Source organism: Dehalobacter sp. TBBPA1 (assembly GCF_040931655.1).
Lineage (GTDB): Bacteria > Bacillota > Desulfitobacteriia > Desulfitobacteriales > Syntrophobotulaceae > Dehalobacter > Dehalobacter restrictus.
On the sequence record NZ_CP162385.1, the window covers coordinates 2,668,413 to 2,726,083 of the forward strand.

At 46.7% G+C, this 57,671-nt stretch carries 49 protein-coding genes (2 of these 49 cut by a window edge); 5 read left to right on the forward strand and 44 right to left on the reverse strand.

Annotated elements, in window-relative coordinates; translation table 11 throughout:
* The 6 genes from AB3489_RS13130 to AB3489_RS13155 form a co-directional block, all read right to left on the reverse strand.
* Positions 1-634: the 5' portion of an ABC transporter ATP-binding protein gene (locus tag AB3489_RS13130; protein WP_368293243.1), read on the reverse strand. 92 nt of this gene lie to the left of the window's left edge; the window shows 634 of its 726 coding nt (coding positions 1-634); it begins with the start codon at positions 632-634; the stop codon falls past the left edge of the window.
* A gap of 49 nt (positions 635-683) precedes the next feature.
* A complete protein-coding gene (locus tag AB3489_RS13135) occupies positions 684-1,928 on the reverse strand; it encodes an efflux RND transporter periplasmic adaptor subunit (protein ID WP_368293244.1) in 1,245 nt (414 codons plus the stop codon).
* Between the two features lie 28 nt (positions 1,929-1,956).
* A complete protein-coding gene (locus AB3489_RS13140; protein ID WP_368293245.1) occupies positions 1,957-2,916 on the reverse strand; it encodes a TolC family protein in 960 nt (319 codons plus the stop codon).
* Positions 2,917-3,333: 417 nt separating this feature from the next.
* Complete coding sequence (locus tag AB3489_RS13145) at positions 3,334-4,281, reverse strand: TolC family protein (protein WP_368293246.1); 948 nt, start codon at positions 4,279-4,281, stop codon at positions 3,334-3,336.
* A 254-nt stretch (positions 4,282-4,535) separates the two neighbouring features.
* Entirely contained in the window at positions 4,536-7,223 is a 2,688-nt protein-coding gene (locus tag AB3489_RS13150; RefSeq protein ID WP_368293247.1) for a cell wall-binding repeat-containing protein, read from the reverse strand.
* 522 nt (positions 7,224-7,745) lie between these two features.
* Entirely contained in the window at positions 7,746-10,505 is a 2,760-nt protein-coding gene (locus AB3489_RS13155) for a S8 family serine peptidase (protein WP_368293248.1), read from the reverse strand.
* 155 nt (positions 10,506-10,660) lie between these two features.
* Between AB3489_RS13155 and AB3489_RS13160 the strand changes: the two genes are divergently transcribed.
* Together AB3489_RS13160 and AB3489_RS13165 are read left to right on the forward strand one after the other, a co-directional pair.
* Positions 10,661-12,730 carry a cell wall-binding repeat-containing protein gene (locus AB3489_RS13160; protein ID WP_368293249.1) on the forward strand — a complete coding sequence of 690 codons (2,070 nt, stop codon included), beginning with the start codon at positions 10,661-10,663 and terminating at the stop codon, positions 12,728-12,730.
* A gap of 212 nt (positions 12,731-12,942) precedes the next feature.
* Entirely contained in the window at positions 12,943-13,923 is a 981-nt protein-coding gene (locus AB3489_RS13165) for a glycosyl hydrolase family 18 protein (RefSeq protein ID WP_019224712.1), read from the forward strand.
* Positions 13,924-14,052: 129 nt separating this feature from the next.
* Here the strand turns inward: AB3489_RS13165 and AB3489_RS13170 are convergent, their stop codons facing one another.
* The 23 genes from AB3489_RS13170 to clpP form a co-directional block, all read right to left on the reverse strand.
* Complete coding sequence (locus tag AB3489_RS13170) at positions 14,053-14,664, reverse strand: sugar transferase (RefSeq protein ID WP_019224711.1); 612 nt, start codon at positions 14,662-14,664, stop codon at positions 14,053-14,055.
* 123 nt (positions 14,665-14,787) lie between these two features.
* Positions 14,788-15,957, reverse strand: a complete 1,170-nt coding sequence (locus AB3489_RS13175) for an aminotransferase class I/II-fold pyridoxal phosphate-dependent enzyme (RefSeq protein ID WP_019224710.1) — start codon at positions 15,955-15,957, stop codon at positions 14,788-14,790.
* A gap of 192 nt (positions 15,958-16,149) precedes the next feature.
* Positions 16,150-17,370 carry a glycosyltransferase gene (locus AB3489_RS13180; RefSeq protein ID WP_019224709.1) on the reverse strand — a complete coding sequence of 407 codons (1,221 nt, stop codon included), beginning with the start codon at positions 17,368-17,370 and terminating at the stop codon, positions 16,150-16,152.
* A gap of 700 nt (positions 17,371-18,070) precedes the next feature.
* Positions 18,071-19,405, reverse strand: a complete 1,335-nt coding sequence (locus AB3489_RS13185; RefSeq protein WP_019224707.1) for an O-antigen ligase family protein — start codon at positions 19,403-19,405, stop codon at positions 18,071-18,073.
* A 19-nt stretch (positions 19,406-19,424) separates the two neighbouring features.
* The gene (locus AB3489_RS13190) at positions 19,425-20,840 is read right to left on the reverse strand and encodes an oligosaccharide flippase family protein (protein ID WP_019224706.1); all 1,416 of its coding nucleotides are present in this window, start codon (positions 20,838-20,840) and stop codon (positions 19,425-19,427) included.
* Positions 20,841-20,936: 96 nt separating this feature from the next.
* Positions 20,937-22,079, reverse strand: a complete 1,143-nt coding sequence (locus AB3489_RS13195) for a glycosyltransferase (protein WP_019224705.1) — start codon at positions 22,077-22,079, stop codon at positions 20,937-20,939.
* Entirely contained in the window at positions 22,076-23,272 is a 1,197-nt protein-coding gene (locus AB3489_RS13200) for a glycosyltransferase family 4 protein (RefSeq protein ID WP_368293250.1), read from the reverse strand. The genes AB3489_RS13195 and AB3489_RS13200 overlap by 4 nt, the downstream gene beginning before the upstream one ends.
* A gap of 12 nt (positions 23,273-23,284) precedes the next feature.
* Positions 23,285-24,661, reverse strand: a complete 1,377-nt coding sequence (locus tag AB3489_RS13205) for an O-antigen ligase family protein (protein ID WP_368293251.1) — start codon at positions 24,659-24,661, stop codon at positions 23,285-23,287.
* A 204-nt stretch (positions 24,662-24,865) separates the two neighbouring features.
* Entirely contained in the window at positions 24,866-25,984 is a 1,119-nt protein-coding gene (locus tag AB3489_RS13210; RefSeq protein WP_368293253.1) for a DegT/DnrJ/EryC1/StrS family aminotransferase, read from the reverse strand.
* A 241-nt stretch (positions 25,985-26,225) separates the two neighbouring features.
* Positions 26,226-27,086, reverse strand: a complete 861-nt coding sequence (locus AB3489_RS13215) for an N-acetyltransferase (RefSeq protein WP_019224701.1) — start codon at positions 27,084-27,086, stop codon at positions 26,226-26,228.
* A gap of 197 nt (positions 27,087-27,283) precedes the next feature.
* A complete protein-coding gene (locus AB3489_RS13220; RefSeq protein ID WP_015044725.1) occupies positions 27,284-27,526 on the reverse strand; it encodes a hypothetical protein in 243 nt (80 codons plus the stop codon).
* 73 nt (positions 27,527-27,599) lie between these two features.
* Positions 27,600-28,664 (reverse strand): Gfo/Idh/MocA family protein, encoded by a 1,065-nt coding sequence (locus AB3489_RS13225; protein ID WP_368293254.1) that lies wholly within the window; start codon positions 28,662-28,664, stop codon positions 27,600-27,602.
* Positions 28,665-28,708: 44 nt separating this feature from the next.
* Positions 28,709-30,064, reverse strand: coding sequence for a nucleotide sugar dehydrogenase (locus AB3489_RS13230; protein ID WP_368293255.1), 1,356 nt, complete (start codon positions 30,062-30,064; stop codon positions 28,709-28,711).
* Positions 30,065-30,121: 57 nt separating this feature from the next.
* On the reverse strand, positions 30,122-31,960 hold the full coding sequence (locus AB3489_RS13235; RefSeq protein WP_368293256.1) for a polysaccharide biosynthesis protein: 1,839 nt from the start codon (positions 31,958-31,960) through the stop codon (positions 30,122-30,124).
* Between the two features lie 120 nt (positions 31,961-32,080).
* Positions 32,081-33,730, reverse strand: a complete 1,650-nt coding sequence (locus AB3489_RS13240; RefSeq protein ID WP_368293257.1) for a cell wall-binding repeat-containing protein — start codon at positions 33,728-33,730, stop codon at positions 32,081-32,083.
* A gap of 14 nt (positions 33,731-33,744) precedes the next feature.
* A complete protein-coding gene (locus AB3489_RS13245; RefSeq protein WP_368293258.1) occupies positions 33,745-33,879 on the reverse strand; it encodes a hypothetical protein in 135 nt (44 codons plus the stop codon).
* A gap of 298 nt (positions 33,880-34,177) precedes the next feature.
* Positions 34,178-35,806: a cell wall-binding repeat-containing protein gene (locus AB3489_RS13250; RefSeq protein WP_368293259.1), complete on the reverse strand. Its 1,629-nt coding sequence runs from the start codon at positions 35,804-35,806 to the stop codon at positions 34,178-34,180.
* A gap of 94 nt (positions 35,807-35,900) precedes the next feature.
* Positions 35,901-36,575 (reverse strand): hypothetical protein, encoded by a 675-nt coding sequence (locus tag AB3489_RS13255; protein ID WP_368293260.1) that lies wholly within the window; start codon positions 36,573-36,575, stop codon positions 35,901-35,903.
* A 118-nt stretch (positions 36,576-36,693) separates the two neighbouring features.
* Positions 36,694-37,362: an SdpI family protein gene (locus AB3489_RS13260; protein WP_368293261.1), complete on the reverse strand. Its 669-nt coding sequence runs from the start codon at positions 37,360-37,362 to the stop codon at positions 36,694-36,696.
* A gap of 47 nt (positions 37,363-37,409) precedes the next feature.
* Positions 37,410-37,709: an autorepressor SdpR family transcription factor gene (locus AB3489_RS13265; protein ID WP_368293262.1), complete on the reverse strand. Its 300-nt coding sequence runs from the start codon at positions 37,707-37,709 to the stop codon at positions 37,410-37,412.
* A gap of 193 nt (positions 37,710-37,902) precedes the next feature.
* On the reverse strand, positions 37,903-38,682 hold the full coding sequence (locus tag AB3489_RS13270; protein ID WP_368293263.1) for a hypothetical protein: 780 nt from the start codon (positions 38,680-38,682) through the stop codon (positions 37,903-37,905).
* A gap of 153 nt (positions 38,683-38,835) precedes the next feature.
* Positions 38,836-39,792, reverse strand: a complete 957-nt coding sequence (gene galU / locus AB3489_RS13275) for a UTP--glucose-1-phosphate uridylyltransferase GalU (RefSeq protein ID WP_368293264.1) — start codon at positions 39,790-39,792, stop codon at positions 38,836-38,838.
* A gap of 244 nt (positions 39,793-40,036) precedes the next feature.
* A complete protein-coding gene (clpP, locus tag AB3489_RS13280; RefSeq protein ID WP_368293265.1) occupies positions 40,037-40,666 on the reverse strand; it encodes an ATP-dependent Clp endopeptidase proteolytic subunit ClpP in 630 nt (209 codons plus the stop codon).
* Between the two features lie 472 nt (positions 40,667-41,138).
* On the opposite strand from clpP, the gene AB3489_RS13285 reads away from it, so the two are divergent.
* The gene (locus AB3489_RS13285; RefSeq protein ID WP_368293266.1) at positions 41,139-41,588 is read left to right on the forward strand and encodes an Hsp20/alpha crystallin family protein; all 450 of its coding nucleotides are present in this window, start codon (positions 41,139-41,141) and stop codon (positions 41,586-41,588) included.
* A 183-nt stretch (positions 41,589-41,771) separates the two neighbouring features.
* Positions 41,772-42,908: a glycosyltransferase gene (locus AB3489_RS13290; RefSeq protein WP_368293267.1), complete on the forward strand. Its 1,137-nt coding sequence runs from the start codon at positions 41,772-41,774 to the stop codon at positions 42,906-42,908.
* A 95-nt stretch (positions 42,909-43,003) separates the two neighbouring features.
* Here the strand turns inward: AB3489_RS13290 and AB3489_RS13295 are convergent, their stop codons facing one another.
* Positions 43,004-44,383 (reverse strand): citrate/2-methylcitrate synthase, encoded by a 1,380-nt coding sequence (locus AB3489_RS13295; protein ID WP_368293268.1) that lies wholly within the window; start codon positions 44,381-44,383, stop codon positions 43,004-43,006.
* A gap of 232 nt (positions 44,384-44,615) precedes the next feature.
* Between AB3489_RS13295 and AB3489_RS13300 the strand changes: the two genes are divergently transcribed.
* Positions 44,616-45,872: a CapA family protein gene (locus AB3489_RS13300; RefSeq protein ID WP_368293269.1), complete on the forward strand. Its 1,257-nt coding sequence runs from the start codon at positions 44,616-44,618 to the stop codon at positions 45,870-45,872.
* Positions 45,873-46,137: 265 nt separating this feature from the next.
* Here AB3489_RS13300 and AB3489_RS13305 read toward each other — a convergent pair whose 3' ends face one another.
* The 14 genes from AB3489_RS13305 to AB3489_RS13370 all read right to left on the reverse strand — a co-directional run.
* Positions 46,138-46,761 carry a biotin transporter BioY gene (locus AB3489_RS13305; protein WP_368293270.1) on the reverse strand — a complete coding sequence of 208 codons (624 nt, stop codon included), beginning with the start codon at positions 46,759-46,761 and terminating at the stop codon, positions 46,138-46,140.
* 134 nt (positions 46,762-46,895) lie between these two features.
* Positions 46,896-47,714, reverse strand: coding sequence for a biotin--[acetyl-CoA-carboxylase] ligase (locus tag AB3489_RS13310; protein WP_019224686.1), 819 nt, complete (start codon positions 47,712-47,714; stop codon positions 46,896-46,898).
* Entirely contained in the window at positions 47,714-48,658 is a 945-nt protein-coding gene (locus tag AB3489_RS13315; RefSeq protein ID WP_019224685.1) for an acetyl-CoA carboxylase carboxyltransferase subunit alpha, read from the reverse strand. Before AB3489_RS13315 ends, AB3489_RS13310 begins: the two co-directional genes overlap by 1 nt.
* 21 nt (positions 48,659-48,679) lie before the next feature.
* Positions 48,680-49,576 (reverse strand): acetyl-CoA carboxylase, carboxyltransferase subunit beta, encoded by an 897-nt coding sequence (gene accD, locus AB3489_RS13320; protein ID WP_368293271.1) that lies wholly within the window; start codon positions 49,574-49,576, stop codon positions 48,680-48,682.
* Positions 49,577-49,612: 36 nt separating this feature from the next.
* Complete coding sequence (locus tag AB3489_RS13325) at positions 49,613-50,962, reverse strand: acetyl-CoA carboxylase biotin carboxylase subunit (protein WP_019224683.1); 1,350 nt, start codon at positions 50,960-50,962, stop codon at positions 49,613-49,615.
* A gap of 20 nt (positions 50,963-50,982) precedes the next feature.
* Positions 50,983-51,405, reverse strand: coding sequence for a 3-hydroxyacyl-ACP dehydratase FabZ (gene fabZ / locus AB3489_RS13330; protein WP_368293272.1), 423 nt, complete (start codon positions 51,403-51,405; stop codon positions 50,983-50,985).
* Between the two features lie 37 nt (positions 51,406-51,442).
* Positions 51,443-51,901 carry an acetyl-CoA carboxylase biotin carboxyl carrier protein gene (gene accB, locus AB3489_RS13335; protein ID WP_368293273.1) on the reverse strand — a complete coding sequence of 153 codons (459 nt, stop codon included), beginning with the start codon at positions 51,899-51,901 and terminating at the stop codon, positions 51,443-51,445.
* A gap of 4 nt (positions 51,902-51,905) precedes the next feature.
* Complete coding sequence (gene fabF, locus AB3489_RS13340; protein ID WP_368293274.1) at positions 51,906-53,147, reverse strand: beta-ketoacyl-ACP synthase II; 1,242 nt, start codon at positions 53,145-53,147, stop codon at positions 51,906-51,908.
* A 15-nt stretch (positions 53,148-53,162) separates the two neighbouring features.
* Complete coding sequence (gene fabG / locus AB3489_RS13345) at positions 53,163-53,903, reverse strand: 3-oxoacyl-[acyl-carrier-protein] reductase (RefSeq protein ID WP_368293275.1); 741 nt, start codon at positions 53,901-53,903, stop codon at positions 53,163-53,165.
* A gap of 69 nt (positions 53,904-53,972) precedes the next feature.
* On the reverse strand, positions 53,973-54,911 hold the full coding sequence (gene fabD, locus AB3489_RS13350; protein ID WP_368293276.1) for an ACP S-malonyltransferase: 939 nt from the start codon (positions 54,909-54,911) through the stop codon (positions 53,973-53,975).
* An 87-nt stretch (positions 54,912-54,998) separates the two neighbouring features.
* A complete protein-coding gene (fabK, locus tag AB3489_RS13355; protein WP_368293277.1) occupies positions 54,999-55,949 on the reverse strand; it encodes an enoyl-[acyl-carrier-protein] reductase FabK in 951 nt (316 codons plus the stop codon).
* Between the two features lie 13 nt (positions 55,950-55,962).
* Positions 55,963-56,193: an acyl carrier protein gene (locus AB3489_RS13360; RefSeq protein WP_019224676.1), complete on the reverse strand. Its 231-nt coding sequence runs from the start codon at positions 56,191-56,193 to the stop codon at positions 55,963-55,965.
* Positions 56,193-57,176 (reverse strand): beta-ketoacyl-ACP synthase III, encoded by a 984-nt coding sequence (locus tag AB3489_RS13365; protein WP_368293278.1) that lies wholly within the window; start codon positions 57,174-57,176, stop codon positions 56,193-56,195. The genes AB3489_RS13360 and AB3489_RS13365 overlap by 1 nt, the downstream gene beginning before the upstream one ends.
* A gap of 101 nt (positions 57,177-57,277) precedes the next feature.
* Positions 57,278-57,671, reverse strand: partial view of a MarR family winged helix-turn-helix transcriptional regulator gene (locus AB3489_RS13370; protein WP_019224674.1) — the 3' portion only. 134 nt of this gene lie beyond the right edge of the window; 394 of the gene's 528 nt are visible here — the last part of the coding sequence; the start codon falls outside the window, past its right edge; it ends in the stop codon at positions 57,278-57,280.

A 57,671-nucleotide genomic window follows, 5' to 3' on the forward strand; every position in this document is an offset into this window, starting at 1 on the left:
GCCGCTCTGCCTCTTCGGCCAATTCAGGGTTATGGGTAATCAAAATAATCGTTTTATGTTCCTCACGGTGGATTTTTAAAAAAATATCCATCACCATTTTCCCCGTCTGGGTATCAAGGGCACCTGTCGGTTCATCTGCTAAAATGATTGCCGGATCGTTAGCTAAAGCTCTGGCAATGGCAACCCTTTGCTTTTGCCCCCCCGAAAGCTCATTGGGCATATGTGTCATCCGGTCTCCCATTCCTACAAGTTCTAGTAACTCCACGGCTTTTTTTCTTCTTTCTTCTTTATGGATCCCCAGATAAAACAGTGGCAATTCAACATTGCTTAAAGCCGTAGATCTGGGAATCAAATTAAACGTCTGAAAAACAAAGCCTATTTTCTTATTGCGAATTTCTGACAACTCATTTTGGCTCATATCCTCAATGGATATCCCGTCAAGGGTATAGGTTCCTGAGGTTGGACGGTCCAAAGCTCCGATAATATTCATCAGGGTACTTTTGCCGGAACCGGAAGCCCCTACGATGGAGACAAATTCACCTTCCTTGATATTCAAATTGATATTTTTCAAAATAGTCAGTTCATTTGGCATTCCAACATAGTATTTTTTGATCGCATTATTAATTTCAATCATGAACTCATCAACCCTATCCCTATAGATTCACTGATCATTTTGTTATAGTTCATTGCGCAGTTGCGCCTTTTGAGGCAGTTCCGTTCGTTGATGATTGCCCAGAAGCCGTACCCTCTGCTGCTCCGCTTGGAGCTGTTCCAGATGGTGCGGATCCACTTCGAGCTTTTTTTACCGCAGCGCCATTTGAGTTTGCTGACAGGTCAACCGTCTGCCCGACCGTCACACTTGTAGGATTGGTAACGACAATCAAGCCATCTTCCAAGCCATCTCCTGAGATCTCAACATTTGTGGAGTTTTCGAGACCGGTTTCGACAGGGATTTGAACAATGGTATTATTTTTCACTGTATCAATGAAATTTGTACCGTCTTTTGCAGTAACAACTGCATCAAAAGGAACAGAATAAACGTTCTCCTTTGATGTGAGGATGATTTCGAGGAAAGCATTCATGCCAATCTTAATCAGTGGATCAGGCTTCAGAATTTTCACCCTAACCTCGAATTCAACATCAGTTGAACCAGACTCACTAACGGCTTTAGGAGAGATATAGGATAATCTTCCTTGATAAATTGTATTCCCAGTGACGTTGGTCGTCACTTGGACATCCTGGCCAACCTTAATACTCGCAATATTATACTCACTGACATTAGCCGTTACATATAAATCATTGATATTCTCGACCACAAACAGGATATCATCGGTCGGCGGCTGCAGTCCGACCTCCGCGTTCGATTCTGTCACGGTACCATCTATTGGTGCCGTAATATTGCCTTCATTGAGGTCTTTACTCAAAGTATTATAACTTGTTTGCGCATTTTCGTAGCTTTCTTTGGCACTTTCAAGCGCTGATTCGGCAGATTTTAGTTCTTCGACTGTCACCCCATCATACTCGTATAGCGCTTTATCTGTTTCATATGTAGTGATTTTCGCATCCAAGTCTCTTTTTGCTGCATTCAGCGTTGCTTTGGCCTTTTCGCAGTTATTGTATACCTCCTCCATATCCAGTGTAGCCAGGAGCTGTCCTGCCTTGACTTTGTCTCCGACCTCAACATAGATCTTGTCAATCGGAGCACTTACACTTGAACAGACATTTTCTACTTTCGCACTATAGATCGTTCCTGAGGCTGAGATGCTGTCTATGAGCGTTCCTTTGCTTAATGTCGCTGTCTGCATCGGTACCACTGTGCTCGCAGTCTCATTTTTAGCAAACACAAAGGTTTTTACTGCAATGCCCGTGACTATTAAGATAATAAGTACAACAATCAGAACGATCCATTTTTTCTTTGGTCTTTTCATTTCTACTCCTCCACTTTTCAACTGTTAACTAGTTTACAATTAAGCCTTTTTTGGCCCATTCATATTTCACGTAGGCCTTATAAAGTTCATTTTTATTCCGATCATTACTGATCTGGGCATTTAGGTAATTGTTTTCTTCAGTTAAATACTCCAGCTTGGTAATTGTTCCATATTTATATTTAATTTCAGCCAGCTTAAATGCATTTTGATCATTAGTAAAGTAGCGCTCATCGTAATCAACCTTTTCGACGGCTGATTTTAAATTGTTATAAGCAGTTTTAAATGAAGATTTAAAACTGCTGACCGTATCAAAATACACACTACTATTATCATCATTCCAAGCTGCAATACTGACGTCATAACTATTGCTCAACCCCTGAAATAAATCCGAATTATAATCAATCTTCGAGAACTGTACAGATTGATAGGGTACACTTCCGATAATAATGTTAACCTTCTTATCAAGATCTAGATGATATCTGAAATCTTCTAGAATATTATCAATTTGATTTTCAATGGATTCAATAGTGTTATTTTGATCGGTCACGTTTTTTTCAGCTACAAGAAGTTCTTCTTTCGTTGCAACGCCGTAAGAAGCTTTCACCTCCATCAGCTTATATTCATACTCAAGTAGTGTTTTTTTCGCTTTGCTTGCGTTCAGCTGTTTTTGCAAGTCATTATACGCAAAAAAATCATTTTGCACTTCCCAAACTACATTTAAATTTGCTTTATCCAATGTATAATTGGCTACTATACCATTATCACTTTCATTGTATACCTCCTGATTGTCCTCCGTATCCGGGCTTTTCGCTAGAACTTCCTCTTGGATCTTATCAAATGGAATCATATACGTATTCATACTTCCTTCGGAGTCTGTGGTAACCATTTCACTCGTGTCAGAGCCAAAGACTTGTACGGGTACTAACACGATCAATATAAGAAATACCGTTAGAACTGATACTGTTTTTTTTAACCGTTTATTCCTCATTTCAATTCTCCTTTTTTATATAACTTTCTTAGTTATCATTGCATAAACTTCTTCATGTTTTTGACAATTATACTAAAACATGTTTTCTAATTTACCTAGGAAATTATTCCCTTCATTATTCTAGTTAATGAATGTGAACTTTTGATGAACAATTTCGTACGATTCTGTGAAGATTAATAAGGTGCCTCGTTAAAAAGAAAAACCCGGTACGATGTACTTTCGTGCCAGGGTTCTACGTTACTTAATCATTTCTTTGTGGACACTTAAACAATACACTCTGAAACACCGTTTACCTAGTCTCAGTTAGTACTTGGCTAAACAAAAAGTCATTGATTTAATCAACGACTTCTAAAGGTTATTTACTCTCCGTTTTGTAGCTTTTCGCTAAAATGCTTGATGAATGGCGCCTAAAAAAATTTATGATGCAGATGAAGAAGACGACACAACAAGTCCTTCCTTAGCCCACTGATAGTCATTATAAGCTGAAAACAGTGCATTTTGGGCACTTACCAGGGATAATGTCTGACTCATATATGAAAGCTTTTCTGTCTCAAGTTGAATATTAGAGATCATACCCAAGTTTGCTTTATACTGAGTATATAGCCATTTATTTTCTGCAACAGTCATTTTATCTTGTTCGAGCTTTAACTGTTTTTGTTTTTCCAAGATGTTCTGATAGGTTTGGTAAAATCCATTCTCAAAATTCCTCTCGGCATCTGTTACCTGATAATTATCAGTAGCTACCTGTATTTTATAACTTAAGACTTTAGCTTTTTCATAATCTTCATCCACTTTGATCTTCGAAATGTTCTCTTCCTTGACGACAGGGACTGTCCCTAGTACCAAAGGAGCATCACAGTCCTGATCAATCGCCATGTTGAAACTCTTTAGCGTCTTCTTCTGGGTATCTTGAAGGTTCCTTAACTGCATCATTGTATTATTTAGTTCATTCTGCGCTTTGGCTACTTCTGTTTCCGTTGTCATCCCTAGTTCAAGCTGTTTTTTTGCTAATATATAACCCTTTTCAGCTATGACCAGCTGTTGGGCCTGTACTTCAATTTGTTTCTGTATTGTATTATAAGCAATATACTCAGCATCCTTCTGGTATATTAAGAGCATATTAGCCATCTCTGCGTTAATCCCGGCTGTACCTATATCCACTCCCGCACTAGCCAGGGCATAATAGCTGTCATTTGTTGAAAGGATCGTCAGATTACGTTCTATCATCAGTGTTTTTATTTGTTCAAAATCTATTTTATAAATAGTATTAGGATCTGCTTCCCAATCATCAGCGAAAAGATATTGCGGCATCATTAGAAGTGATATGCACAAAAGGATTAAAACATGGATAGCGAGTTTTTTCATACGTTTAACTCCTCAAATAATTTAATCTTAATTTTTAATTTTATACCACTGTAAGAGTTTTGTCTACCACTGCCTGCATAATATCGTCTATTTGTTCGATTTGTTCTTGTAGGGTCATCCATATTAAATTGAGCCACATTTGACAGATAACCTAAAAAAGATGCTGTTAATAGTATTAAACTATTAACAGCATCTCGGTTAGCTTATTTGCCTAGACTCAGGACTTACCTGATATCTTACAAAGAGCCATTCAATTAGACGTTAGCGTCAACCGTAATGGTCTTGAACGGAGAGCTTGCGCCCATCTTCTTAACACCAATGGTAATCTTACCATCAGCGGCAGTTACATCCAAGGTACCAGCAGCAAACGCAGGAGCACCAAGCGTTACTGTACCGCTAGCCTTAGCAGCAACCAACTGACCAATGATAACATCAATTCCAAGATCATAGGTTTCATCAGAGTCGGTGTCAAAGTAGATTTCACCCTCGTCTCCAATTCTAACAACTCCGTCGCCGGCAGATCCGTCAACAATGATATTCTTAGCTTGGAGAATTTCGCTGATATCTGTTGAAGCTACACTGATTTCATCTAAGCTTGATTCAAATGTAACACTGGTAATTACAGGTGAAGTATTCTTAACTGTAACTGTCTTGGAAGCAACCTTACCTTTATCCGTTGTGACTATAGGAGGTCCAGCAACGTAGCTATACTTGTTAGCTGTAATCGTTGCGCTACCAGTCAGATAGGCTGTTCCTTCTTGAATGGTGAAGGTGTTATTCGCATTTACAGTAATTGTTGTATCAAGGATCGCTTTGCCGGTCGGATTAACAACGGCGAGCACAAGGTCATTATTGGCGTCAACATCTGCGGCAGCTAGCTCTAAAGCATCTGTAAGAACATCACCGCAATAATAGCCGGCAGAGTTATAGGTTCCAACTCTGAGAACGACTTCTTCGTCAACATTTACTACAGCTGCTTCTGGGTTCAAGTCGATTGAGAAATCGGCATTATCCCCACCAACAGGTAGAATCTTATAGGAATTTACGGTATCATTCGTTGAAGCGTAAACATCAATGGTAGCAAGTGTTGTTCCAGTCGGTTTCTGGATTTTGAGCGCTCCATTACCCGTGACATCCTGTCCTGTAAATGTAAGGAGCAATTGTCCTTTATCTGGATAGACCGGAGCTGTTATTGCTGCAATATTGGCGATAACATCATCGGTATCAGGATCGGAAACCGTAGCTGCTATTTTGTATAAAGTAGCATCCGTTGTATCTAATGTATCACCATACTGGTCAAACATAGTGACAGGGCAAGCATCTCTGGCTGTGCCAGCAATTTTAATCGTACCTACTGGGGCAACTACTTTGGTAAGTTTACGTTCTCCAGTTGATGCTTTAACTGTAAAGGTTACAGTCTTGCTGACAGAACCGGAAGTAACGGTAATATCAGCCGTTCCAGCGCCAGCAGCATACAAATCTAAATCATTCTGTACATCGATTACAAAAGGATCGGAGGAAGTTACGGTAACAGCATCTGTAATATCAACATTTTTGCTGCCTTTTACAGTATTTGCTCTAACTTCCGAGATCGTTGCAGTTTCATCTTGAACCAGTGTATTACTGGTTAGATTTGCAATTTCTCCAGTTATTTCAAACTTAAGCGTTGTAATGGAAGATGCAGCAGTCGCATTGCCTTCAATGACTGTAGCAGAAACTTTGTCAGATTGAGCAACAATTTGACCTTCTTGGGAGATGATTACTTCATACTTGAAAGTATCGCTGGCTGCGCCATTCAGGAAGTCATCCATATTCGTAGTATCAAGCGCACCGGTTGTGCTAGTGTAACCATCATCAAGGACGTTCTCGGTTGCTTGGAATTCAATAGTATAACCATTTTCATCCAATTGATCAATTGTAACTACACGGCCACCGTTAATGGTGAAAGCCAGAGTTTGGTCTTCATCATCAGCAGTATAGGATTTACCTGCAACACCTTGTACTGATTTAACTTCGATCGGTCCAGTAGGAACAAGACTATTTATCACAGAGTCAGATACAGCACTTGCTCCACCAAGAGCAATTACGAAGCCCACTTTGTCACTTACTGAGGAACCAGCAGGAATACTGGAACCGTTAGCAAGAAGGATAGGAGCATTGTAATTAGCTGCCAGGGAAGAAGCTGCGAGAGCGTCAACCAGAGACAAACCATTAGCTACATATACTCTACCATATTCAAAGTCTAAAGTTGTTACAACAGCTTTATTGGTGTCGAAACGGTCAGTACCAGCAAGGCGGGTAGCACCTGCATAGTCCTTAACAACACTGGTTCCGCCTACAAGATAGGTTTTGGATCCAACAATCTTGGAGGAATCTACAGTACCGTCAGCTTTGGTCAGTACGATAGCGAAGTTCTTAGCTGCAGCGTAGGAAGCCACAGAAAGAGCATCTGCCAGTGAATTGTAACCAACAACGAAAGTACCAGCAGGGCTGGTCAGTTTAGCGTTGATTGCATTAGCAGTAGCCCAGCGATCAGCACCAGCAAGCTTCGTAGCAGTAACGCCGGAAATCGCATTGACTTCGGCAACAACTGCATCGGAAATAGCACCGATAACATAAACTTTGGTAGCACCCAGGGCAGCGATTTTAGCTTTTACGCTAGCATCGAGGGCTGTTTTACTTGTTAAAAGGATCGGGGCGTTTTCCTGGCCGGCTAAAGGTGCGGCAGCCAGAGCGTCAACGAGGTTGGCTTGATCGGCAGGAACAAGGATTACTGTACTAGCAGTAGTCCAGCCTGCGCCAGCAATTTCTAGAGATGTTCCAATTCGGTCTGTACCTGCAAGTCTGGTGCTGTCAGCTGTTGCAGCAAACATAGCAGCAGGCATCAAGGTCAGAACCATAGCAATGATAGCTAATACGGCTATCTTCTTCGTTCTACTCATTTAGTCAAATCTCCTCTCTTTCTTTAAAAAGGGTTTTTTTGTCTTCGGGCAAACCTGATTCAATTTAATTTCTGTCTTTGAATCAGTCTCCCTTACTCGATGCGGAATCTCCTTCTTCACCCCCCTTAACAGTGTCGCAAAGATTATCCTTAGACATTGCGCAATATCTAAAGGCACCACCCAACCCGGGGGCGTCCCCCCTCTGAGCCTCGTTCCTCAGGGGCGGTTATCCCTTTAGACGTTCTATGGGTAAAGAGAAGCTTATGTAATGAGCTTCTCATACCTCCATATATTATTCTTTAAAGAACTCAATATTCCTGCTAAAGCACACAACTTTTTTCACAGGAAACATTGGTATTCCTTAAGAAATTGACATAATCACCCAAATTAATCGCGCTATGTTATTCTACAATATTCGCGCAAAAATTTCCACTGTTTTTTTAGTGACATTCTGTTCACAGTCCCTCTATAAGACGGCTTTTGGGGCATTTACCTGACGCAGGAGACAAATTGCTTCTTATTTTACAGTAATCCGAGCTGCCGTATCTCCGTCAAGACACTACTCGGCAATGCTTTTGCCCCGCCGATCGCTATCACCGTTTTGCCTTTGTACGATGACAGCAAAACTTTTTGACTGGCAGACAGACCGCTTTGGGAAACGAGCAAAATATTGGATGAGCTTGTCGCTGCCAATATTCCTCCGGTCAGTGCGTCGGGAAAATTCATTCCTGTAGCTATATATAGTACCTGTCCTGCCGTTTTATGTTCTTGGAGAACCCCTGCAGACGTTGCATAACGATCCGCACCGCCGATTCTGACCGGGGATGGCAGCTCTGACAGTACATTTCCGGAGACTGCTCCGCTCCCGCCGATCACTTCCGTAGCGGTAATGGCACTTTTCTTCAGAGCAATCAGCGTCTCGCTGTTTAAGATCCCGGAAGACGTCAACAAAATTGGTTTGCCTTCTACTGCTGCGAAAGAGGCCGCTGCAATTGCATCCGGAAAGTTGACCCCGCTGACCACGACTGCCTGCCCTTTTGTGCCAAGCGTGTCGGCAACAGCCGCAGCAGTGTCATATCGGTTGTTTCCGGCCAGCCGCTTTACAGCGGCAATATTGGCGAGCTTTGCTTCGACGGCAGCTGAAACAGCCCCCGTACCGCCGAGAATAATAATTTCATTTGGGTTCAAGTCCTGCACTGCCTGATAGACTTCCTGCGGCAGCTCGTTAGGGTACGTCAGCAGGATCGGCGCGTGGTATTTGTAAGCGAGCGGTGCTCCGGCCAGCGCATCAGGAAAGTCATCAGCGCGGGCAATCACGACGGTATCCGCGCCGGTAGGGAACGCTTCCCGTGCAATGGCCAGCGCGGTCGTGATCCTGTCCGATCCGGCGATCCTGTCCGTATTAGAATTCGGACTCCAGCCAACCCGGTAAGTACCGGGCTCATAGATGGAGACTTCTACCTCTGCGGCGTTTGTTGAGAACCCGCCGCCAGCCCTGATCCATCTCGAGCCGCTCCATCGATATAAATAGGCAAGATAGTTGGTTTCTGATCCGTATGCATATGAGGCAGGCAGCTCTGCTTTGACCGTCAGGTTAAGGACTTTTTCAGGCAGTACTTCTCCCCAACTGATTGCATACACCCCGCTGCCGGAAATGATCCCTTCAGGAAAACTGGCTGGAGATTTTGCTTCAGATATGGAAATGTTGATCTTTTTTTCCGTTCCTGTACTATCGACCTGCAACGCAAAGGCTCCGGTCGGGATGGTCAGCTCGACCGCGGGCTCCTCACCGGTGTTTCCAGCAGCTACGATGCCGCCTTCCCAGCCCAGAACGGCCGGGGCGGCATATCTCTGCAGAGTTCCAAATGTCTTCAGGGCACGATAGATATCCAGTCTGCCATAACCATAGTCATTATCCCGGCCCTCCTGCCCGAGATCATAGGCGGATCCTATCAGGGCCTGCTTAATTTGATCGGCCATCAATCCTGGATATTTGCTCCAGAGCAGGGCTGCGGCACCCGTAACAAACGGTGCCGCGATCGAGGTCCCCGTCATATAGGCGTAGCCCGTCTCTGTATTTGACCAGTAATCGGTAAGGATTCTTTTGCCCGGAGCGGAGAGCAGCACCTCCGATCCTGTCAGGGAAAAATCCGTAATCACATTAGAGGAATCCAAAGCCGAGACAGCCAAAACGTTCGGATTCGCCGCAGGATAAGACACCTCGCTGGTTCCCGCAGTAGTCTGGTGGCTGTAGACCTGGGAAGTGCTTCCGGAAACATTACCTGAAGCTCCGATCAGCAGGCACCCTTTATCAGCTGCATACTGCAGCGCATCGTCAAGAATTTTGGTTTCTTCATCGGAACCGAGGCTCATATTGATGATCTTAGCACCGTTATCGACGGCCCAGATAATACCGTCCGCGATGACGGCATCCTCTCCTTCGCCGTTTCTGTCCATGGCCTTAATTGGCATGATTTTCGCATTATAGGCGACTCCGATAATGCCTTTATTATTATTACGGGCGGCGATCAGTCCGGCCACAGAAGTGCCGTGCCCATTGTCGTCCTGTACAGCTGAGGTCGCGGTACTTCGCGTAATCGCGTTATACCCTTTCACAAGATTGCTGCCGTTTGCATCCGCCAGATCCGGATGATCGAGGTCTACACCGGTGTCAATCACGGCAATCACGACCCCTTGGCCGGTTACACCTTCTTGCCAGACCTGGTCGGCCCTTACCCTTTGCAGCCCCCACTGGTAACTGTATTCGGGGTCACTGACGGCTGTAGTGATAACTTCCGTATCTACAGCGCCTTCCGTCTGATATTTTTTACTCCAGGAAGCACTTAGAACTCCCGGAACCTGAAGTGTTTTTTGCAGGATATCCGCTGCTTCATTTGTATCTTTGGTTCCTTCGAACTGCAGCGTGCAATAATCAAGCGGCCCCGTCCTTACCAGCTCGCCTCCGACAGCTTCAGCCAGTGTATGGAGATCGGTGTTCTGAGTTGTCTCAACGACCAAACGTACGGCTGCCGGATCATATTCTTCCGATATAAACAGCAGCTCGCTGTTTCCGCTTGGCGTTTGCTCAGATTGGGCCGGCAGTGTTGAAGAATCAGATATCTCTATAGCAGCTATGGCCTCCCCCAGGCCGTCTGGTATGCCCTGAAATACCAGAATAAAACAAAGTAAAAGTGCTGAAAAACTTTTTACGTTTAGAAGGAAATTTATTTTCAATCCGATCGTTTTTTGTTTTTGCGCATTCCTGGTGCTTATAGGCAGCATTTTTGTTTCCTCACATTTTTTGTGTTTTTGTATGTTTTTCACAAATTCGGCAAGATCTTATATTTTCCTGCATTTTGAACAGGACTTTCGAGTCTGATGGCGAAATAAAGAGATATCCAGTTTTTTGCCAGACAGAATAATGGAGGAGAATCTTTATGTTCAAGTTAAAAATGAATAGTCATCGAAAAAAGCAAGCGACAAGCCTGGTTAGAAAAGGAATAGCAACTCTGACCCTGGCTTCTTTCTTTACGTGCAGCCTGTTTATGGGGACGGGAGAAACGCCTAAGTCCGCCTATGCTGCAGACAGCAGTACCACTTCCTTTACCCGTTTTGCCGGAGAAACAAGATATGAGACCGCAGTCGAAATATCTTCAAATAACTGGACCAATGCCGGCAGCGTCGTCCTGACCCGCGGAGATGCTTTTCCGGATGCACTGGCCGGTGCCGTTCTGGCCAATAGCGCTGTGGTAGGCGGTGGGCCCCTGCTGCTGACCGAATCCAACCGGCTGCGCCCGGAAGTCCTTCAGGAAATCCAACGGCTGAATGCTTCCTCGGTCTTTATCCTTGGCGGAACAGGCGCGATATCGTCGGGCGTAGAAAATGCACTGAAGGCTAACGGCTTGACGACCTATCGGATCCAAGGAAACGACCGCTATGAAACGGCGGCTAATATTTCAACGACATCCGTGGAAAACAGTACCCGGGCTTTTCTAGCTTCAGGCAAAGTCTTTGCCGATGCGCTGAGCATTTCTTCCTACGCAGCAGCCAATGGAATCCCGCTGCTGCTGACCGATACGCAGAAAGTCCCAACAGCCACCCTGAATGCGCTCCAGAAACTCGGCGTTACTGAAATTACCCTGATCGGCGGTGAGAGCGCCATTAGTGCTTCGGTGGCAAAACAGCTCCAGACAGCCGGGTATACGGTCAGCAGACTGAGTGACCAGGACCGCTACAAGACCAATGTAGCCATCTTGAAGAACCTTACGTTTAATATGGATAAGATGATCGTGGCGACAGGCGGTTCCTTCCCGGATGCACTGGCAGGCTCTGTACTTGCTGCCAGGAACAATAATCCGATCCTGCTGGTTCCAAAAGATGAAAATGCCCTGCTGAATACTCCGACGACCGTTTATCTTGGGACTAACAGAGCTAATGTGAATAGTTTCTTTTTTCTGGGCGGTTTTGATGTGATCAGCACAGCAGTACAAAATATTGTCCAGATCGGCAGCACCCGTTCTAAAATATCCCTTCAGTTCTGGACGGGCTATGGGGTGAAGTCTGAATATGAACGGTTGCTTACCTACGTACCCGATAGCTTTGCTGACTATATCGATATCCTTGTTCCGAATTTCGCCGGGGGTTTACAGGACGACGGCAGCTTTGCTTATCGCTTTAGCACTGCCGAAACTCCCACGTATCTCGTATCCCTGGGGCACAGCAAGAACGTCCAAGTCCTCCCGCTGGTTATGGTTGACGGGGAGTTAGGGAACAATATGCTGAGCGATCCTGCCAAACGGAATAAATTTGTGACAAGCGCTGTGAAGATGATTCAGGAAACAAATGCAGACGGCATCGACGTTGATTTTGAAATACTAGATGATGATCTGGAAGAAGAAGTTACTGACCTACTGGCCCAGCTTTATTCCACTTTGCATCCGCAGGGCAAGATGGTAATTGCTTCAGTAATGTCCAAAACATCTGATGCGCAAACATGGTACGCTGAATTCAATTATCACGATATGGCGCAGTATGCAGATTATCTACAAATCATGAGCTATGATTATTCTACATCGAATCCGGGACCGATCGCACCAGTCGATTGGGTTCGCAAGGTTATGTCTTACGCCGTTACAAAGGTTCCTTCAGAAAAAATTCTAATGGGTATTCCCTATTACGGACGGGACTGGCGGGTTAATAATACCGGTAACGGATGGGTAATATCTCAAACTTTTGGCTGGACTATAGCGAATAAAACTGCTGCAGAAGCTGGAGCAACGATAACCAGAGCATACACACTGATTGATCCGATAGGCGTCCCGACCTTTACGTATATCGATGAAAACAATAGGAAACATTCTTGTTATTTTGATGACAGGCTAAGCTGGGGCGTGAAACTGGACTTAGTGAACGAATTCGACCTCGCTGGTATTGCCGGCTGGTCCATGACCTGGGTCAACGATGTCAGTGCACCGGAATTATATCCCCTGTTGAAAGAACATATTTAGTAGTTATATTCGCTCAATAAACGATTCCTCAGTAAAATGAGAACTGACAAAGAGCTGCAGGCAAAATATTGCTTGCAGCTCTTCTAAATTGCATTGAAGTTATAATCACGATCAACGCCTCCAGAATACTATAATCATAGTACATGAGTATTTTGAAATAACAATACAACAAAGACTAGGAGCAATTAAATTAACTGAAGAGAGGTGTTAACGTGAAAACATCCCTGTATTTTTGGGACGGTTACGGCAACAAGGCTGCCTACGAAAGACAGCTGCCCTGTGTTCCAGCGGGTTTAACGGATACCCCCTCGATCTTATCGCCAAATTTTGCAGGGCCGCTGCAAGCGGATGGTAGTTTTGGCTATGTCTTCACCGATCCTGAAATACCGAAGTACCTGGTCGCTCTCGGACAGCGCAGCGGCGCCAAAGTGGTTCCGATGGTGCTGGGCAGCGGCAAGACTGCCGGGGATATGCTGCGTGATCCTCTGAAACGCAGTATTTTCAAGGAAAGCTGCCTGAAGCTCATCCGGGATACCGGAGCGGACGGGATTCTGGTCGATCTTGAAGCGCTCTCGTCCGATACCGGACCGGGGCTTACCGCTTTAATGGAAGCCCTCTATGCCCAGTTATCCGCCGAAGGAAAGCTCATCCTCGTCTCTGTAATGTCCCGGACTTCCGACACAGCAGAGCCCTGGTGCGTTCAGTATAACTACGCCGAGCTAGCCAGATATGCCGACTACGTACAGATCATGTCCTACGACCTGCATTATGCAACCTCTGCACCGGGTCCGATCGCACCGCTGGATTGGGTGCGCAGGGTCATGGCTTATGCCGTTACGCGGATTCCTCCCTCGAAGATCCTGATGGGTATACCGTTTTACGGTAGAACCTGGCGGCAGGACGGTACGCGCTGGTTATCCAAAGCGCTAGGTCTTTCCGCTGCCACGCGGACTGCTGAACACTTTCGTGCAGTAAGCACGAGAAAGACCTCTTCCTCCGATCCCATCGGTACACCAACTTTTTGCTATACAGATGAACACGGTCATCGCTGGACCGTGTATTACGATGATAGCCGGAGCTGGGCAGGTAAACTCTGCCTGCTTAACGAATTCAACCTCGGAGGGATAGGCTGCTGGTCCCTGGCCTGGCTCGACCAGACAAGCGCCGGACAATTTGCGGCACTGCTGGAATAGGAAAGGAACGAAATCAGCAATACCCCCAAAAAAAGAAGAGACACCTGAAGCGCCTCACGGGAAAAGTTTCTTTTATCATACATGAAGAGTACGTAAGTCATTATAGAAACGTGCTGAACCATTCCAATATTAGTATGCGCCCTTCCCCTTTATAACAATAAAAAGGGTCTTCCAAAGTATCTTCAGATCAAGGCCTAAACGCCAGTTCTGGACGTATTCCACGTCATATTTCAGGGTTTCCGTGAGTGTCAGCTCACTGCGTCCATTGACCTGGGCTAGACCGGTCACTCCCGGCGGCATGTCCAAACGATGACGCTGTTCAGGCGTATACTGATCCACGATTTCCGGAACTTCCGGCCTCGGACCAACAATGCTCATCGTACCGTTGATAATATTCAAAAGCTGGGGCAGCTCATCCAGGCTGCTTTTCCTTAAGAATCTGCCGCTCTTCGTAATCCGCGGGTCATCCTTATCCTGAAAGATGAAGTTGTCGGGATCAAACTTGCCTTCTTTTTTCAGCTGCTCAATTTTTTCTTTCATCACTGCATCTGCATTCGGAACCATGGTTCGGAATTTATAGATCGTGAAGAGCGCTCCATTCCGCCCCACTCTTTCCTGCCGGAAGACCGCGGGGCCTTTGGAATCGGCTTTGATCCAAAGGACAATCATCAGCCACAATGGGGATAACACAATGAGCAGCGGGATGGAAATCAACAGGTCTAAAACCCTTTTCGCAAACAAATTACCACTCCTTGGGATTTTACTCCTTCACATCTTACAAATATTCTTACTATCTTTCGTAGGTGATTTCGAACAATTTCCTAAATTCTATAAGAAACGGAGGAGAAAGTGTGTTCTTCCTTCTTATAACCTGACCTTTTCGATAACACGCTGTACGGCTTCAATAACATCCTGAACATCGGCATCACTCATTCTGGGATAAAGCGGCAGGGAAATAATTCTCTCGTAGAGCGCTTCCGTCTTTGGAAAATCTCCGGGTTTGTAGCCAAAGGTATCCCGGTAATACGGGTGATACGGAAGCGGAATATAGTGAACGCTGGTGCCGATATTTTCTTCCTTGAGCAATTCAATAAATGCCGCCCGATCCACCGTAAGTTTATCGAGATTCAGCCTGATCATATACAAATGGCGGGCATGACGGGCATACGCGAAATCAGTCGGAACTTCTATTTCGGGAAGCTTGCTGAAAGCAGCGTTATAACGCTGCCAGATGATTTCTCTTCTGGCCTGCATGGATTCCAGTTTAGCCAGCTGGGTCATTCCCATCGCGGCCTGGATATCCGTCATATTGTACTTGTATCCCGGGTATTCAATCTCATAGTACCAGGAGCCTTTTTCAGAAAACCTGTTCCAGGCGTTACGGCTCATGCCGTGGAGGCTCAGGACCCTCATTTTACCGGCAAGCTCATCATCATTGGTGGTTACCATGCCGCCCTCTCCGGTTGCCAGGTTCTTCGTCGCATAGAACGAAAAGGCCGCAGCATCACCAATCGTGCCGACCATTCTGTCTTTATACTTCGTATACGTGCCATGAGCCGCATCTTCCAAAACAAAAAGGTTGTATCTTTTCGCAATCCGCATAATTTCATCCATCTCGCACGGCAGCCCGGTCAAATGAACCGGAATAATTGCCTTGGTCTTGGCTGTAATCTTCTCTTCGATCTTTGCCGGATCGATATTCATGGTTTGCGGGTCAATATCCACCAGAACAGGAGTCGCCCCGCAGTGAATGATGACATTTGATGAGGCTGCAAAAGTCATGGCCGTCGTGATCACCTCATCGCCTGCTCCGACTCCGGCAGCCAGCAGGGCGATATGCAGGCCTGCGGTACAGGAATTCAGCGCAATGGCGTGTTTAACACCGATATATTCGGCAAACCGCTTTTCAAATTCTCCGGTCTTTGGACCCTTGGAAATCCAATTTGATTTCAGGCTGTCAACAACAGCTTCAATATCATCATCTTCAATCAGCGGTAGCGCATAGGGAAGGAACTGTTCGCGTCGTGGACTCATAAACTTACGCCTCTTTCTTAGTTTCAGTGTCTGTTATTATGTTATCGTGTTGTTCTTATTAGATTTGTTTTTTTGATTTATCAATTAATTGTTTTTATACTTCGCTTATTCTTCAATACTTTTAATTCCTTGTTCATTGGCTAATTTTTTATTGACTACTTTATTTTACTACGCTTTGGCCAAAAAACAACTTCAGGCTTTCTTCAAATGAAGCTGTTCAAGCCAGTTTCTGACGATACTGTCCCAGGAATAGTGCCTGATGACATATTCCCGGCCCTTTTCGGAGAGTACCCTGCAGGTTTCCGGATCTGCCTTTAGGCGCAAGACCGTCTCGGCAAGGACTTTGGGGTTCTCGGGTTCGAGCACCACTCCGCCGCCGCTCTCCTTGACAATCTCGGCGCCTTCACCCTCTCCGACATAGATCAGCGGCTGACCGCTGGCCATCGCCGGGAATACTTTGGAAGGCCTTACCCCTTCCGAGAGCTTATAGCGTCTGAGGGTCGAAAGACTGATGCTGCTTAACGAATAATAACGCGGAATCTCTTCGAGCGGCTGGAAATCGATGAAGCGGACATTGGGCAGATCCTTTTCCCGGGCAATCTGTTCGAGCCGGGGTCTTTCGGACCCGTCGCCGACAAACAGAAAAAATATTTCCGGCTCGGCGCGCAGCAGATCGGCAGCCTCAAGCGCTGTCTCAATCCCATGGGCATACCCCATCGTCCCTGCATACAGGATTACGTATTTCCCCTGCAGACCAAGCTGCTGTTCCAGCACCGAGTCTTTGGGCCTTGGTTTAAAAAGTTCGGTATCGACCCCGTTAGGCAGAAATAAGATATCTTCAGCTTTGACCCCTTTCTTTTTCAGCCCTTCCACAATCCCCTGGGTCTGGGCCGAAAGCTTAAATGCCTTGCGGTAAAAACAACGTTCCAGCCACTCGCACATGCCGATAAGCTGCTTATTCGTGACAAGTCCGAGCTGTACCGCGGATTCCGGCCACAGATCGGAGACATTGAAGATATAGGGTGCTCTTTTGAAGAAAGAAGTAATGACAGCTGTAAAACCGATAAAAAGCGGCGGAGATTCCACAACGATCAAGTCCTGGGGACCGCTGCGGCAGATTCCCAAAAAAGCGGAAAACACAAAAGAAAAATAGTTCAACAAACGCAGCCAGAATCTGCCCCGCTTCACCGGATAGATGCAGGTTCTCAGAATAACAATCCCTTCCATATCCTCACGCGTAAACACTTTCCCCCGGTATTCATCTGGGATGATCCCTGCGGGATGGTTCGGAAAGGCTGTCACGACCGTAACGGTATTCCCCTGGTTCCGCAGACCTTTGGCCAGCTCCCAGAGCCTTACCTGAGCTGCCCCCTTCTCCGGCGGAAAATACTGCGTCAAAAGCAAAATACGCATATTTATCTTTACTCCTAGATTAAACTTACTTTACTAAACCTATTTTGGCTGCTTCTTCTAGTACATTGATCTTTAAATAGTTTGAGAAATATGTTCATTTGGGTCTGGTCTGCGCGCCACATTCCGCTCTCGGCTGTTGCGCCATCCGTGGCTTGTCGCTCCTTGCCCTCCATAGCACCGCGACATTAGTCCATCCATGGACGTTAACAGCCGCGCTCCGCCTCCATGCTCCGCTTAACGCTGGAATTGTGACCCCCAGACCTGATTTAGGGTAATCAAGCTTGTATGAATGATTCGAGCAGGGAATTTGAGAACGTTGTGCTAGTAATAAAAAGATGTGCTAAGCGCGTCCAGCTGGACTGCTGATGCGGAACGTGGCGACGGCCATGGATAGCTTAATGCCGTGATACCATGAACGCAAACCATAGAAGGTCTAATACACGCAAACTTATATAAACGATCTTATAATCAGTCTGTGGGCTACAGAACAATTATAAAAGCTTATGATCGGTCTGCGTGCCACGGTTCCGCGAAAAGCGGAGCAGGAGTGCGGAGCGCGGCCTTTTGTGTCAAGGAGGACACAACGGCCGAAAGCGGAATTGTGGCACGCAGACAGGCCCTAAAAATGCATTCAATCTGTGGCCCACAGACAAGCCCAAAAAATCGGATTAATCTGAGTCAACGAACTAGCTCTAACAAATTAGTCAAGCTCCAGCCGGTACTTCCGCGAAAGCTTCAACACAACAAGCATCGCGCAGCTGAGCCAGAATATCGGATCCTCGAAGAAGCGTCCCTCAGCTTGAGAGCTGATAAATACGGTTGTAGCCCACAGCACATAGCCTGTGCCGGCAAAGTATTGGTTTTGCTCCTGAAACATACCGAGATAGTCATGTCCGAGGCTGAACAATTTGGCCAGCCTGTACAGGATAGCTGCCCAGATCGCCGTGAGTACAGTCAGCCCCACGGCCCCCAGTTCCGAAGCAATCGTCAGAATGGTGGTGTGGGAGCGTGTCGCTCCGCCGGGGATATTCATGAGATCAAAATAACTCTGTTTAAACACAGTCTCGAAAGTGCCAAGGCCGGTGCCAATCAGCGGATGGTCCTTGAATATTGCAATTGCGGCCTTCCAGAGGTATAAGCGCTGCTCACTCGAGTATGCGAAACCCTTCGTTATCGTCAGCATCCTCTCCCAGATTTCCGGACGAAGGAAAATCACGATCGCCCCGCAAAGGGCACCTAAACCGAGAACCCAGAGAACAGCCTTTTTGTTCGGCAAGAAGATCAGCGTGGCAATCAGAATCGCCAGAAGCGTCAGAAATCCACCGCGCGAACCGGTCAGTACTAATTCTGCCAGCAGGACAGCGAGACACGCCATATAAATCATTTTATGGCTTCTTTCCCGGGTATAAATCTGCAGAACAAAATTCGACGCAACCCCCAGAATGATGTAACGTGCAAAAATATTGGGGTCGACAAAGGTAGCATTGACACGCAGCGTCTGCTCAACCAGCAATTTGTCTCCCTGCCAGATCAGGTTCCCCGTAATTCCTTCATAGAAACTGACCAGCGCAAGCAGGAGTGCCATGATATGTACGGCTTTGAAAGGCAGCAGGGCGCGTTCTTTATCCATCAAAAGTGCGATGGAGATAAACACGGCAAACAAAATCAGTAGCCGGATGGTTTCAGTAACAGTGTTGCCAAAGTTGGCGGAGTATACAACACTTATCCCACCGAGAATGATAAAAGCCAATAAAACAAGCGTCAGTGGATCTTTTAGAACCACCCTAAGCTTTTTGCGCATCTCCTCCGAAAAAAACACGCGGGAAAATGCCGCCAGGATCAGAACGATACTGGTAAGCCTGGTCAGGGAGACCTCTCCCAAAATTTTTTCCAGAAAGCCAAGGTTCGGATACCAGTTAATCGATATTTCCAGCGCAACTGCCACTGCCAGAGACGGCACAAGCCATAGCGGCTTTTTGACAGCCAGGTAACCAAGAAGTATGATGGTCAACACGAATACCGGCCACTGAAGCATGTTCGATTCCTCCCAGTTCTTATTTTCGAAGACCCTTCTGAATAACAAATCCACCGATCTTCCGGAAATCTCTGTCCAATATCACGAGCGCCAGGCAATAAATGATTCCAGCCGTTACAGCAGATAGCAGCGGATGAAAGCTGTTTGTCAACCAGGCGGTCCCTGCCATCAGCAAGGAAGCAAATACGATTGACGGGAGCTGGCGCCAGATCCGAATCTTATAAACCCCTTTTCGGACCAACAGGTAGTATCCGCAAAAGATAAAGATCTCGACAATGATCAGCGCATACGCTGTACCGCTGATCCCAAACAGCGGATTCAGAACCATAATCAGAGTAAACATCAGTACAAGCGCGGCACCCTGTACAATCGTTCGCTGCCACTGGTGGTTGGTGGTCGTCAGGACATCGCCGAGGGAAAAACTCATGCATTCCAGTGCAAAGAACCAGGACACAATCATCAGGATCGGAATTGATTCATCAAATTTTCCGGCATACAGCCATGTTGTCAGCGGTCCCGCTAAGACAAAAATCAGGATGCTGCCTGGGATCCCAATCCCGGAAAGCAGCTTAAATACCTTTTCAGTCGTATGACGATGACCGTCCTTATCCGTTTCCCCGAGCTGATACAGCACAGGATAAAGTGCACTGGTCATCAGGCTCGGCAGGAAGATCAGCATCAGGACAAGCTTGTACGCCGCAGAATAAATCCCTACCTCGACATTGCTGGCCGTCAGTGACAAAACCAGAATGCTGAGCTGGAAAAAGACGTTATAGAATATCCTGTGGATCCCAAACGGCAATCCGTTCCTGACCATTAGCATCAGGCTGCTCCGTTCAACGCGCGGCCTGATTTCCCTTCTAAGGGCGAAAAACAGGAGTACACTAATCAGTATATACGTAAACAAATGGGTAAACGTAATTGCAACGACTCCCATCCCGGCAAAGATCACCGCAATGGTCAGTCCTCCGATCAGAAAGGTGGTCAAAAACTGGAAGGCTGCAGCCAGGTAGAGCTTCTGAACGGCTTGATAATAGTTATAGACCGACTGATTCAGTGCATTGAATGATACAGCAACACCCAAAACGACAACCATTTCTTTGGTCGACGTATTGTATCCGGCCGGGAACATAAAGATGACCATTAATAGAAAGCATACAATGGAGATTACGGTCTTGACAAACAGTGTGTTGCCGAAATACCGCGGCAATTCGGTCAGGTTCCTCGAACAATCCTGCACCATGAGCTGACTGATTCCAAGCTCCGCAAACAGGATAAACGTTCCGACGAACGCGTACGCTGTGGAGTAATCTCCAAATGGTCCCGGGCCAAGATAGCGGGTAACAAATATACCCACCACGGCGGCAATGGCCTTGGCAAGTACTCCTGATATTCCCAGGGCCGCAGCATTTTTAGCGATCAGGCGGGTATCCAAACTCTATCACTTCTTCTTTAGCTTTTCTTCATTCGGCATTACGGTCTCTCTTGGACGCTTCGATCTATTTCCATCTTTTCAGCATGTTCTTAAGTCTCAGTTCTCAAATCTGCTGTAAATCTTCAGCAGCTTTTCCTCCATCTTGCCCCAGTTGTACTCTTCTCTGACAGCCTTGATGCCGTTATCGCCCATCTCTTTGCAGAGCCGCGGATCGGCCAGCAGGATGCCCAAACCTTTGGCAATATCCTCAGGCTTGGTCGGATCAACAATGATCCCGCTGTTATAGCTGGTCAGAAAATGCTGGATCGGAGGAAGATTGCTGCCGACAATAGGGATGCCGCAGCTCATGTATTCAAACTGTTTAATCGGTATGTTCTTAAAATATTTGGGCAGCGGCAGCAGCGTAACAATGCCAACCCTAGACTTTCGGATATACTCCTGGACCTCGATATGGGGCACCCGTCCTGTGAAAAGGATATTTTTGCTCAGATCATTTTCTTCAATGTATTGGGTGACGATTTCTTTGCCTTCTACGTCATTAAAAGGCCCCACAAAAATCATCCGAATGTCCGGATACTTCTCCTTCAGCAGCTTGATAGCCTGGACAGTCATATATACGCCGCGCTCCAGGGTAATATCCCCCTGGTAAATGGCATCGTATTCCTTTTCCGGGAGTTCCGTTTCTTTTGGCGAAGCGTCAGCTTCCGGCGGTATAAATTCCGTAAAATTATAGACCACATCAACTCTGGGATTTTTGCCGGCAAACCGGTCTTTGACCGCATCATCTGCCGTGATGATCTGGTCAAATTTTTTAGCATAATACAGTTCACTTTTATCGACCAAAAAAGTAGCCAAGGGCCTCAGGATCCGCGGGATCTTCCTGGACATACGCATCATATCCGGGTAATGCTCGTGGACATCGTAAATCAGCTTGCATGCAGGCAGCGCTTTTTTAATCTTTAACACTTTGTAGATTAGTTCAAAGTCGTGGAAATGGCAGATATCCGGTTGAAGTTCGATCGCTTTGGCAACGACGGTATCCCCGAGCTTAAAACGGCCGTAAAGAGATCCCGCTCTTGGCACGCCAATGATCCGGATCCCCTGTTCCCTATATTCAGTTCTCTCATCAGGTACAATCAGGGTAATGTCGTCATATTTTTTCTTAAGAGACAAAGCCTGCTTGTAAAATATTCGGTTATCGAGGGCCGGATGACCCGTTGTAAGAATGCATATTTTCAAACTGTCCTGCCTCCTGTTAAAGTTTGATAGACGCGGACCGTTTGGGCCGCATTATTTGACCAGGTAAACTGATCTAGCACCGTTTGCCTGCCTGCCTCACCGAGCCTCCGGCAGTAAACAGGGTCTCTGAGCAGCACATCGAGGGCTCCGGAAAGATCTTCGACATTCCGGGGGGCGACAAGCAGACCGTTTTGGCCATGGATCAGCGCATCTTCGATTCCTTCGCCGCGGACACCGATAGCCGGCAACCCCTGGGCCATCGCTTCAATATAGACGACGCCGAAGCCTTCCTGCCAGCTTGGCAGACAGAAAATATCGGCCTCTGCCATCTCTTTCATCACTTCAGGATGGGTAAGCTTTCCGAGAAAAACCACCTTATCTTTGAGGTTCAGACTTTCCGTCAAATCCTCCAGGGCTTTTCGCTCTTCCCCGTCACCTGCAATAAAATATTTGAGTGAAGGATATTTCTTGGTCAGAGATGAAACCGCCCGGAGATTCAGATCGATGCCCTTGGTTTTCTTAAGATTCGAAACACTCAGGATCCTGATTTCTTTTCGGGTATTACCGGAAATATCCGGCGGCGGTACACAGTCATTCAAGTCGATACCATTATTGATAACCTCTGTCTTCGAGAAAAAAGCCTGGTCCCTGGTGATATTCTTCAGTTTGGAGCTGACTGTAATGATTCTGTCCGTACCTTCCAGTACCTCAAAAAGTCTCTGGCGGCATTTTTCATTTTTGGTCAGGGTTGACTGAAAGTCCTGCCCGTGGATGGTAACCACAAGCGGAATATCATCGTCTTTCTTCAGTAAAAATGCCGCGTAGCCGTCGGGAAGGGCCACATGGGCATGAATCAGATCAAATGGAAACTCCCGGCGGATCTGCGCGACCTGTCTGCGGATTCCCCGGTACATGAAATAGCCCGACTGATCCAGGAAGTATGAGCGCGGAAACTCGAGATAACGCGGATAGTATACTTCAACTCCGTCCACCACTGCCTTATCGGGTATGGACGCATAGGTCCGCCATTTCGGCTGGAGTGCCGGCAGAGGCCAGGGTGCATAAGGCACAGGCGATACGACTTTAATCTCACAGCCTTGATTCTGCAGCGCTTTAACCTGCTTATGAATGAAAATGCCGTAAGCCGGATTCTGAGATGAAGGATACATATGAGAGAGCACTAATATCTTCACCGTTAAACCACCTTACTCAAAGGAACTGAGGGGTCTTAGGGACGTATCGTTTATCCCCCTTTGCTCCGCAAACGAATTATAAGCCAGACCCATACAAATTGCAAAGAAAGTCATCAACTGAAGATTATAGAATATACCTGCCATAATGTTAAACACAAAGATGGATGGCAGCACTGCGGCATACGCAGCCATAAACTGCATCGGCTGGCTGAATGTGAGCCCCCGTCCAGAGGCAACAATCTTAGAGCGAAGGTTTCTGATGCCAAGAATAAACGGAAGCAAAAAGAAGCTCAGATAGATCGCCAGCCCGAATAAACCGTACCTTCTGGCATACAATGCATACTCATTGTCTACAAGTGTTGTCATCACATATTTCTGCGTACCCCAGCCAAAGATCGGAGAATCCCAAATGCTGCCGATTGCCTTTCCCCAGCGGTCCAGGTGGCCCTGGAAAGAAGTACTGTTGGAAAAGTCGAGTCCTTCCTGCAGCCTGTAGAAGAAATCGCCTGAAGCCGTTAGGAAAAGAACTGCCGTCAGCACAAACAGCGCCGCTATTTTAATCAGAACCTTTTTGTTATGCCGGTGATAGACAAAAGCCCAAATGCTTAAAATCAGAAAAAGCAGCCCAATACCGGCCAGAGCCGTCCGGGATATCGTCAGGAATTCCAGTTTGATCACAAAGCCGATCAAAATAAACAGCAGGACCGGAAATTTCCCGTGATCTTCACCGAAATAATAGCGCACTGTCAGAAAGGAAAGCGTCATCACAGTAAATATCCCGAAGAAATTCGGGTTGTCAAAGGTGCCCTGCACCCTGGCCGGATTGCCGACCAAAAGGAGCTGCCAGTGCTGCTGGTCAAAATAGGGCGACAGCCAGGTATTCATATTCAGTACGTTAAAATGCTGTCCCCAGCCGAAAATAATCAAAAAAGCAAGGCCGCCAAGAAAAGCTTTGCCCAGGAAGTCAAATTCCTCTCTTCGCAGATCGATGGACAAAGCAAGCGTTACAGCCAGATAATATTTGCAGAATGTCACCAGTTCCATGACATCCCGGAGACCGTAATAACCTGCTCCTTTGATGATTACGCCGTAGATGTTGGAAATGGCGTAAGAGAATACGAGTAAAACAAAAATCAGCAGAATCCACTTATGTTCTTGTTTGCGTTTCAGCAACTGCTGTTTTTCTTCAGGGATGAAGCGGAATCCTTTCGCTGCAAACAGCAGGATGTTCAGGCCAAAGGTACCGAAAAGCAGCAGCTCGTCCAATCGAATATTAGGAAGAGAAGGATGAATAGGAAATGAAGGCAGGATCATTGCTGAAAGCATGACCATCGCCAAAATAAAAAGTCTGGTATCATTCCTTCTCGTAATGCCGTTATTCCAAAACATTGTGCCTCCTGTTTTACATACGGAAATTAGTAATGAATGCTAAATTATTTCCTAGGGCTGGTCTGTAAGCCACAATACCGCTTTTCGACTGTTGTGCCATCCATGGCTCAAACAGCCGCGCTGCGCACTCCATGCTCCGCTCACAGCGGCACTGTGGCTTACAGACTGATTATAAGTTTATTACGCTAAGTCTGCATGCCAGTTTTAGCTAGGTATTAAACAATCGTTAATCACATGTACAATTTCTTCCTGCTGCTGCGGGGTCAGTTCGGGATAGCACGGGATCGCCAGTGCATGTTCGCTGGCCTTTTCGGCCTCAGGGAAATCACCGGTCTTATAGCCCAAATACGCAAAAGCTTTCTGCTGATGGAGCGGAAGCGGATAGTAGATCGCCGAAGCGATGCCTGCTTCCTTCAATTTCTCCATGACTTTTTCTCTCTGCTGGACTCTCATGACATACAGATGGAACACCTGGTAGGCCTCCGGGTCTTTGCCGGGAAGAATTAGTTTCTGCTGATCTGCCAGCGGTTTAAGCAGACTGTCGTACAGTTCGGCTTTTTGCCTGCGGGCTTTGTTCCATTCATCCAGATACTGAAACTTGACGCGGAGAATAGCAGCCTGGATCTCGTCCAGTCTGCTGTTATAGCCAATCTCTTCATGGAAATATTTTGTCTTGGAGCCATGGAAACGGAACAGTCTGACCTTTTCCGCAATTTCATCACAGTTGGTCACCACCATGCCGCCATCGCCATAGCCGCCGAGATTCTTGGTTGGAAAAAAGCTGAATGTTCCGGCCGTTCCGTAGGCTCCGGCTCTTTTGCCCTTGTATTCGGCCCCGATCGCCTGGGCTGCATCCTCTATAATCTTAAGCTCATATTTTTGGGCCAGGTCCATGACCTTATCCATATTGACCATCTGGCCAAAAATATGAACAGGAATAATCGCCTTTGTCCTGGAGGTAATTTTGCTTTCCAATTGGTCAATATCCATATTCAGCGTGACCGGATCAATATCTACGAATACAGGTGTTGCCCCGAGACTCGCAACTGCCTCTGCCGAAGCAAAAAAGGTAAACGGTGTCGTGATGACTTCATCCCCCTGTGCAATGCCGCAGGCTTTGAGAGCCAGTACAAGCGCATCCGTACCATTAGCAACAGCAACTGCGTGCTTTGTCCCGCAGTACGCTGCTGTTTTTTCCTCCATTGCTTTCACATTCGGTCCGAGAATGAAATGACAGGAGTCCAGAACCCCGAGTACCGCCTGATCAATCTCTTCTTTTATCGATAAGTACTGCGCCTTTAAATCCAAAAGTGGAATTGACACATGCATCCTCCCTTTCTGACGACCACGGATGGCCTAATGTCGAACAAATATCCTATAAATACAAATTGCCTTGTTTAGAGTTCATCATACCGTGTAAGCGTTGAATAGAATTGGCGCTTCGCTTATTCCATGGATGGCATGGAGCAACTGCAGACAATAATATATTTAGGGTACACCCTGCACGAGTTTATTTCAAGAATTAATATATTGTTTATCCTGGTAGGTCTCGGTAATACATTAGCTAGATCAGCTCATCTTCTGGGACATCCCGGACGGCTTTGGCGGGAAATCCTTTGTAGACCTTCCCGGCTACTGTATCTTTTGTAATGAGCGAACCTGCCGCGACAAATGTCTCTTCCGCGACTTCAATGCCCGGAAGCAGGATCGCTCCTCCTCCGATCCGCGCTGCCCTGCGGATTACGGCTCCCTTGATATGTTTAAAACGTTTTTCGGTCCGCCCCATATAATTGTCATTCGTCGTTGTCACCATCGGCGCAATGAAGACATTTTCTTCAATCTCCATATATGCGGTAATGTAGGAGCCGGTCTGAATCTTCGTAAAAGATCCGATCCTGGTATTATTCTCGACAGCACTGCCACTGCCGACAACGACTTTCTCACCAAGTGTGCAACGCTCCCGGACCAAGGCCCTGTCTCCGATAAAGACCCCGTCGCCGAGCTCCGTACCGGAATAAATCACTGAGGAGCAGCCAATAGTACACTTTCTACCAATTATAAGCGGCGGCAGATCTTCCGTGTTTTTGACCGTACTGGTTGCCGCTGCGCGCGGCGGGCGTCCTATTGACGAATTGCTGCCGACAAACGTACCTTCTCCAATCACTGTCCCCGGATATACCACAGTATGATCCCCTGCGGCGACCCCGGCTTCCAAAACTGCCTGATTTCCCAAGGTGACATGGCATCCAAGTTTGACATCTTTACCAACCTTCACTCCATCCGCCAGTACACACCCCGGCTCCAGTATTGCCCCGTCTTCAATCACGACATTTTCCCCTATTACGCAAAAAGGAGCGATACTTACCTGTTTCCCAATCATAGCGCTAGCCGCGATAACCGCTCCGGAATGAATTTCAGCTGCCAAATCAAACCCTTCTTTCTATACAATTTAATTTATCAATATTCTAAGAACAAGCTGTCACTAAGAATACTCAGCTTGCACCAAGCCTTAGTCTCCTTTAGGTGTATTAGAAAGTCCTTATACTTTCTGAAACAAATAAATGAGGACGCTTTGCTATAAACATCCTCACATGTAGTGACTTCCACCTTGATAAATAACATTTACATAGGGAAAGTTTCATTCCGTTCCCAGGATTCTACGATCCGGACTGCCTGATAATAGTCAAAGCCTTTGCCTAGCAGGTAAGCAATAAGGGCTGTTTCCATAACACCATGTCTAACATTCACAGTCCCCGCTTCTCTCATTCCATGCCTGACGGCAAGCTCGACCTGCATCATTGTCTGGTGATAATCCGGCATCATCGAATATGTTCCCGGTCCCGGTCCATCATAAGGAGGTCTCATTTTTCTGTCTCCTTTCCGGTTTTAGTGTACTATACAAATATGTGCCAACCGAAAAGGAAGTGCATGGTTTTTTCTAATCTTCAATTAACGGAAGTTTAACTGGTACCCCGGTTTCCTGGCATTTATAGATGGATAAAATGATTTCAAGTGCTTTCCGTCCCTCTTCGCCGGGTACAGCGGGAGTCCCATCGGTTTGAACGGCCTGGATCATATCCTCAATGATCTCCCGGTGGCCAAATCCGTATACGTTAGGCGGATCAGTCTCCTGGGCAGCAAAGATCTGCTCTTTTTCTGCTTCACTATCGGGGAATTCCCAAACCTCGACGCGGTTCACTGCAATCCCGCCGATCACAGCTGAGCCTGTTTCCCCAAAAACGTTAAGCGTTTCCTCGATATTCTTTGGATAAATCGTGGAAGCAGCCTCAATCAGCCCGATTGCGCCGTTCTTAAACTTCAGTACCGCTCCGGCGACATCTTCCATTTCAATATTTCTTAACGCGGTATGGGTATAGCCAAAAACGGATTCTACAGGACCGAACATCCACTGTAATAAATCAATGTTATGAATGGACTGATTCATCAGGACGCCGCCGTCCTGCAGTTTGGTCCCTCTCCAAGGTGCCTGCAGATAATAGTCCATGCCCCGGTTCCAGCGGACAGTCGCCTGGCCATGTGTCAGTTTCCCAAAACGTCCTGCTTCCAAAGCGTTTTTCAGTAATTTAATTGATTTATTAAAACGATTCTGATGAATGACCGCCAGTTTGACACCGTTCTCCCTGCAGGCCCTGATCAGCAGATCTGCTTCGCGGAGCGTCATGGACATAGGCTTCTCGACCATCACATGCTTGCCGGCCCTGGCCGCTGCAATCCCGATTTCCGCGTGGCTTCCACTCGGGGTTGCGATCGTGACAATATCGATATCTTCTCTCTTCAAAAGATCGTGATAATCCAGATACGGCTTTGCCTTGTACTTGCTGGCAAAATCTTCAGCCCTTTCCGGCACAATGTCACAGACAGCAGCCAGCTCTGCGCCGGGAATAGCCATGATCGATTCCGTATGTTTCGGGGCAATTCTTCCGCATCCGATTACGCCAAATACTATTTTATCTTCTGTCAAAATTCCACACGCTCCAATCATACAGCGAGGACAAAAGAACTGTCTCTTTGTCCCCGCTGTCTTGCTTAAATCTTGAATATTTTTTCACGCATCTGCCGGACGTCTTTGGTTGCATTGCGTGTATCGACAACTAACGGTGCATATTGGACGATTTGATCATAGTCTATCGTGCTGTGGTCGGTGATAATTAGGACACAGTCAGCCTCCTGCAATACATTCGGAGTTAGCGCGATGCTTTCCAAATGCATCGTACTGCCGCCATGCGGCTCGATCACCGGTACGTAAGGGTCATGGTAGCTTAAGATGGCCCCTTCTTTACGCAGGAGTTCCATGATGATCAGGGCCGGTGATTCGCGGACATCCTCAATATCCTTTTTATAGGCCACACCTACAACCAGGACTTTGGCATCCTTAACGCTCTTATTCAGGGAATTTAAAGCCCGGTATACTTTATTGACGACATAGGAAGAGACTTCAACATTGATCTCGCCGGCCAGTTCAATAAAGCGGGTATGGAAGTCATACTCTCTGGCTTTCCAGGTAAGGTAGAACGGATCAATCGGAATGCAGTGGCCGCCAACACCCGGTCCCGGATAAAACGTATGGATGCCAAAAGGTTTCGTCGAAGCAGCTTCGACGATCTCCCAAACATCAAGCCCCATCCGGTCGCATAACAGCATCATTTCATTCACGAGTGCGATATTGACTGCGCGGTAGGTATTTTCAAATACTTTGGTGAGTTCGGCTGCAGCCGGTGAGCTGACAGGTACGACATTCACAATGGTCTGTGCATATAAGGTATAAGCAATCTCCAGGCAGTAAGGCGTTACGCCGCCGACAACTTTGGAGGTATTCTTCGTTGAAAAACGTTTGTTACCGGGGTCAACTCTTTCCGGCGAGAAGGCCAGGAAAAAGTCTTTCCCGACTTTAAGCCCCGACTGTTCCAGAATCGGCAGGATCACTTCTTGCGTGGTCCCAGGATATGTCGTGCTCTCAAGTGTTACAAGCTGCCCCTGACGAATGGTTTTTCCGACTTCCTCAGCGGAAGCCTTCATATAGGAAATATCCGGATCCCTGGTAATGGTCAGCGGTGTCGGTACACAAATGATCACCACATCACAGTCGGCAAGTTTGGTAAAATCAGTGGTTGCCTGAAGGATCTTTTTATCGACAAGTTCTTTAAGCTCCTCGTCCTTGACATCTCCGATATAGTTTTCTCCGGCTGATACCATGGCGACCTTCTCGGCATTAATATCAAATCCGAGAACCGGGAAACCAACCTTACCTTTCTCAACTGCCAGCGGCAGGCCGACATAACCAAGACCAATCACGCCGATCCGGGCGGTATGGTTTTCAATTTTCTTTTTGAGTTCCAGGGCAACAGGATGATTCTGCGTAATGACATTTTTAACTTCCAGCATAGAAGTTCCTCCTTATATCTGTGGTGCAAGCGTTCATGATGGTCAAGACTGCGCTGCCTAAGTTTTTATGGTCTTCCCAAAGTCAGGAAGAAGTGTCCTGATGGAAGTGTTGATTTCCTCCCTGTCCATATAGCTGCCACGCTCGCGTATCTTCTGCACCAGTCCTTCAATCGCCTCATGATCAATATGGTTGGGCCTTGCTACGAAAATGCGTTTATGTTTGGTTGCTGTCGTTCCTTCTTCCGAAGTCAGAATTTCTTCAAAAAGTTTCTCGCCGGGTCTCACGCCGGTAAACTCAATCTGCATATCTTTGCCCGGTTCAAAACCTGATAAACGGATAAGGTCCTTGGCCAGATCAACGATCTTCACAGGCTTGCCCATATCAAGAATAAAAATTTCTCCGCCTGAGGCCATCGCGCCGGCCTGAATGACCAGTTGGCTTGCTTCGGGGATGGTCATAAAGTAACGGGTCATCCTAGGGTCCGTCACCGTTACCGGTCCCCCCGCCATAATCTGCTTTTTAAACGTAGGGATGACGCTTCCGCGGCTTCCGAGAACATTGCCAAAGCGTACGGCGACAAACTTGGTCTCAGATCTCTTATCATAGTCCTGGATCACCATCTCGGCCATCCTTTTAGATGCGCCCATGATGCTGGTTGGATTGACCGCCTTGTCGGTGGAGATCAGCACAAATGTTCTGACTCCGTTTTTGTCTGCCGCTGCAGCAAGGTTGTTCGTTCCCATAACATTATTTTTTAATGCTTCCTCAGGATTTACCTCCATCAGCGGCACATGCTTGTGCGCAGCTGCATGAAAAACCACGTAAGGCTTGTACTTTTCAAAAACAAGGTTAACCTTACCGGCATCCTTAATATCAAAAATTTCCGTCACTATCGGAAAATTCTTCAATTCCTGCTCAATATCAAAAATACAGTTTTCCCCGTGTCCGGCCAGAATAAGCTTTGAGGGAAAAAATTTTACAATCTGCCTGCAAAGCTCCGATCCGATGGAGCCTCCGGCACCGGTCACCAGGACAACCTGGTTTTTCAGGTAGCCTGCCACCTCTTCCAAATCCACCGATACCTGTTCGCGCCCGAGCAGGTCTTCGACCTGTACTTCCCTTAAAGAACTCACCGTAATCTTGCCGCTCAGGATGTCGTATACGCCGGGCATAATCTTTAAGGCCGCCCGGGTCTCTTTGCATATTTCCACGATCTCCCTGACAGTCTCTCCATCGGCAGAAGGGATCGCAATGATAATCTCATCAACAGCATAGTTTTCAACAATGCGCCGGATGTCGTCACGGGAACCCAACACCGGAAATCCTTGAACATGAAGATTGATCTTACTTTTGCTGTCGTCAATAAAACCGACGGGTACACCTTCTTGAAAATCTCTTTTCTTGAGTTCCCTTAAAGCAAGAACGCCTGCGTCACCGGCTCCGATAATCAGTACTTTTCGCTGCGATTTGTTGGATACGGCAAAAATAGTATTCTCCTGGCGCATCCTCTGGCTGAACCGGAGTCCGCCGATCAAAACAATCAGCATCAGCCAGAAGTAAACGCTGACCGAATGCGGAAGTCTGAGCGGGGAAATAAAATAGACCGCCATGACTGTGAGCGCCGCACCGACGGTTACAGCGTAAACAATAGAAAGAAGTTCTCTGACACTGGCATATCGCCAAATATTTTTATACAACCCAAAAAAGTGGAACGTCACAATGAGCACGAAGGTTGACACGATCGCGGCATTCAAATAAGTGCCCAAATATTTGACAAACTCCGCCTGCAGATCAGCCTCTTCGGAAAGACGCAGGTAGAAGCTTAAAAAAAGGGCAAGATTAATCAATAAAGCATCGGTAAGCATTAAAAATAAGGTGCGTTTGGGATGTGCCACGTTATCGTTTTCCGACCTTTCAGGACGTAATTCGTTTTCACCGTTTATCAGTTTACTACAGTTTTCCTCATTTTACAATTCAAAAGGGGGACAAAGATCCGTCTCCTTGTCCCCCTCATGCTATATTTTAACCATCTGGTATTTGATCCGGATAATCGCATTGTCACTGATGACGGATTTGCCTCCGAGAACCACCAGTTCCACGTCCGGCGAGATACTTTGAAAATACTTCTCGGTGTCGGAACCGGCTGCAGGCCCTTCCGTCGGAATCAGCAGCAGCGGCGTATCCATATTAGCAGCAAGCGCTGCTCCCGCTAAAGCATCCGGGAAACCCTCCCCGGTTGCCAGATAGATTTTTTGGGCATCGGGATACAGGGATTGCACAACTGTGAGCGAAGTATTGTAGCGGTTATTACCGGCAAAACGCCGGACTTTATCTGCTGAGAGACCTGTGATGCCGGTGATGCTGCCGGCGACCCCGGCAGATACGGCGCCCTCCCCGCCGGCAATATATAACTCAGACGGTTTCATGGTCTGCAGAAGTTCTGCGGTTGCCTGCGGCAGGCTGTCTTTTGCCGTCAGCAGCAGCGGATATCCTTTGGCCGCGGCAGCTGAAGCAATACCTAAAGCATCCGGGAAGTTTGATCCGGTCGCTACGGCGACTCCGCTGCCTTCAGGAAAATGGGACGCAATGAGCGCTGCCGTCTCATATCTGTCCTGACCCGCTATCCGCTCAAAATCTTCTGTCCAGGAAACAACTTCCTTCAGTCTGTTTTCCACCCCGGATGACAACGCAGTTTCACCGCCAAGAATAATCACTTTCAGCGGTTTCAGAACTGTTAAAGCGTTTTCCACCCGCTGGTCAAGCTGGTCCCTTGAAGTAAGAAGAATGGGCGCATGATTCTGTTTCGCCAGGGATACACCGGCCAAGGCGTCTGCGAAAGCATCGGATCTCGCGATGATGACCGTCTCACAGCCGTAAGGCCACCCTTCATAAGCGATTTTTATCGCAGTATCAATCCTGTCCATGCCAGAAATTCTTTTCACAGTTGAGAGTAGTAAATTGTTTTGACTTCTGGAGATCATGGGAAGGCCCAGGGTGTAACCGGCATAGTGAATCGGTTCGGGCGTCTTCCAGACAGAATTCTTTGACGGCAGTGTCCCCGCCGGCAGCAGCGACTTCGACACCGGTGTGATACTGACAGGATCAGTCAGACCCTCATAATAATCGGTGGCAATCAGTTTCAGGATTTTATCTTGGTAGGCTACTCTGCCTGAAGCAGCCGCAGTATTCGGATTATTGACGGTAGACCAGCTGTTGTAAGCCCAAATCGCAAAATACCAGTTTTCCAGTTTTCCGGGGTCCCCGTCTCCGATCGTTGGTGTCATGTTCCACTTGGATTTCAGGACTTCAGCCCCGTAGGCAATATTATAGGCAATATCCGTTTTCAGGTGGTTAATCGTCTCCGAATCGGAAGGATCATATACCCCAATCTGCATAATACCGAGGTAAGGCCTGCTGCCTGAGCCCCCCGTCACAACATTGCCTGAACTGTTCCATTGACGCCAGCCTGATTCTTTGAACGCAATCGCTTTGAGAATCTCTGCAGGAACTTTCTCCTCCAGGGCCACCTGGTCAAAGATCCGGGATATCTCCTCGGGCGTAGGATTCTGGTTTGCTGCCTGAACAGGCAGCGGCCTGGCCGGAATCAGCAGCAAAATACTGAAAAGCACGGTCAGGAATAACCGGATATATTTTTTCAAACGCATTAATTACCTCCTAATCAGAAACACAGAAACCGCCGCTCCTTGCTATCCATGGCACCGGCAGCTCTTTGCCGTCCGTGGCAACGCTGCACGAGTCTACCCATGGACATCGCGGCATTAGACCAGTCAAATGCTTTGTCATCCTGACGCATTCGACACTAGACACATCGTATGCCATCTCCGTAGCCGTCACAAAACTTGAAAGAAGTTTAGAGTAAATAAATTCGTCTTAGAGACAGATTTTCCTTCCCCAAAATTTTTCCAAATCGCTGAAAGCCGCATGAACGCTCATAAACAAAATTCCGACAAGAAGTGCTGCTTGCCGGAAAAGGTCAATATTATTCCATCTAATGAATGATGATGCTTGCAAACCCTTCTCATCAAATTGGCTGGTTATGGACGAATTACCAACAGATTTTTGACTAATCTATCATTGATTTATGTTATCAATCACATCTGTCTGAGTAAATATTTTACACGGGTAACCGTATATTCAGAAATAGAAGCTTCCGGGCCGATCACTTTAACATTTGTGGAAGAAGCCATCTTTTTTAGATAATTTTCTGTTGGCCCGTTTGTCGTGAAGCCCTGCGGAGAAATCAACAATAGACAGGCATTCTTCGTTGCAGCCAGGGCGCCAGCGGCGAGAGGATCTGCAAAATCGAGTCCAGTAGCCATATAAATCTCCTGCGTACTGGGAAAGAACGCTTCCGCAATCATCACCGAAGTCTCATAACGGTTGCTCCCGGCAAAACGAATAATGTTCCCCGCAGACAATCCGGTTGTCTGCGTCAGGGCTGTCACTACTTCAGCAGTAATGACTTTTTCCCCGCCGCCAATATAGATTTTTCCCGGTGAACGTTTGCTTAAGTCCTGTCTGGTAACCTCAGGCAGGCTCCGGGTTGAAGTCAGCAGCAGAGGCATTTCATTCGCAGCTGCAGCTGTGGCCAGGCTTAACGCATCCGGGAAATCCATACCCGTAGCAATAGCCACGCTGGCATCTTTGGGGAAATCAGCGGCAATCAGTACCGCAGTCTGATAACGATCCGCCCCGGCAATCCGGGAAACATCAGAGGTCCAGGTCAAAACGGCCTTGAGTCTAGTCTCGGCTGATTTGCTGACGGCCTTCTCTCCACCCAGAATAATCACTTTTGTCGGCTTTAAGGTATTCAACACCTCAATGACACCTTGATCAAGTTGATCCGGGCTCGTAAGCAAAATCGGTGCATTATATTTTTTAGCCAGAGGCACGCCGGCCAGAGCATCAGGAAATGCATCCGAACGGGTAAGAATGACGGTCTGGGCACCACTCGGCCATCCGTTCAAGGCAATTTGATTGACCGTGTCTATCCTGTCCTGACCTGAGATTCGGGTGGTTGTACCAACTGTGCTGGAAGTTAAGTCTCCCAGGGTATACGGTTCAGGTGTATTCCAGCTCTGACTGCTGCTTGGAAGCGTGCCAAGCGGCAGAAGTTCGGCGGGAACCGGCGTAATTTGGACAGGTACGATAAGACCCGGAAAATATGCTGTCGCGGCTTTGCGAATGATCGCGTCCTGATAAGCTACCTCGCCTCTGGCAGCAGCATTATTCGGGTTGTTGTACGCCAACCAGCCATGATAGGCCCAAAGCGCAAAATACCAGTTCTCCAATTTGTTGCGGTCCCCATCACCAATCTTCGGCACCATCTGCCATTTTTGATTCAGCAGATCAGCCCCGCGGGAAATATTATAGTCGATATCATATTTAAGTTTATTAACTTCTTCGGTATCTCCGGGATCATAACTGGTAACCTGCATGATTCCGAGGGCAGGATTCGAGGTACCGTCTGTTCTTCCGGTTACTACTTCACCACTTTGATCGAATTGTCTCCAACCCGATTCACAATAGGCAATTGTTTTTAGCAGCACGCTCGGGATTCCTTTGCTTTTGGAAATCGTCTCAAGCTTCTGAGCAACGACCTCCAGGGAAGGATTCTGGTACGTCTGAATCTCTGCCCCAAATACTCCGGAACTATGGACCGGCAAAAACAATAATACGATCATCAGAACCGCAAGCGCTCCCGGCTTTCTCTTGAACATCCGTTCCTCTCCCCGTCTTAATCTTTTTAAGACTTAATCTTTTCAATTCCTAGAATTCGCCATCGTTCAGTTAAATCCTGCAATATTCTGCCGGCTATATTGCCGTTTCGCCCGTAATCAGCCAGCTCTGACCAATTTTAATTAGATTCGCCCTGACATGAACCTGATGTTCCTGCTCTTCCCCCAAAGGATACTGCTCGTCCAAGTCGTAATCTCTGGCCGTATAACGGTAAACAGCATTGACTGTCGCCGAAAATTTGTCGGCAGATTCGATTTTCACGTCATCAAAAATGATGTTGCTGACATCCAGTCCGATTCCTCTGGAAATGAACTCTTCTGCCTTCTGGATATGCTTTTCCATCAAGTCTCCAGTGTAAGCATTGGCGATCGCAGTTCTGAACGCAGTCATATCTTTGGCTTTCCAGGCATCAAAGAGCATTCCCAGACCCTGCTTATACTGTGCAATAATTGCTTCCTGTTCTGCCTCAGTCAAGGCGCTTGTACTTTCGTCAGTACTGTTATTTGTACCGTCATTTGTACCATCAGCTATACCGTCAACAATGCCATTTTCTTCGGCAAACAGGTCCGGAAGAGCATTCTGAACAGCATCACCGCTCTGAACGGTACCTACCTTGGCCGCGTTGTCCTTTTCAGCCGGAGAATTTACTTCCGGGTTCAGAGTCGTTGACCATAAAAAGTGTCCCCCTGCGCCGAGGCACACCCCCAGAACAAATACCAGTACTGTAATCAACCAAAATTTTTTACGCATAAAATCACAATCCCCTCAATAACGGATAGAATGGTAACTATTTCCATTTTATCCGTTCTGCGGGGATTTTAAACATACTTCAGCCTATTTTTATTACAGGATTGTGGACCTATTCTACCTATTCTTCCTTATCCAATCTCTTAAAGATCCAATAAGAATATCCAATTGGAATGATAAGCAGGACTGCAATGACAATCATCACTGTGACGGTCAGAAACTGGGAAGGCAGGAAGCTTGCCGCCATAAAGATCAGTCCGCCAATGACCCAGAGCGGTCCTGCCATCCGGTGCGTTTTGTACCAGACTTGCTCATTGGCCAGCGTCCATGGAGTCTTGATTCCGGCAAAGTAATTATGCTTTAATTTGCCCATATAGTTTCCGATAACCACGAACAAGGCTCCGACTCCCAATTGAATCAGAGAAGGGAAGCTCTCAAAATACCCGAGCGCCGTGCCCAGCGAGCCAAAATGAATCAACATAAAAAACAGCATTATGACAAGCACAATGATGGCATACGGTTTGCTCATCCGGCTATAGTTCTTTTTCTTTGGATCCACTTTGGGAAGGAAAACGAGCAGGATCAGCATAGCTGCCATTATCAGCGGAAACAGAAAAGCTCCCTGAAAAGCACTGCCCCAGCCGTCGATTTCTCCGGCTGCATTCCAGTGCACCGGAACTTTATCCGGGAGACGGGGATAAACAACCAAGCTAACCGCCAAACTTATGAGAACCATCAGACTGCCAAAGATAAGCATTCTGCGCATCCATAATTCTTTATTCTCCGACATTGCACCAGCACCCTTTCTTATGATTCATCTGTCTGTTTATTTATGTGTTATTTATTTGTTTGTTTATCTTTTGATTCTTCTTTTCTGGAAAACAAATCAAACATCATCCGCATGACTTCTTCAAACACAGAGGTATCCAATGCATAGACGATGGTCTGCCCTTTTCTTTCATCTGTAACCAGCCCGGCCTGCTTCAAAATATTCAAATGATGGGAGATGCTTGGTTTGGAGATTTTGAATTGATCTGCTATTTCCCCTGCCGTCATATTTCGTTCTTTCAAAAAGCGGATCATTTCTCTTCGGGTCGGATCAGCCAAAGCTTTAAACGTATCATTATACGGCGACATTTGTGATCCACTTCCTTAATTTAAATAGATATTTAGATGTTTAGACAATCATCTAAGTATCTATTATTATACATGATCTGTCAGCATTGTCAAAGGTTAAAAATCAAAAAAGTTATCCTAATCTCATGGAGGTTTGAGACAGGATAACTTTTTTAGAAGCGCTTCAAATGTTGTTTCAGGCGCCTATCAATTGCTATTCAGAACGTTTCGTGGCAAAAGGAGTTGCCCCGTAAACCTTGGAACTCATATCATCCCGCAGCAGATGCGCGTCCAAATCATGAATCTCGAGATGGAATTGTTCAATTCTTACTTTGTCCTTACTGTCAAAGGCATCAATTCCTCTGTTCAGAAGATTTCTGAGATACACATCAAAGGTTGACGCCTGACTAGAATTGACCTCATTTTCCATTTGCTTTTCCCATAAGGTCTTATGGAAAACAATGTATTTCTTAATATCCTTTTCGTTCATCTGAGGCCCTGCTGTGACACCGTACAGATAACCATCCGTATACTGATGGATGTTCCAGGCGGCTCCGAAGGCAAGAGTCCTGGATGAATCGCTGAGCGCTCCCTCGCCAAAATACTCCTCAAGCGAAGGCGCAATATTCAAAAGACTTAGATCCGGTTCCCTGTACTTTTTGACTTCATTCGTGCTGCTGGCAGAATTGTCTGTGCCGTCAGCCTGATTGGGTGCTGTAACGGTATCTCCTGCAGTCCCTTCTGCAGCCGGTGTTCCCCCGGTATTGGATGAAACCGTACTGTCTTCACCCTGAGCAGTGGTCTGATCAGCATCCGTCTCTCCACCGGCATAATTGACCGGCGGCGTCTGGATAACCACTTGGTCCTCTGGTCCGACTACCTGGCCACGAAATACTTTCCAGGCAGTGGGCCCATAAATTCCGCCAATAATGATTACCCCCGCCAGAACAACAGCCCCTGCAAGAGTTAGGATGCTTTTGCGGCTGAAATTCATCCTTTTTCCTCCTTACTATAGGTATTTTCTGTATAATATTACCAATAGCAAAGAGAAAAGCTTGTCACATTCAGGATATCAAACAGCCTATTTTCTGTGAAAGTACGTTATTTTCCGCCGTTTTTTTCGGGCAGCATCCATTTACCTACCCGGTTAACTGTAATTCTTCTTAATATCATAAAGTTTGTCCAAATTATTGCCTGCTGAAAGCAGGCGGAGCTCCTGACCCTCTTTTTGATACCGGCTGACGATATCAGTCAGATAATCCATCAGGCTTTCGCCAATTTCTTCATGTCTTAACGCAAATTCAATGGTTGCTCTGACAAAACCAAGTTTGTCCCCCACATCATATCTTTTTCCCTCAAAATTGTAGGCATACACGTCCTGAACCTTGCTCAACTGCGCAATCGCATCCGTCAGCTGAATTTCTCCATTTCTTCCCGGAGGCAATTCCGCGAGGATATCAAAAATTTCCGGATTAAGAATATACCGGCCCATGATCGCAAGCGGAATATCAGGCGCTTCCTCCGGGGCCGGCTTTTCAAACATAGTTTCCGCCTTGTACAGTCTCGGGGATATTCTGCTGCCATCAATAATCCCGTATTTGGACACTTCTGCCGGCAGTACTTCCTGTACGCCAATCAGATTGCTGTTATACAGCTCGTAGTACCTGATCATTTGTTTCAGACAAGGCTCATCCGAATAGATCACGTCGTCTCCCAAAAGAACGGCAAACGGCTCATTGCCAATAAATCTTCTGGCACTGTAGACGGCATGACCAAGCCCCAGAGCTTCTTTTTGGCGGACATAATGGATATCTACCATCTCAGCAATATGTTTGACCATATCGAGCAGTTCGGACTTTTCTCCGTTCTTTAGAAATAGTTCAAGTTCTACAGAACGGTCAAAATGATCCTCAATGGCTCTTTTGTTTCTTCCTGTGACAATAATGACATCTTCAATACCGGATTGAACCGCTTCTTCAATGATGTACTGAATGGTCGGTTTGTCAACGATCGGCAGCATTTCTTTGGGTTGAGCTTTGGTCGCAGGAAGAAATCTTGTACCCAATCCAGCCGCGGGTATGACTGCTTTACGAATTTTCTGCAAGATTTTTCCTCCTTTTTTTGTTGTTGCTTTGGTTGTTTTTGAACAATCCGAGTTTAGTATGCCGAATTTATCTAACTTTTATGTTTTTTTCTGAATGGCCGCGCTCCTTTCCCTCCATGGAACCGCGGCATTCGTTCATCCGTGGACGTCAAACGCCTCAAATGATTGACTCAAACGAGGCGTTTTCGATATCCAGAATTTTCTTCAAATTTTTTTATGAAAATAAAGGTTTTTTTAAGAGATTCTATTTTAGTGGGTTTTTCTTTTTTTGCTCGAGCAACGCTGCTTTTTCCAGTACCCGGTCAACAATTCCGTATTCTTTGGCTTCTTCAGCGGACATATAGTAGTCACGGTCCGTATCCTGCTGGACTTTGTCCAAAGGCTGGCCGGTTCTTTCAGCGAGAATCCTGTTCATTTTGTTTTTTGTTTTCAGCAACTGTTTGGCGTGAATTTCAATTTCTGTAGCCTGCCCTGATAAACCTCCCCCGGCAATTAACGGCTGGTGGATCAGGATCTCAGCATTCGGCAGGGCAGTACGCTTTCCTTTCGTGCCGGCGGCAAGCAGGAAGGCACCCATACTGGCGGCCATTCCAATACAAATGGTCTGTACATCAGACCTGATGTACTGCATCGTGTCGTAGATGGCCATCCCGGCAGTAATTGACCCTCCGGGGCTGTTGATATAGAGGAAAACGTCCTTTTCAGGATCTTCCGCTTCCAGGAAAAGCAATTGCGCAACGACAACATTGGCAACGTTATCATCGATTGCTCCGCCCAGGAAGATAATACGGTCTTTGAGGAGCCTAGAATAGATGTCGTAAGAACGTTCACCGCGATTCGTTTGTTCAACTACCATCGGGATAAGATAACTCATATTTATTCCCTCCATCATTGATTGTTAATTTTGATATGTCTCTATTTTATTACAAAGGTCAATAAAGGTCAAATAATTTGGGCAAATTTTGGTCATTTCTTTGCTTATGTTCTATCATTGATTTCTTTCGTATAATGATTTCTTTCTTATGATGATTTTTTCATATTTTAATTAATTACCAATCGTGCATTTGTCTAAACATCCGAACAGAATACATATCATCTTTCCGGTTAAAATAATCCTAGTACGACGTTCTCAAATTCCCTGCTCAAATCATTTATACAAGCTTGATTACCCTAAATGAGGTCTGGGGGCCACAATTCCAGCGTCAAGCGGAGCATGGAGGCGGAACGCTGCTGTTTGCGCCACGGATGGCGCAACAGCCGAAAGCGGAATTGTGGCGCACAGGAAATCCCGGGAGTTTAACGCAATCATCTATTTGAGTATTTATATGTACTGGAGGCTTGAAAGTATGAATCTTTTACCGTTCCATCCAATGCGGAATGCAGATCAATTACGCCGTGAAATCAATAGGCTTTATAGTTTACCGTTTAATCTTTTCGAAGACGAGTTCGCTCCCCGCTTGGCCGTTCCATTTACCGACGTCTATGAAACCGACGAAGAGATCATTGTTTCCTGTGATCTGCCAGGACTGCAGAGAAGAGAAGATGTAAGCATTCAGATTGAAAACAACTTGATAACCATCAGCGGCACTTTAAATCGCGAACAGCACGTGATTCAGGAAGATCGCCTACACAAAAAAGAAAGGTATACCGGTCAATTCCGCCGCTCGGTCTCTCTTCCGGCGGCCGTTTCCATTGATAATGTTAGGGCAATTTATAAAAACGGTGTTTTGAATGTATTCCTGCCCAAGACAGACAGCAGAGAGAAAAAGTCTGTGCAGATTGAGTTTCAGCATTAATAGATCCCGAAACTGTGGCCCATAGACTATCATAAGGTCGTTTAAGTATGTCTTCCTGCCAGAAGATTGCTTGTGTTGCCAAAAAATAATAAATAAATTTTTGTTGGTTATGGACCATAAGCTGTTATAATGTATAAGGATAACTTTCAGCATCTTATGCTTTTATTTGAAGGGAGAATATTTGTGCCTAAAGTAATGATCTTCTCTGCGTCTACAGGACACGGACACAATCAGGCCGCAGACTGTCTGAAAAAGGAGCTTGAAGCTTCAGGCTATTCCGTCCGGATTGTAGAACCCTTAAAAAAAGAAGAAAGCTGGATCATGGAAGCCCTTATCGATGACGGTTATCATATACTCGCAACAAGATTACCGAAAATGTACGGTAAACTATATAAGATTACCTATAATGAGTTCTTAAATAAAAATGTCAAAAGAATTTTAAACAGGGCCATGGATAGTGTCATCGAACAGCTGATTCAGGAGTACAAGCCCGACCTGCTTATTACCACCCATCCTCTTCATGTCGGTGTTGTTTCCTATTTAAAAGCATCCGGACGCTTAAATCTGCCTTTTATTTCGCTGGTTACAGATTATATGGCCCATCAGTTTTATGTGAATAGTTTTGTTGATGCCTACATTGTTGGTTCACCTTACACCAAGGATACGCTTACGGAAAAAGGTGTTCCTGAAAACAAAATACACATTTTCGGCATTCCGGTACGGGAAGAATTCCGCCAGCCCCGCCTTGTCAGAAACAATGATGTATTTACACTGTTGATCATGGGCGGGAGCATGGGCATCCCCTATATCAGAAAATGCCTGAAAACGCTTATGGAAAACCGGCATCATCTTCGCATCCTGGTCGTATGCGGAAGCAATCGCAAGCTTTGGACTGATCTTGCGAAAAAGTACGAAGGTACCTTTAACGACAAAGATGTCGTCATTTACGGTTTCACATCGAACATCTATGACCTGATGGACCAGTCCGATGTGATTATCACAAAACCCGGCGGTCTGACTGCCTCGGAAGCGATCAACAAAAATATCCCCATCATTATTCCATTTTTTATTCCGGGACAAGAAGAAGAAAATACCGAGATTCTAGTTAAAGCAGGTGTTGCTGTCAGAACATCAAGGATTTCCGAACTTAATCCCCTGATCGACAGTTTCTGTCTAAATCCCGGTTTGCTTGAAGAAATGCGGGAGAATGCTTCGGACTTGGCCCGACAGCTTTCTCCGGGCAGTATCGTAGGGTTGGCTGATCAGCTGCTGTATGAAAGCCTTCAAGTCAAAGAATATCAGAGAGCGCATCAAAGTTAATATTTCTAAGCAAAAAGCGTTGTTGCCCACGAACGATATGTTCGTGGGCAACAGCGCCTTTTGTCTTCATCCGCGTATTTATTTAAAATCTCTATCTAATTTCTGCTGGAAAGCGGAGTATATTCCCGTCTTGGAACAACGCTCTTATAGGCCGGTCTGACGATTTTCCCATTATTCACGATCTCTTCGATCCGGTGGGCACTCCATCCTGACATTCTGGAGATCGCAAAGATCGGGGTAAACAGTTCCAGCGGAAGTCCCAGCATTTTATATACAAAACCGGAATAAAAGTCCACATTGGCACTGATGACTTTGCCTGACTTGTTATGGCCCAGGACAATATCCGGAGCAAGTCTTTCCACTCTACAGAATAAATCAAACTCTTCGGCCAGACCTTTCTCCTGAGCGAGCTTCCCGGCATATTCTTTAAGCAGGACTTCCCTCGGATCAGAAATCGAGTAAACCGCATGGCCGATCCCGTAAATAAGACCCGACCTGTCAAAAGCCTGTTTATTCATAATCTTCATCAAATAAGCTTTGATTTCATCCTCATCCTGCCAGTCTGTGACATTTTGTTTAATGTCTTCAAGCATATTGTAGGTTTTAATATTGGCGCCTCCATGCTTGGGACCTTTTAAGGCACCAATAGCAGCAGCCATGACCGAATAAGTGTCCGAACCGGTCGAGGTAATGACATGCGTAACAAAGGTCGAATTATTCCCACCGCCGTGTTCGGCATGCAGGACCAGGGAAATATCCAGCAGGGCAGCCTCAAGCTTCGTGTATTTGCTGTCCGGCCGGAGCATGTGAAGAATATTTTCCGCTGTGCTGAGATGCGGCAGCGGACTGTGCAGAAACAGGCTCTTGTTTCCATGATAGTGCGCACAGGAGTGATAGCCATACACGGCCAGCAAAGGCATCCAGGCAATCAGTTTCATGCATTGTTTCAGGACATTTTCGATGGAATTATCATCGGGGTTGTCATCATAGGAATATAAGCTCAGGATGCTCCTGGCCAGCATATTCATGATATCCTTGCCCGGGCTTTTTAGGATAGTACCCCGGACAAAGTCCTCGGGCAGTTTTTGATATGCCGACAGCATCTGTTCAAAGTCCTTCAGCTCATTGGCGCTCGGAAGATGCCCGAAAAGAAGCAAATAGGTCGTTTCTTCAAAGCCGTATCTTTCATCTTTGATAAAGCCGTCGACGATGTCATTAATATCGATACCTCTATAGGTTAATCTTCCCGGAACAGGAATCTTTTCTCCTTCGTCTATAATATAGGAGTGCACTTCACCAATCTCGGTCAGACCGACGAGTACGCCCTTGCCTTCAAGATCACGCAAGCCCCTCATTACTTGATATTTACTATATAGCTCAGGATTGATTTTACTGCTGTCTATCGCTTTCTGCGTCAGTTCTTTAAACATTTTTGTTTCAAATTGTTCGAATTGTACGGACTCTGTTTGTTCCATTTCCCTACCTCCTCTGGATCATAAAGAAAGCTCGGCTGGCACCAAGCCTTCAGCGATAACATTCACCATTTATTCTTCCTGTCATTATAATTCGTTTTCGCTTTGAAGTAAATGTATTATAATGACTAAGAGCGACCATCCTATTCGCAGACAAGTCTAACAAAGCCAGACTATAAATCAAAAACTCTATGATCAAAAAATTATTATATAATTATCATTTGAGGTCAAGCTTATGAAAAGAAGACTCCTGATTATCCTCCTCTGCACAGTCGCTGCCGTATTCATTGCGGGCGGTATGATCGCCTACCAATATACCAACCAGATTTTTTCTCAAAATCCTCCGGATCCTTCGCCGCTTCCGGAATCGGAGCCGGTGCCTTCCTATGTGGATATCTCTATCGCTTCCGTCGGCGACATCCTGATTCATAACACGGTCTATATGGCCGCTTACGATTCTTCAACAGGTTTATATGATTTCAGCAGCCAGTTTCAGTATGTTAAATCCTATCTTGAAAATGCCGATATTACCGTGGCCAACCTGGAGACCTCACTGGCCGGGCCTGAACAGGGCTATTCCGGTTATCCCAAATTCAATACCCCCGATTCAATCGTTGATGCTCTGAAGGAATCGGGCGTTGACATTGTTACCGCAGCCAACAACCACCGTTTAGATCAGGATATCACCGGATTCTACCGGACGATCGATGTTGTCAAAAACAAGGGACTGGATATTATCGGTGTCAAGGCTGCCGAAAAGGAAACCACCTATGTCATCAAGGACATCAAAGGTGTTAAAGTGGCATTTGTCAATTTTGGCTACGGCTATCCGCAATATGACGGCAGCCTGAGCATCAATGGTCTTATCCTTCCCGTCAACATGACCGGACTGATGGATACCTTTGACCCGCAGGATTTTGACAGTTCTGCGCAAACCATTAAGGCGAGAATCACTGAAGCAAGACAGGCCGGTGCGGAAATTGTCATTTTGTGTATGCACTGGGGAGATGAATATCAGCGACTGCCTAGTACTTTTCAGCAGGACTTGGCCTCCGTACTGGCTGACTGCGGCGCAGATGTGATTTTTGGGGGCCATCCGCATGTGCTCCAGCCCTTCGTATTTTTGGCCACAGACAACAATGGAATTGTTCCGGTTTTTTATTCTCAGGGAAATTTCATCTCAGATCAGCGTCAGGAAACCGTCGATAACATTTATACCGAACAGGGAATCATCGCCGATGTGACGATCAGGGTATATCCAGATCATACCCATCATGTTCTCCAGGCGGACGCCGTTCCTACTTGGGTGAATAAAAAACGCCTGAATAATCAATTGATTTATGAGGTTATACCAGCCAAAGCTGCTCTGGACAATCCGGGACTGTATCCCCTTCTAAAGGATGCAGATCTGGAACGGATCCGGTTCTGCAGGGACACTGTGCAGAAACTAATTCCAGAAACAGGAAAAGAATTCAAATCCCAATCCAACTGAAATAAAAGGGTTAGAACCGCAAAAATAAACCTATGCGCATATGTTCATATGTCCATAGGTTTATTCCTTTATCACCTTGCCTCCCTGGACTTCATAGAATAAAACAAATCAAACATCTTACAAATCAGCCTGCGGGGGGGATCCGGCATGTACGCCTATACATTTAAATATGGTCAGCGTGCAGCATTCTTTGTTGTCATTATTCTGGTACTTATTATTCTTGAAGTGCTGCTTTAGTTCAATATTAACCCAAGTCGATGCTGTGCTAGTATTTTTCCATCGGAACAATGGCTTTGGCAGCTGCTGCTCCGACGAGTGACTTCAGAATATCTCCGACAATAAAGGGTATATAACCCATCCAGATGACTCCGGCCAGGGTGACTGTCTGTCCGGTCGACCAAAGCCATATGGCCAGGGATATTAACCCCGGAACATAGACAAGGACAAGCTGGGCAAAAAGGATGATGCCGGTCAGTGGCAAAGCTTTACGGTTTTGGGTTCTGGAATCAATCATACCGCCGATAAACAGCGCTGCAAGGATAAAACCAAACACATAACCAATTGTGGGCCCGGCAAGCGCCGCCACTCCGCCTTTGAAACCCGCAAACCACGGAATTCCTGCCAAACCACCGACAGCATAGATTGCCATACTGATACCGCCCCATTTTCTACCCAGCAGCACAGCAGCCAGGATCACCCCAATCTGGGAAGCCACCAAAGGCACAGGAGTAAATGGCAGGTAGATTTTCACCTGAGCAAGCAGGCCGGTCAGGCAGGCCAGACTTACTGCCAGAGCAATTTTGGCAAACGTCGTTGACTGCGTGCGCCATTGGAAATAGGACAAACGTTTTTGACGGTAAACTTCGAGCGTATGCAAATTTTGATTCATCATCATTCCTCCGTTCTGTTCTTTCATGTGATAAACTATATTCTCAGTACTATATCATTAGGACGCTTCGTTTTCAATGCCATTTTCCATGTAAATACTGTATTCATTTTGGAAGCCGCGACCGTACTTCTCGTTTAATCGTGTAGGGCCACAGAAATTTCTCCCGAAATGATCGCTTTGATCTCCCCGGTCTGCGCCAGCCTTACGACTAGTTCCCCTTTAGGCCCGAGGTCGATTACCTCAGCGGTCTGCACCGGCCCCTCCCTGTTTTCGAGAACCACTTTTCTGCCTATGACTTCGGAACGCTCCCTGCAGATGGTTAAGGTCCTGCCTAGATCAACCGTGCTGAGGTATTCCAGGTAAAGCGGTTCAAATCCATTTAGGATTCCGGCTGTCAGCCTGGTCCTGTCGTGTTCCCTGCCCGTCTCGAGACGTAAAGAAGTCGCTGTGGATTTCAGTTCATCAGGAAAATCCGTTTCAGCAAGGTTCACATTCAGACCGATGCCGATCACCACTACCGGGGTCCGCCTGCTGCTGACCGACATTTCCGTCAGAATCCCTCCGGCTTTCTTTCCGTTCAGGAATAGATCATTTGGCCATTTGATGGTGATTCCTCTTCCAGGGAAAGAAATAGCTGCTTCGTCCACTGCCAGACATACTGCCGCTGCGCCGGCCAGCGTCAGCTGGGGTATCACATCCGGCGGAAGTTGAGGTTTCAAAATGATTGACATCCAGATCCCCTTGCCTCCCGGTGACTGCCACTTTCGGCCAAAACGTCCCCGGCCGGTCGTCTGCTGTTCACTGATGATCACAGTTCCTTCTTCTTCAGCCAAAGCTCTGCGGGCTGCTTCACAGTTGGTGGAGTCCAGCACGTCAAAACAGAGGATCTTTCTCCCCAGAAAAGTTGTCCGGAGATATTGTGTTATTTTTTCAGGGCTGAGAGATTCGTTCATTACTCGGTATAAGCCCCTATCCTGCGGTATTTCTGATAACGCCTTTCAAGAACATCATCGAGTTGCTCCAGCATGGTTCTGAACGGGACCTTTAACAAATGTTCCTTGATCACGGCAGCCATCGCCTCGGGATCATGATGGGCACCGCCCAAAGGCTCCGGCAGAACCTTGTCGATCAGGCCCATTTGCTGCAAATCCTGAGCAGTAATCTTCATGATCTGGGCTGCCTCTTTTGCTCTGGAGGAATCCTTCCAAAGAATACTGGCAAAACCTTCAGGAGACAGTATGGAATAGATCGAATGCTCCAGCATCCAGATCTCGTCTGCGATCGACAGGGCCAACGCCCCGCCGCTGCCTCCTTCTCCCAGAACAATGGAAATGACAGGCGTCCGCAAACTGACCATTTCCATCAGGTTGCGTGCAATCGCTTCTCCCTGGCCCCGTTCCTCCGCTCCGATACCAGGATCAGCCCCTGGTGTATCAATAAAGCAAACCACGGGCCGGTGAAATTTTTCCGCCTGCTTCATGAGCCTTAACGCTTTACGGTAACCTTCGGGATTTGTCATCCCGAAATTTCTTTTGACATTTTCTTTGGTATTTCTGCCTTTTTGCTGGCCAATGACCGTTATCGGCAAATCGCCCAGTCTGGCAACGCCGCCGACAATGCAGGGGTCATCCCGGTACATCCGGTCTCCATGCAGCTCAATAAAGGAGTGAAAAATTCTCTCGATATAATCGAGCGTGGTGGGTCTTTCCACCATTCGGGACAGGGCCAGCTTATCCATCGCCGTCAAATTCAAGAATGCTTCCTTTTTCATCCTGGTAAGCTTCTCTTCTAATCCCTCAATCTCTGATGAAAAGTCGGCTTGCTTATCTTCAGCAAGCTTCCTTAAATCACTGAGCTTATTATTCAGTTCCGCTAATTCTTTTTCCCGCTCGAGCATAGCCACACTCCGTCTTTTTGCTTAACGCCTGTAATGAAGCTTAATCAGGCGAGACAAGGTTAGTTTGAGGTCCTCTCTGGCCACGATTTTATCAATAAAACCGTGTTCCAGCAGAAATTCTGCTTTCTGAAAACCTTCCGGCAACTCCTGCCTGATGGTCTGTTGAATGACCCGCTTGCCGGCAAAGCCGATCAGCGCGTCGGGTTCCGCCAAAATGATATCTCCCAGCATTGGGAAGCTGGCCGTGACGCCGCCCGTTGTCGGGTCGGTCAAAACCGCGATATACAGTCCTCCCTGCCGGCTGTGTCTGCCAACGGCTGCAGATGTTTTCGCCATCTGCATCAGGGAAAACATTCCTTCCTGCATCCTGGCCCCACCTGAAGCAGTAAAAGCAATGATCGGCATTTTCCTTTCAGCAGCAAATTCAAAAGCCCGGGTCACTTTCTCGCCAACGACCGAACCCATGCTGCCCATCATAAAGTTACTGTCCATCACCATAATCACAGCATCCTGGCCATGAATCTTGCCATACCCTGTCAGTACAGCTTCCGAAAGGCCCGTTTTCTCCTGGCCAGCGCTGACTTTCTCTGCATAGCCTTCAAAGTCCAGCGGATTGACGCTTTTCATCTCCTGATTAATTTCTTTAAATGTACCGGTGTCCATGATCAGATCGACTCTTTCCCAGGCTCCCATCCTGAAATGGTAGCCGCAGCGAACACAGACCTTGTTATTATTACTGAGATCCTTCGTGTAAACTGTCTCTCCGCAATTCTGGCATTTTGTCCACAGCCCGTTCGGAATGGCAGGCAAAACATTCTTTTCCCCCTGCCCCTCTATCTCTGCCGGCAACGGCTGACTATTATTCTGTTGTATGGTTAGATAACGCGGTTTCTTAAAAACCCTGTTTAATTTAAACATGAGCACCAACCGTAATCATTTTTTTATTGGTTGTCATTACGCTCCATAGTCAAATTCTTTGGCAATGAAGGATGTGTCAATTTCTGCGCACCTAAATTTCGGGTTATTCAAAATCTGAAACAGAAATTCAATATTCGTGTCAATGCCTTCAATGATAAACTCATCAAGAGCCCTGCGCATTTTACTGATGGCTTCATTCCTGTCCTGGCCGTGCGTAATCAGTTTCGCGATCATCGAATCATAGGTCGGCGGGATATCATAGCCACTGTAGAGCGCGCTGTCCAGTCTTACGCCATTTCCTCCGGGCCAGAGAAGGATATTCACTTTGCCGGGAGACGGCCTGAACCCAAGTGCGGGATTTTCCGCATTGATTCGGCATTCTATGGCATGGCCTTGAATATGCACGTCGTCCTGCCGGATGTTTAGCTGTTCTCCCGAGGCAATTTTCAGTTGTTCCTTCACAATATCAATTCCTGTAACCAGTTCGGTTACGGGATGCTCGACCTGGATACGGGTATTCATTTCCATAAAGTAATAGCCGCCGTTGTTGTCAACTAAAAATTCGATGGTCCCGGCGCTCTTATAACCTACTGCTTGAGCAGCTCGAACAGCTGTATCCCCCATTTTCCACCTAAGCTCGTCACTCAGGACGGTTGAAGGAGCCTCTTCAATAACTTTTTGATTTCTGCGCTGGATTGAACAGTCTCTTTCTCCGAGGTGAATGACATTTCCATAGTGGTCGGCCAGGATCTGAAATTCGATATGTCTCGGCTCCACCAGATATTTCTCCAAATACATTGAATCATCATCAAAGGCAGCCTGCGCTTCTTTTTTGGCCATATCATAAGCTTTCTTCAGTTCATCCCGGCTCCAGACAATCCGGATACCCTTACCTCCGCCGCCTGCCGATGCCTTCAGCATGATCGGATAGCCAATACGCTCCGCAGAAGCCTCTGCCTGTTTAAAATTAGCCAACACACCTTCGATACCGGGAACGATAGGGACACCCGCCTGGCCCATGATCTGCCGGGCCTTCGCTTTATTCCCCATCATTTCAATCACTTCCGGGTCAGGACCGATAAATGCGATATGGCACGCTTTGCACATCTCGGCAAATTTGCTGTTTTCCGCCAAAAAGCCAAATCCCGGATGAATGGCTTCCGCGCCCGTCAGAACCGTTGCACTGATAATATTCTTGGTATTCAGATAGCTGTCCCTTGCTCTGGCCGGTCCGATACAAACCGTCTCATCAGCAAGATCCACATGTAGGGAGTTCCGGTCGGCTTCCGAATAAACTGCAACTGTTGCAACTCCGATTTCTCGGCAGGCCCGAATAATCCGGACCGCTATTTCGCCTCTGTTGGCAATGAGTATTTTTTTGAACAAGTTTTCACCCACCAACTTTATTAACTGATAAAAAACTTGATTTCGGCTTCGGCAGCTTTTTCCCCGTCAACCGTAGCAAGGGCTTTGCCGATGCCGGCAGGGCCTTTGATTTTTATGATCTCTACTTCCAGCCTCAGCACATCACCAGGAAATACCTTCCTTCGGAACTTGGCCTTGTCAATTCCGGTAAAGTAAGCGAGCTTACCCTGATATTTTTCCATTTTTAATAAAGCTACCGCACCGGCCTGAGCCAGCGCTTCAATAATGAGTACACCGGGCATTACCGGTTCTTGCGGAAAATGTCCCTGAAAAAAGTACTCATTGATCGTAACATTTTTATAAGCAACAACCCTTTTACCTTCTTCAAGATCTTCGACTCGGTCCAGAAGAAGGAATGGGTACCGATGCGGAATGATCTCCTGAATCTCTTTGATGTTCAGCATCTTTACCTCCACAATAGTTCCGCTTGCATCCTTGCCGCTACTTGGTATTAATTTCAAACAGCGGTTGGCCAAATTCGACCATTTGCCCGTCATTAACCAAAATGCTGAGAATTTGCAGGTCTTCTTCAGCTTCAATCTCATTCATCAGCTTCATCGCCTCGACAATACAAAGCGTATCTCCTTTTTTGACTTTGCTACCCGCGCTGACAAAGGGTTTCTCTCCGGGCGACGGTGCCAGATAAAAGGTTCCAACAATCGGTGCATTGATCGTCTGCAGCGCTTCAGTTTTAGAACTTAGATGTTCCGGAGTCACCGCCTCTTTTCCGGCTGCAGCCCCGGGCATAAAGCTCTGTATGGGTTGAAGTGCAGGCTGAAACATGGGCTGAAGCTTTTCTTTCTTCAAAACAATTTTATAATCCTCTTGCTTAAGCTCAAATTCAGTCAGCCCGGACTCATCCACCATTTTTATCAGTTCTTGAATTTCTTTTAAATCCATCACTTTATCCCTCTAACCATTTTTTTAAGATAATGGTAGCATTATGGCCGCCAAATCCAAGCGAATTGGATAGGGCGTAGGTCAAATCCATGTTACGCCCGCAATTTGGTACATAATCCAGGTCACATTCCTCATCTTTAACCTGATAGCCAATCGTTGGTGGTACAAAGCCCTCCTGAAGTGCTTTGGCGCAGATAATCGCCTCTATAGCTCCTGCTGCTCCCAGTAGATGACCGGTCATTGATTTAGTCGAACTCACCGGTATTTGATAAGCTTTTTCTCCAAATATGGCTTTGATCGCTTCCGTCTCAAACTTGTCGTTGTACGGTGTACCTGTTCCATGCGGATTGATATAGGATATTTCGTCCGAACCAATCCCGGCATCAGCTAAGGCAAGCTTCATCGCTCTGGCCGCGCCTTCCCCTCCCGGTGCAGGTGCGGTCATATGGTAGGCATCACAGCTAGCTCCATAACCAACTACTTCGCCATAGATTCTTGCATTCCTCTTTCTAGCATGCTCCAAAGATTCCAGAACTAAAATACCCGCACCTTCACCAATCACAAACCCGTCCCGCTCCTTGTCAAACGGGATGGAAGCCCTGTTGACATCATTGCTGTTGCTCAAAGCGGTCATGGAAGTAAATCCGGCTACCGCCAGAGGCGTAATCGGGGCTTCGGCGCCACCGGTAACAATCATATCCGCCTGACCGTCTCTGATCTTCCAGAAAGCTTCACCCATGGAATGCGTTGCTGAAGCGCAGGCTGTGACAATACTAAAGCAAATACCCTTAGCGCCGAGCTTGATCGCAATATTCCCTGAAGCCATATTACTGATCGCCATCGGAATAAAGAAAGGGGAAACCCTGCCGGGCCCTTTCTCGGTCAGTCTGCTGTGCTGTTCTTCGATCGTTAGCAGACCGCCTATCCCCGATCCAACCAAAACACCTAATCTTTCCGGGTCGATCTCGGCTTCTTTCAGACCCGCATCTTCATAAGCGTGTTCTGCCGCCACCACTGCCAGCTGGCAGTAGCGGTCCATACGTTTGGCTTCTTTCTTATCCAAAAGCGTTTCAGGATCAAAATCTTTGATCTCGGCACCAATTTTTACTTTATGGTCCGTCGTATCAAAGGCTGTGATCGGGCCTATCCCGCATTTTCCTTCTTTGATGCCCTGCCAGAATGTGGCTGCATCGTTGCCAAGCGGAGTAACTGCCCCAATTCCAGTAATAACTACGCGTGTTCTCATATTGTTGGTCTCCTCCTAAAATGCCATTCCGCCGTCAACGCTTATAACCTGGCCGGTAATGTATTCACCGGCGTCTGAAGCTAGAAATAAAACCGTATCGGCGATATTCTCCGGTTTACCAAACCGCTTTAAAGCAATGCTCTCTTTGGTCAGTTCTCTCACTTTATCCGATAACCCTGACGTCATATCTGTCTCAATAAAGCCAGGGGCTACAGCATTCACCGTGATGTTTCTGCTGCCGATTTCCTTGGCCAGGGATTTAGTAAGTCCAATAACACCGGCTTTGGCCGCTGCATAATTAACCTGCCCTGCATTTCCAAGAATTCCAACAACAGAAGTGATATTGACGATCCTGCCACTTCTTTGTTTGACCATGATAGGAACGGCATGCCGGGTACAATTGAACACCCCTTTGAGATCTACTTCTACGACTCGATCAAAATCGTCTTCCGACATCCTCATGAGTAAACCGTCGCGGGTTATCCCTGCGTTATTGACCAGAATGTCTATGGTTCCAAATTCTGCTTTGGCCATCGCAATCAATTGTTCCGCTTCACTGAATACACTGACGTCCGCTTTTAAGACCAAGGCCCGCCCTCCGAGATTTTCGATTTCTTGGGCAAGCTTTAACCCTTCCTGCTCGCTGCTTACGTAATTCACCGCGATATTCGCGCCTTGTTCAGCAAGCTTTAAAGCGATGGCTCTGCCAATACCCCTGCTGGCACCTGTAACAACTGCTGTTTTCCCCTTTAGCATATCCTACCTCCTTCTGGAACTCAATATTGATAGAAACCATGACATGCACTCTAGATTTCAAGTACGTTCTTAATCGTTAAAGTATTTCACCACAGCTTCGAGAGATGTCGGGTCTTCGACATTCAGAACCTTCACGTTTTTGTCAATCTTTCTCGCAAAGCCCTTTAAGACACTTCCAGGTCCCAGTTCCACAAAGGTATCTACGCCGTCGGCAAGCATCCTTCTGAAGGACATCTCCCAAAGGACGGAACGCATGACTTGTTGTGGCAATAGTTCCTTGATGGCCGACTTATCCGCCATATAATCTGCAGTAACATTGGAAATCACCGGAATCCAGGGATCAGAAAATTCAATGTCTGCCAGCTCGTCAGCCAATTTCCGGGCCGCCGGTTCGAGTAAGCCCGTATGAAACGGTCCACTGACTTCAAGCGGGATCACCCTTTTAGCTCCGAGCTCCATAGCCCTGGCCGAAGCAGCTTCCAAGGCCTTGTTTTCCCCGGATATCACAACCTGACCTGGGCAGTTATAATTGGCAATCCGTACAATCCCGAGGCTTTCAGCCGCAAGACAAGCCTGCTCGACCCCGGATGTTTCCAAACCGAGGACTGCAGCCATTCCTCCAACACCCTGAGACACAGCCTCCTGCATATACCTGCCTCTGTTCCGGACCAGTTTCACAGCCGCCTCAAATGGCAATACACCGCTCAGGACCAAGGCAGAATATTCACCCAGACTGAATCCGGCTGTCAGATCAGGGTTGATCCCCTGATTCATCAGCGCCCTTGCGGCTGCCACACTGACCGTAAGAATGGCCGGCTGTGTATGTTCAGTTTTATCCAGTTCCTCTTTGGGTCCGTTAAAACACAGGCCACTCAGCGAATATCCAAGTTCCTGATCCGCCAGGTCAAAAACTGCCCACGAAACATCGTTATGCTGATAAAGTTCTTTGCCCATGCCAACATACTGTGAACCCTGGCCCGCAAAAATAAACGCTGTCTTTCTATCCATTCTTTCCGTATCCTCCAATAATCATCCGATAATCATCCGAATATGGGGGACAAAGGGATGGTTCTTTCGTCCCCCATACGTATCCCTTTAGCGGGTAATACTGTCAAGCTTAATAGCTTTCAGACGTTCCTCTGCCTGGGCAAACATTTCTTCAATAATCTCTTTGCAGGTCTGTTCTTTTTTAATCAGACCTGCAATTTGCCCGGCCATTACCGATCCGTAATCCGTATCTCCCTCTTTTACAGCCTTGCGCAGCGCACCGGCACCAAGCGTCTCATACTGCTCCAGAGGTGCCCCCGTCCTTTCCAGCTCTTCAAACTGCCGGGTAAGTTTATTTCTGAGGACTCTGACCGGATGACCAGTTGGCCTGCCTGTAACGACTGAATCGATATCTTTAGCTTTCAGGATTCTATCCTTATAGTTTTGATGCACGGTACATTCTTCGGCAGTTAGGAACCTTGTGCCAACCTGGACACCACTTGCACCCAACATAAAAGCTGCGGCAATCCCTCTGCCGTCACCGATTCCCCCAGCAGCAATCACCGGAATATTTACAGCGTCAATCACCTGAGGAAGCAAGGCCATGGTCGTAAGTTCACCGACATGTCCGCCGGACTCTCCGCCTTCCGCCACAACGGCATCTGCCCCTTCCTTCTCCATCCTGCGGGCCATCGCAACGGAAGGAACTACGGGAATGACCGTAATGCCGTTTTCTTTCCACATTTTAATATATTTCCCGGGACTTCCGGCGCCTGTCGTCACTACTTTTACCCCTTCTTCACAGACGAGGTGGGCAATGGCTCCGGCATTTTCACTTAACAGCATGATATTTACGCCAAAAGGCTTGTCTGTCAGAGCTTTGGCCTTCCTAATCTCTTCTTTGACATATTCGACAGGTGCATTGGCCCCCGCAATGATACCGATTCCGCCGGCGTTTGATACAGCCGATGCAAGTGAGCTGTCCGAAATCCAGGCCATACCGCCTTGAATCAGCGGGTATTTTACGCCCAGCTTATAAAAAAAATCAAAGTTATTCATGCCACTCTCTCCTTCAATTCGTTCGCTTACTCATATAGTCAACCAGATCTGCTACGCTGATTAATTCTTCAAGATCTTCAGTCGGAATTTCAATCCTGTATACATCTTCCAGCTCCATAACAATTTCAAAAATGCTTAGAGAGTCAATCCCGAGGTCTTGCTGGAACTTGGTGGACAGCTGTATTTTCTCCGGTTCAATCTCAATCTGGGAGGCAATAATCCTGCAAATCGTGTCAAAAGGCATCACTTACCCCCTATGGTCCATTTAATCAGCATCGCGCCATAGGTGAGTCCTCCTCCAAATCCGACAAGAACGAGCAGATCCTCTTTATGGATTAACTTCCCTTTGGCCATTTCATCCAAGGCAATTGGGATACTCGCACTCGAGGTATTTCCATAACTGGGAAGGTTGACATAAAACTTCGCCTGATCCACCTGCAGCTTTTTGGCCGCTGAATCGATGATCCGCAGGTTCGCCTGGTGCGGTATGATATGGTTAATGTCTTCCAGCGTATAAGGTGTATTTTCAAGTATCTTCAAAATACACTCAGGTAAAATATTGACTGCAAATTTAAAAACTTCCCGTCCGTTCATTTTGGCATGTGGGGGCTTTGCTTCCTCGGCCTCAATAAAGACGTTCTTGAGCGGAAGGGCAGGACATTCCAAACATTCACCTTTGCTCCCATCAGAACCGATTACTTCGGAAATGATGCCCTGATCTCCTCTTTTGATAACCGCCGCGCCAGCCCCGTCTGCAAACAGGACACAAGTGCCGCGGTCTTCCCAGTTCGTTATTTTGGAAAGGGCCTCGGCACCAATGATCAGTGCCTTCTGATACATCCCTGTTCTGATAAACTGGGAGGCAATGCTGAGTCCAAAAATAAAACCGGTGCAAGCCGCACTGATATCAAAACAAGCTGCCCGGCTGGCTCCGAGACTATTCTGGACAAAACATGCCGTTGACGGGAAAAAATAGTCCGGTGTAACCGTGGCCACAATAATCAGATCAAGCTCCTCAGCGGCAACTCCGGCATCATCAAGCGCTCTGCGGGCGGCTGCAACTGCCAGATCCGCTGTGGTTTCCGTCAGTGAAATTCTACGTTCTTTGATCCCTGTCCGGGTACGGATCCATTCATCGCTTGTGTCAACAATCTTAGACAGATCATCATTCGTCACCCTGTTTTCAGGAACATAGCTGCCAGTGCCAATTATCTCAACGTCATACATATTTCCAAATTTCCTTTTCTCTCATATTATTTCGTTTATTATCATCCATTACGAATCTTCTGTTCGTTTACCTTTTTCATATATCTTTTGTGTATCTCTTGTTAATGGTTAAAGGAATACTTCGAATCAAAAAATTCGGTGAGTTTCTGCAATGATTCGATTAAAATATTCTCCTGTTCCCCTAATCCGAGAAGCATATGCTTGACCATATCCAGATGGAATTTTTCATGAATCCTGTAGGCAAGCTTTCCCCTTCGGGTCAGACTGATCCTGACAATTCTCCGGTCTGCCTCATCCCTTTGTCTGGAAACGTACTCCTTTTTAACGAGGTTATTGATGAAAGAAGTAAGCGCTCCGACAGTGATACCCAGATCAGCGGCAACCTGAGACATTGTCCTATCCTGATACATTCCAATCGCTTCAATCGCATGCAGTTCTGAGATAGACAGATTATTTAATGGTCCTTTCTTAATCTCATTCTGCTCTACATCTAGA

Bases quoted from the DNA above. Each gene is read 5' to 3' on its own strand.
- AB3489_RS13140 (WP_368293245.1), bottom strand. From the start codon at position 2,916: ATGAGGAATAAACGGTTAAAAAAAACAGTATCAGTTCTAACGGTATTT.
- AB3489_RS13175 (WP_019224710.1), bottom strand. From the start codon at position 15,957: ATGAGTCCACGACGCGAACAGTTCCTTCCCTATGCGCTACCGCTGATT.
- accD (WP_368293271.1), bottom strand. From the start codon at position 49,576: ATGTTTAAATTAAACAGGGTTTTTAAGAAACCGCGTTATCTAACCATA.
- AB3489_RS13180 (WP_019224709.1), bottom strand. From the start codon at position 17,370: ATGCGTATTTTGCTTTTGACGCAGTATTTTCCGCCGGAGAAGGGGGCA.
- AB3489_RS13315 (WP_019224685.1), bottom strand. From the start codon at position 48,658: ATGCTCGAGCGGGAAAAAGAATTAGCGGAACTGAATAATAAGCTCAGT.
- AB3489_RS13250 (WP_368293259.1), bottom strand. From the start codon at position 35,806: ATGTTCAAGAGAAAGCCGGGAGCGCTTGCGGTTCTGATGATCGTATTA.
- AB3489_RS13230 (WP_368293255.1), bottom strand. From the start codon at position 30,064: ATGCTGGAAGTTAAAAATGTCATTACGCAGAATCATCCTGTTGCCCTG.
- AB3489_RS13240 (WP_368293257.1), bottom strand. From the start codon at position 33,730: ATGCGTTTGAAAAAATATATCCGGTTATTCCTGACCGTGCTTTTCAGT.
- accB (WP_368293273.1), bottom strand. From the start codon at position 51,901: ATGGATTTAAAAGAAATTCAAGAACTGATAAAAATGGTGGATGAGTCC.
- AB3489_RS13265 (WP_368293262.1), bottom strand. From the start codon at position 37,709: ATGTCGCCGTATAATGATACGTTTAAAGCTTTGGCTGATCCGACCCGA.
- fabF (WP_368293274.1), bottom strand. From the start codon at position 53,147: ATGAGAACACGCGTAGTTATTACTGGAATTGGGGCAGTTACTCCGCTT.
- AB3489_RS13220 (WP_015044725.1), bottom strand. From the start codon at position 27,526: ATGAGACCTCCTTATGATGGACCGGGACCGGGAACATATTCGATGATG.
- AB3489_RS13205 (WP_368293251.1), bottom strand. From the start codon at position 24,661: ATGTTTTGGAATAACGGCATTACGAGAAGGAATGATACCAGACTTTTT.
- AB3489_RS13225 (WP_368293254.1), bottom strand. From the start codon at position 28,664: ATGATTGGAGCGTGTGGAATTTTGACAGAAGATAAAATAGTATTTGGC.
- fabG (WP_368293275.1), bottom strand. From the start codon at position 53,903: ATGCTAAAGGGGAAAACAGCAGTTGTTACAGGTGCCAGCAGGGGTATT.
- AB3489_RS13145 (WP_368293246.1), bottom strand. From the start codon at position 4,281: ATGAAAAAACTCGCTATCCATGTTTTAATCCTTTTGTGCATATCACTT.
- AB3489_RS13300 (WP_368293269.1), top strand. From the start codon at position 44,616: ATGAAAAGAAGACTCCTGATTATCCTCCTCTGCACAGTCGCTGCCGTA.
- AB3489_RS13360 (WP_019224676.1), bottom strand. From the start codon at position 56,193: ATGCCTTTTGACACGATTTGCAGGATTATTGCCTCCCAGATTGAGATT.
- AB3489_RS13185 (WP_019224707.1), bottom strand. From the start codon at position 19,405: ATGCTTCAGTGGCCGGTATTCGTGTTGACCATCATACTTCTTGGTTAC.
- AB3489_RS13255 (WP_368293260.1), bottom strand. From the start codon at position 36,575: ATGCGTAAAAAATTTTGGTTGATTACAGTACTGGTATTTGTTCTGGGG.
- AB3489_RS13295 (WP_368293268.1), bottom strand. From the start codon at position 44,383: ATGGAACAAACAGAGTCCGTACAATTCGAACAATTTGAAACAAAAATG.
- AB3489_RS13365 (WP_368293278.1), bottom strand. From the start codon at position 57,176: ATGTATGACGTTGAGATAATTGGCACTGGCAGCTATGTTCCTGAAAAC.
- AB3489_RS13285 (WP_368293266.1), top strand. From the start codon at position 41,139: ATGAATCTTTTACCGTTCCATCCAATGCGGAATGCAGATCAATTACGC.
- AB3489_RS13150 (WP_368293247.1), bottom strand. From the start codon at position 7,223: ATGAGTAGAACGAAGAAGATAGCCGTATTAGCTATCATTGCTATGGTT.
- AB3489_RS13160 (WP_368293249.1), top strand. From the start codon at position 10,661: ATGTTCAAGTTAAAAATGAATAGTCATCGAAAAAAGCAAGCGACAAGC.
- AB3489_RS13305 (WP_368293270.1), bottom strand. From the start codon at position 46,761: ATGAATCAAAATTTGCATACGCTCGAAGTTTACCGTCAAAAACGTTTG.
- AB3489_RS13245 (WP_368293258.1), bottom strand. From the start codon at position 33,879: ATGCGTCAGGATGACAAAGCATTTGACTGGTCTAATGCCGCGATGTCC.
- clpP (WP_368293265.1), bottom strand. From the start codon at position 40,666: ATGAGTTATCTTATCCCGATGGTAGTTGAACAAACGAATCGCGGTGAA.
- AB3489_RS13260 (WP_368293261.1), bottom strand. From the start codon at position 37,362: ATGTCGGAGAATAAAGAATTATGGATGCGCAGAATGCTTATCTTTGGC.
- AB3489_RS13135 (WP_368293244.1), bottom strand. From the start codon at position 1,928: ATGAAAAGACCAAAGAAAAAATGGATCGTTCTGATTGTTGTACTTATT.
- fabD (WP_368293276.1), bottom strand. From the start codon at position 54,911: ATGGATAGAAAGACAGCGTTTATTTTTGCGGGCCAGGGTTCACAGTAT.
- AB3489_RS13155 (WP_368293248.1), bottom strand. From the start codon at position 10,505: ATGCTGCCTATAAGCACCAGGAATGCGCAAAAACAAAAAACGATCGGA.
- AB3489_RS13270 (WP_368293263.1), bottom strand. From the start codon at position 38,682: ATGAATTTCAGCCGCAAAAGCATCCTAACTCTTGCAGGGGCTGTTGTT.
- fabZ (WP_368293272.1), bottom strand. From the start codon at position 51,405: ATGCTGAACATCAAAGAGATTCAGGAGATCATTCCGCATCGGTACCCA.
- AB3489_RS13310 (WP_019224686.1), bottom strand. From the start codon at position 47,714: ATGAACGAATCTCTCAGCCCTGAAAAAATAACACAATATCTCCGGACA.
- fabK (WP_368293277.1), bottom strand. From the start codon at position 55,949: ATGAATAACTTTGATTTTTTTTATAAGCTGGGCGTAAAATACCCGCTG.